The sequence below is a fragment of the Myroides sp. WP-1 genome, from assembly GCF_014145635.1.
Lineage (GTDB): Bacteria > Bacteroidota > Bacteroidia > Flavobacteriales > Flavobacteriaceae > Flavobacterium.
Window position 1 is genome coordinate 1 of the sequence record NZ_JACHTC010000012.1, and the last position, 57,671, is coordinate 57,671.

The window sequence follows — 57,671 nt, forward strand, 5'->3', positions numbered from 1 at the left end:
TTGACGATATTAGTGATCAACGACATATTATTTGTCAATTCAGTCACAAACTTCGTGTTATTAGCTATTTCAGTTACATCTAATTCAACCGTGTTTCCATCTGAATCGGTAATTGTCAACATATCGTTCACTAAAGTGAAGCTTTCGTTGGTTGTATTGAAATCAGCCCAATCGATCTCTTCTTGAGTGCCGTCTTCTTTGATGTGGTAGAATTTCTTCTCTGTTACATTGTAAACAACGTTTCCGTATTTACCTTTTAACTTGTTGACGATATTAGTGATCAACGACATATTATTTGTCAATTCAGTCACAAACTTCGTGTTATTAGCTATTTCAGTTACATCTAATTCAACCGTGTTTCCATCTGAATCGGTAATGGTCAACATATCGTTCACCAAAGTGAAGCTTTCGTTGGTTGTATTAAAGTCTGTCCAATCGATCTCTTCTTGAGTTCCGTCAGTTTTGATGTGGTAGAATTTCTTCTCTGTTACATTGTAAACTACGTTTCCGTATTTACCAGCTAACTTGTTGACGATGTTATTAATCAACGTTTCGTTTTCTGTCAACTTGGTGATGAACTTCGTATTGCTCGCAATTTCTTCTACGTTTAAGGCAACCGTGTTTCCATCTGAATCGGTAATTGTCAACATATCGTTCACTAAAGTGAAGCTTTCGTTGGTTGTATTGAAATCAGCCCAATCGATAAGCTCTTGAGTACCGTCTTCTTTGATGTGGTAGAATTTCTTCTCTGTTACATTATATACAACGTTACCGTATTTGCCTTTTAACTTGTTGACGATATTAGTGATCAACGACATATTATTTGTCAATTCAGTCACAAACTTCGTGTTATTAGCTATTTCAGTTACATCTAATTCAACCGTGTTTCCATCTGAATCGGTAATTGTCAGCATATCGTTCACCAAAGTGAAGCTTTCGTTGGTTGTATTAAAGTCTGTCCAATCGATAAGCTCTTGAGTACCGTCTTCTTTGATGTGGTAGAATTTCTTCTCTGTTACATTGTAGACAACGTTACCGTATTTGCCTTTTAACTTATTGATCAACTCCGAAATGAAACTAGAATTATCAACAAGTTTTCTGACGAAAGTTAAATTCGCTGCAATATCCTGAACGTGTAACCTCACAGATCTATTATCAAGGTCTGTTACCATTAAAAAGTCTTCTTCCAATGTAAAACTTACGTTGGTTGTATTTAAATCATCCCAAGTAATTACTTGATGCGTACCGTCTTCTTTAATATAATAGAATTTATGATCTGTCGTATTGTAATAAACGTTACCATATTTACCCGTTAATTTATTGACAACCTCCGTAATAAACTTAGAGTTGGCCGCAATATCTTCAACCGCCATAGAAACAGTATTACCTTCTGAATCTGTAACTGTTAGAAAATCATTAATCAAACTAAAACTTACGTTCGTTGTATTAACATAGGATTGTGAATTTAGTAAACGCACCCATTTCTCTTTATCCCAATAATAGAATCCAGCGGGTAAATTGACATCTCCTAAATTATATACAAATAAACTTTCTACTAAATCACCTTCGATAGGTGCTTTATCTTTTTCGCCTTTTAACGTGACTCTCGGAAATAAAACCCCCTTTTTATCCGAGACGATGTCAAGTTGACTTGAATTAGTAGGAGTTACTGTTCCAATACCAACTTGGGCAGTTACAAAACCAGTTGCAAACAACGCCATCAATGGAATAACTTTTCTAATCATATTACAATTTTTAATAAATTTTACTCAATAATTTATTAAATTTAAGAATAATTAAACCCTCAAAAACACCATAAAAATGAATAACCAACAATATACTAACAGGGTATAATTATAAAATTGTTATTTTCAAACTTAATTTTGAGATTTTTTATCAAACAAACATTCTCTAATAGTGACTTTTCGCAAAAATAAAAGTGGAGATACTGTATAATTTTCGATGACAAAGAGAGAAATCATCCAAATAAATAAGTAAAAAAGAAAAACAATAAGTAATTAACACAAAAGCGCTCAAAATTCCTTTTATAATATATCAGTAAAAAACACCTCAAAATCAACTAAAAACACAAACAATAAACACCTTTTAGTACGTCAATAACTTCCTAACACAACCATAAAACTTTGGATATCACCTAAATCATGTGTTTTTTAGATGTCATTAATTACTTTTAGCTATTAAAGTTGACAATATGAGAGGTTCGTATTTTGCGAATTACAAAGTACTATTACAGGAATAAATTCCTTCAAAAGAATACGTGTTCATCTTAGTACAAAAAAAAAGCTTGAGTTAAAACTCAAGCTTTTTTTTTGTACTTGCGAGCCTTTTCAGCCTCACTACTATTGTATTAAATTTTTCCGTCTTTGATTTTTTCAATCACTTCTGGATTAATTAACGTTGAAACATCTCCGAAATCTTTAGTTTCTCCATCCGCGATTGAACGTAATATTCTACGCATAATTTTGCCTGATCGAGTTTTAGGTAAACTCTCGACGAATTGAATCTTATCTAACTTGGCAATTGGACCAATATGACTACTGATATATTGATTGATTTCCTTGATAACATTTTCGCGATCGCGGTATTCTCCTTCTACTTTCAAGGTAATAAAACCATATAAAGCATTTCCTTTAATATCGTGTTTATACCCTACTACAGCACTCTCTGCAACTGCTGGGTGCTCATTGATTGCATCTTCAATTGGAGCTGTACCTAAATTGTGTCCTGAAACAATCACAACATCATCTGCACGTCCTGTAATTCTATAGTATCCCACTTCATCTCTCAGTGCACCATCTCCGGTGAAATACTTTCCTGGAAACTGACTGAAATACGTGTCTTTATAACGTTGATGATCTCCCCAAATTGTACGTGCCATGGATGGCCAAGGAAATTTTACACAAAGAGAACCGTCGATTTGATTGTCTTCGATTTCATTTCGTTTTTCATCCATCAATACAGCTTGAATACCTGGTAAAGGTAAGGTTGCATACGTTGGTTTTGTAGGAGTAATGAAAGGCAGTGGTGAAATTAAAATACTTCCTGTTTCTGTTTGCCACCAAGTATCTACGATAGGACATTTCTTCTTCCCAACATGATCATTATACCAGTGCCATGCTTCTTCGTTAATGGGTTCTCCAACAGAGCCTATTACACGTAAACTAGATAAGTCATGTTCGTTTACATACTTATAGTCTTCTGTCATTAAAGAACGAATCGCTGTTGGTGCAGTATAAAATTGCGTTACTTTATATTTATCGATAATATCCCAGAAACGACTTGGTGTTGGATAAGTTGGGACACCTTCGAACATAACGGTTGTAGCACCGTTTAACAAAGGTCCGTATACGATATACGAGTGTCCGGTAATCCATCCACAATCTGCAGTACACCAAAAAATATCATCGTCTTTATAGTCAAAAATATTTTTAAATGAATAAGCGGTTTGCACCATATAACCTGCAGTAGTGTGCACCATTCCCTTTGGCATTCCAGTAGAACCAGAAGTATAAAGAATAAACAAAGGATCTTCCGCATCCATTACTTGTGCCACATGATTTGTTGAAGCTGCTTCTAATAATGGGTTTAACCAAATATCTCTGCCCTCTTGCATAGCAGTATCCGCTCCCGTACGCTCAACAACCAAAACTTGTCCTACTGAAGGACACGATTTTAATGCCTCGTCAATAATGGGTTTTAATGGGATGGTTTTGTTACCTCTAAAACTTCCATCAGAAGTGATAACATAATGACAGTCCGCATCATTAATTCGCTTACTTACTGCAGAAGATGAAAATCCAGCAAAAATAACACTGTGAATTGCACCAATTCGAGCACAAGCCAACATTGCTATCGCTAGTTCGGGAATCATCGGTAAGTAAATACAAACGCGATCACCCTTTTTCACGCCTTGTTCTTTCAATACATTTGCCATTTTACAAACGCGATTGAACAAATCGTTATACGTAATTATCTGTTGTGGTTCTTCTGGATTATTCGGTTCGAAAATGATAGCAGGTTTCTCTCCTCTTTTTGCTAAGTGTCTATCGACGCAGTTTTTTACGATATTGAGCTTTGCGTTGACAAACCACTCAAATTTAGATTCCTCCATATCAAATTGAAATACCTTATCCCAAACTTGATACCATACAAAGTTTTCTTCTGCAATTTTACTCCAAAACTTTCTAGGTTCTCGCACTGATTTTTTATAGTGCTTGAAATATTGTTCAAGGTTTTCTATTTTATAATAACTCATCTGTAGTGTGTGGTTTATTTTAGTTTATTTTACTTTCTATAAAAATAAAAGATTATTAGTATATACCAAAAAACCATACGAAGTTTTTATTTAAAAATCGCATGGTTTTTAGAATATTACAAAAAATCGAATCATTTTTCACTCGTTCCCGAGTCTTGGTATTGCATCAGATTCTTTTAAAAATCGAACGTTGTTTGTTGCGCTTCTCGGAAATCACGCATTACAGTCTTTATAATTTGGGCTACAGGTTCTACTTGGTGTATTAATCCAGCTACTTGTCCTGCTTCTAATTCTCCTTCAACTAAATCTCCTTCAAACATTCCTTTTTTGGATCGTCCTTTACCGAGGTAAGTGCGCAGTTCTTCTGTTGTTGCTCCTTTTTCATATCGGGAAGCTATTCCTTGATAGAATTCATTCTTAATTAGTCGAACAGGTGCTAATTCTTTGAGTGTTACAATTGTATCTCCTTCCTGAACGTTGATCACTCTGTCTTTAAATGCATCATGTGCAGAACTTTCTGTGGAAGCGATAAAACGAGTTCCCATTTGTACACCTTCTGCACCGAGAATCATAGCTGCTAGCATACCGCGTCCTGTTGCAATTCCTCCTGCTGCAAGCACAGGAATACTAACTTTCTCCGTTACCATGGGTATCAAGGTAAAGGTAGTAGTCTCTTCCCTTCCGTTGTGACCACCTGCTTCAAATCCTTCCGCAACAATTGCATCTACACCTGCTTCTTGAGCTTTTAATGCAAATTTGGAGGAGCTAATTACATGAACTACTGTTATTCCATGTGCTTTTAGAAAAGGGGTCCATAACTTGGGATTCCCAGCAGAAGTAAAGACGATCTTAATGTCTTCCTCCACAATAATTCGCATTATTTCTTCCAAATCTGGGTACAAAAGCGAAACGTTTACACCGAAAGGCTTGTCCGTTGCCTGCTTGCACTTTTGAATATGTGTTCTCAAAACATCTGGATACATAGACCCTGCTCCTAATAGACCTAAACCTCCTGCATTACTTACTGCACTGGCAAGTTTATAGCCACTATTCCAAACCATTCCCCCTTGTATGATAGGGTATTGTATGCCAAAAAGGGCAGTTATTCTATTTTGTGCCATGTGTTTTGTTTTTAGGTTATTCTACTTTAGAGATGACTCCAGAGCCTATTAACTCTTCGTCTATGTGCCAAGATACAAATTGTCCTTCTGTAATAGCTGATTGCGGTTCGCTAAAACGAACATACATCCCTTTTTCCATTTTATACAACGTTGCGTCTTGTAAAGGTTGACGGTAGCGAATACGCGCTTTAATCTGCATCGTCTCACCTACTTCCAATTTCAAATCCTCTCTGATCCAATGAATTTCATGCTCTTGCACAAATAAAGTGCGATGAAACAACCCTGGGTGTGTATTTCCTTGTCCAGTATAAATACTATTGGTTACTACATCAGTAGCAATAACAAACAAGGGTTCTACGGTTCCTCCTACATTCAATCCTTTACGTTGCCCCACTGTAAAATAATGTGCCCCATAGTGATCTCCTACTTTTTTACCCATTTCAGGTGAATAAGTAAACGCTTTAGCCTCAGCATACAACTCTTCTTCTAACGTAGCAAATGCTTGTTTCTCAACAGGTGTAAATGTTGCTGCATCACGCGGTATCTCGTAAATAAAACCGTCTTTGGGTTTTAATTGTTGTTGTAAAAATTCTGGCAAACGCACTTTTCCTATGAAACACAAACCTTGTGAATCTTTCTTCTCCGCCGTAATTAAATCTGCTTCCGCAGCAATTTCTCTTACTTTAGATTTGTATAACTCCCCAACGGGAAATAAAGCTTTAGCCAATTGTTCTTGTGATAATTGACATAAGAAATACGATTGATCTTTTGATGGATCTACTCCCGCTAATAATTTGTACACGGTTTGAGTTGTACCATCTTCTAATACAACCTCTTCTTCCGCTTTGCGACAATAATGTCCTGTAGCTACATAATCAGCTCCTAATTCTAAAGCAATCTTCATGAAAACATCAAACTTGATTTCTCTATTGCACAGTACATCAGGATTTGGGGTACGACCATTCTCATACTCCTTAAACATATAGTCTACTATCTTCTCCTTATATTGTTCACTTAAATCTACCGTTTGAAAAGGAATGCCTAATTTCTCGGCAACCATCAGAGCGTCATTGCTATCTTCTAGCCAGGGACACTCGTTCGAAATTGTCACAGAATCATCATGCCAATTTTTCATGAATAATCCGATCACTTCGTATCCTTGTTCTTTCAATAAGTAGGCGGCAACACTTGAATCTACCCCCCCTGAAAGTCCTACTACTACTCTTTTCATATTTTAAAAAAACTAAGCTACAAAGGTAAGGAGAAATGAATTAATTTAATACGTTTTTACCGTTGTATTAAGAAAGGCTTTCATTGGGAGTTGTGAGGTTCGACTCATCACCTCACCACCCAACCACCAACAAAAAAACCACCCCTACAAAGGGATGGTCTATCTTTCTATACCTATTTTCTGTTAACCGTTAACTGTTAACCATTAATTACAACCCAAATCCATAGCGTAATTGAATACCGAAGTTATAACTTTTAAACACGGCGTTTGAGCTTTCTTGAATGCTACTATACACCAAGGCATCATTTTCAACAGGTTGGTACATCAGTACTTGTTCTTTGGATGTTTGTATGTCTGGTTTTTGGTTGTTGACACCTAAATCAAAATATACTCCAACATATAAATTTTGGTTGTCTTTGATGTTGTATTTCATTCCCACTTCTCCAATCCACGCCCAACGGTCTTTTAAGTCTAACTTGGGTTTGGCTTCGACTTGCTCTTGATAAGCAAATCCCGCATACAATAAATCTTGATCTAACAGTAGATTGTATTGAGGGAAAAAGCCCGAAGTTTGCAAGCCACTCCACGTTACTGTAGTTTTATTACTCATGATCAACGAATACTGTATTCCTGTTCGAGCATAAAAAGCTCTTTCTCCCTTCCCTACGTATTGCACGGTTAATGGAATATTTAGTTGAGAAACTTTCCACTCTTCTTTGTAGGATTTTCCGTGGTAGCTAAAAACAAATTTTTCATTCTCCCAATCGACTTCTTCGCTATTTCCTTTTAGATTATTAGCTGTAAAAGTTGTGGTTTGCATAGCATATTGTCCTCCAATTCCCAAACTCCACGTTGCGTTGAGATAATAATCGTATTGAATTCCTACTGCCGTACTCATTTTAAAATCAGTCGAAATTTGAGTAGGTAGACTACCGTAGTTTTGCGACATTCCTGCCTTTGCTATTACGCCAATTTCGTGATTCTTGTAATAATAAGGTTTATACTGCGCCTGTGCAGTATAGCCTACACTAATTAAAAAAACGGCAAGGTAAAAATATTGTTTCATTGTGTTGCTAGTGGTTATGGGCGGATGTAATCCGCCCTTATTTGATGATAAATTGGATTCCTTCTTGCTTGTCAGCGATTTTTAAAACCAAGTAATACGATCCTGTGGCAACGGTTGCGGGGATTTCAATTCCCATTCTCGTTGAATCCACTTCACCGCGTTTGATCAATTGTCCTTTGATGCTGTAAATCGCATAGCTTATTGTTTCTTGATAGTTGCCATCCAAGCGAACGCTTAACCAAGCACTTTTTTCTACTGGATTTGGATAAACTGCCCAATTAGTAGCTTGTTTACTTTCAAGTGCAATCGGACAACTTCTTATCTTTTGGCCGTTGTGAAGCGTTAATTCTACTTCATAAACAGCAGAAGCATCGAATGTGGTTCCGGAATCACTACCTGCTGATTGGAATTGTTTTTTACCGATAGACACGCCATTTTTAAACCATTCATATGCACTAAATACATAGCCTCCATTGGTATGTTTGTTGTTGTTGACCAATAAGACGTTACCATACTTTTGGAATACAATGTTTTCCGTTGGCATGCGTTTATCAATTACGATTTTATACGTTTGGATAACCGTTCCATTTTGTGCCTGTACCGTAATCACTTGTTCATATCTTCCATAGGCAGGAACGGGAACAATAAAATCATGGGATGGTTGTACAACTGCTCCATTTTGGGTAGTAACAACAAAATGTACTTTCTCTTGGTTGTACTCACAACTCAATACCACTTGTAATTCTCCTTCGATTTTACCATAATCTACACCATCTAGTTGCAGATTCCAAATACTGGCATCTCTACTTGTTACTTCTATGGTTTGAATAACAGGAGTTGCTGCTTTGTAATTTGAATCCCCTTCTTGGTGTGCGGATACCGTTACAACTCCTGGCTGTAAGAAGCGAAGGTTCCCTGCTGCATCAACAACAGCTATTGTCGGATCGTCTATTGTATACGAAATCGGCAATCCAGAACTTGCCGTTGCTTGTAGTTGTAACGTTGGGATATCTTCCATCACTACTAGCGCAGGTGCAGTAAAGCGAATATGCTGTTCTGCAGAGGTAATAGTCAATATTCCCAATAAACGCAACGGCTCATAGTTAGTACCATAATCAATTGTTGCTGCAACAGTATAGCGCCCAACTTGAGTTTGGTCATTGTTTTCATAGGTTATTACGGCTCCATCCGCCAATAGTCCCTCTACTTGTAAACGCTTCACTTCACCATCGTAAACAAAAGATTGAGCAGGTAGTGTAAGTCCAGTAATCGCTCCTTTTTTAATTTCAAATACACCCGCTGTAAACGATTGAATGGTATAATTTGAACGAGGTGCCAAACTTCCTTGCTCAATAGCATACATCCCCACCGATTCACCTATCTCTCGCTCTAATTGTCCCATCATTACATTGGCAGGATAATCCCCTCGCTGTAACCCTGTAACGGTATACGTCAGCACAGGATCAGCTTGTCCTACTCTTTTTTGTTGGTTTGGATTAACCACAATTGCAATTGGCGCTGGTGTAATTGCAAAATGCTCTTCATCAACGAGGACTAGGTTATAATTGCTCTGCACAGCTTGTAGACTTCCTAACTTATAAGAATAAAGACCAACATTTTCACTATTTGTACGACCAAGCGTTCCTATTAACGCATCTCCTAGGGTATCTCCATTACTCAATCCGCTAACCGTAAAGGCTAAGACAGGATCGACTTGTCCGTATACTTTGCTTTGGTTTGGCAGAGGAGAAATGCGTAACTCAATCGGATGAATCGTTAAATGAGCACCAACAAAAGTCAAAGTATAATTGGCTGTAGTTGCTAAATTCCCTTGTTTTATTGGATATGTTCCTACCCATTCTCCACTTTCACGATTCAATGTACCTTGCATTACTGTTGCTATATCATCATTCCATTGTAATCCGGAAACGGTATAGGTTAAAGCAGGATCTACTTCACCATAAGCTTTGGTTTGTGCAGTTGCTGTTACGATCAATTCAGCTGGTGTAATTGTGAAATCAGCTCCTTCATACACCATGTTGTAATTTGCCGTAGCGACTAAACTTCCCTGTTGAATAGCATAGTTCCCAACTGATTCACCTGTGACACGTGTTAAACTTCCAGCTAGCACAGCTGAAGCTTCTTCGTTATTTTGTAATCCTGAAACCGTGTAAGTTAAGGCAGGATCGGCTTCGCCATAGGTTTTCGTTTTAGGTTCTGCCGTTACGGTTAAAGTAGCAGACTGAATCTCGAAATTTGCACTGTCATACGTTAGTGTATAATTCGAAGAAATTAGGGCTACAGTACCTTGTTGAATAGCATAGTTCCCAACTGATTCACCTGCAACACGCGTTAAACTTCCAGCTAGCACAGCTGAAGCTTCTTCATTATTTTGTAATCCTGCAACCGTGTAAGTTAAGGCAGGATCTGCTTCTCCATAGGTTTTCGTTTTGAGTTCTGCCGTTACGGTTAATGCTGCTGCATCAATCGTAAGATTATCTCCAACGTAATTGAACGTATAATTCGCGTTAGCGATTAAACTACCCTTTTCAATAGCATACGTTCCTTTGGCTTCACCTGCAACACGCGTTAAACTTCCGGTGAATACGGTTGAAGCTTCTTCGTTGTTTTGTAATCCTGCAACCGTGTAGGTTAAGGCAGGATCTGCTTCTCCATAGGTTTTGATTTGAGGATCTGCCGTTACGGTTAATGCTGCTGCATCAATCGTAAGATTATCTCCAACGTAATTGAACGTATAATTAGCGTTAGCGATTAAACTACCCTTTTCAATAGCATACGTTCCTTTGGCTTCACCTGCAACACGCGTTAAACTTCCAGTGAATACGCTTGAAGCATCTTCGTTGTTTTGTAATCCTGCAACCGTGTAGGTTAAAGCAGGATCTGCTTCTCCATAGGTTTTGGTTTGAGGATTTGCCGTTACGGTTAATTCCGCTGCACCAATCGTAAGATTATCTCCTACATAATTGAACGTATAATTAGCGTTAGCGCTTAAACTTCCTTTTTCAATAGCATAGAGACCTTTGGCTTCACCTGCAACACGCGTTAAACTTCCTGTAAATACAGTTGAAGCTTCTTCGTTATTTTTCAAGCCAGAAACCGTGTAGGTTAAAGCAGGATCTGCTTCTCCATAGGTTTTGATTTGAGGTTCTGCCGTTACGGTTAATGCTGCTGCATCAATCGTAAGATTATCTCCTACATAATTGAAGATATAATTAGAGTTTGCGCCTAAGTATCCTTGCTCGATAGCATAGATTCCCTTAGTTTCACCCGGTATACGAGTTAACTCTCCAGAAAACACAGCTGAGGCTTGTTCATTAAATTGTAATCCTGCAACCGTGTAGGTTAAGGGAGGATCTGTTTCTCCATAGGTTTTGGTTTGAGGATTTGCAGTTACAATGACTGTAGCAGGAGTGATAGTAAAATCGGCTTCTTCGAACACTAAGGTATAATTTTCCGTAGTCTCTAAAGTTCCTTGTGTAATGCTATAATTCCCAACCGCTTCATCTCCAGTACGGGTTAACTCTCCAGAAAATACAGCTGAGGCTTGTTCATTAAATTGTAAGCCTGAGGCTGTATAAGTTAAAGCAGGGTCTGCTTCTCCATAGGTTTTAGTTTGAGACTCTGCGGTTACGGTTACTGTTGCGGGAAGAATTCTAAAGTTCGCATTATCCACATTAAGTATATAATTAGACGAAGCAGCCAAGGTTCCTCTGCTAATTACATAAGTACCAACCTCTTCTCCTGGAACACGAGTCAAACTTCCCATTAATTCATCATCATTGACCAACCCACTAACACGATATAACAAAGCAGGATCTTCCTCTCCATACACTTTTCTAGTAGGTTGTGCAGTCACCCATACAGACACAGGACGTACAGTCATACCGATACGACTTCTTATACTCTCACAACCATTTACTACTCCACTCACCCAATAGTCATAATTTCCTACAGCTAAGTTAGAAAAGGCTGGAGTATCAACAGGTAAACCACCTGTCTCCTCTGTGTACCATTGCAACTCTGTTGAACCTAGTGCATTATAAATACTAGTTCCAACCGTTTGGGAATCGGTTCCATAATTATAATGCACATTCATTCCTGATGTTTGAAGGCGAGCTTCTTCTACGACTACTTTTACGGCAGTACGCATCGGACTTTCACAAGCATAGAGAAATTGAGAAGCATAATAGGTTGTATTGTGTACCAAAGGAGTCGTATTAGGCAATGCGACACCCCCAGTTTCATTTGCATACCAGCTAATATTTGTTCCTGTTATTGCTATATCTGCCAATGTTGGATTTGAGCTTCTACAAAAATGTTGTATGGCCTGATCCACTGTAGGTGCAACTGCTTTAACTACTGTAGCATCGAGCATAACACCTGAGGTTGTACATGCTCTTTGGTATACCAGTTCAAAAAAATAGGCATAGAAAGCTCGATTCTCTACAGGTGTTAAACTAGAAGTTACCCTCAAACTATTGTGGCTATCGTATATCGGAAAAAGTACCTTTTGATCAATAAAAAGCTTCGCATTATTTACCTCTTTCAAAATCATTTTATACCCATTGCCTGCATTTAATTCAGCATTTAAAGGGACAGTAATTGGTACAGTAGGACCCGCGGCATTAATCGCTATAACATCTGATACATATACCTCTCTTCCACTTGAATTTAGAATCGCAACGCGGATGCTTCCCGATTGACTGGCGTATACTGTGGTGCTTTTAATCGTGCCTGGATCTAGTAGATCAAATGAAATTCCCCAAGTTGCATTCGTTTGGGTATCATTGGAATTGGTAGATAAACTTTGTTTACCTCCTTTGCTATCTTCTAAATAGGATTTGACATAGTAACTTTTTGATTCTGTTAAGGGAGGAGTTACAAAAGTAGAGCCTTCTCCTAAAACTTCCGTACTCGTTCGCGAGTCATACCAACGGAGTGTGCCATAATTAGCCTGAGCCTCCAAGGTTACAGGCCCGCCTTCACACACCCATCCACTTAACCCCCAAAGTAATCTATGGCAACTTGACTGTGTTACTTCAATATCGCCCAAGTATAATAAAAATTGATCTGCAAGGGAATGTACTTGAAAACCAATATACAAAACACCCGTTTCATCCGCTGTAAATTCAATTAATTTATCTGTTACTTGATCCGTTCCGCCTGTATCTACATTAAAAATTTCAGTGGTCATCGCTTCGGGATAAGCGAATTTCCCCAAACTTACGCGTAGCTTTTCATTAAATCTTTTATCTCTATACTTAAATCGCAAACGATACGTTTCTCCTCTAGTTACATTAATTCCACGGGTAAAAAACCAATCATCTGCTGATTGAGTAGGATTATATCGGTATCTCAAAGTAGGACCTTCAAAACCGATGATATTTCTTTCTGTGATCCAAGTATAATCATCTTCATTTGCATTTAAAATCGTCGTACAAGCAGGCGCATTTGGAGCATCCACTGCATCAAACGGTACCTTATAGGGGGTATTCACAGCATTGCATAAGGTAGTAAAAGTAAAAGGTCCTTTCCAATACCCTTGATTTGTATCTGAGCAAAACGAACGAACATAGAAGAAAAATGCTGTTGCATTGGCTAAATTAGTAAAAGTGATCTGATTGTTACTTTCACTAAAATCTTGACTTTGAACGAGTCCTGTGTTCCCAGACCCCGGTAAACCAGAGGTACGTAATTCATATTGATAGGTTGTTGCTGGCAACACTGGTAAATCGACTGTTGCAACTACGCTATTCATCGTTAACTTGCTAAATTCAACAAATTCAGGACTCGGACAACTATCTAGTAATTCTGCTGAAACAGCAAAAATATTTAGAACCCCTTCAAATGAAATGAGACGTAAAAACTTAATTTGCTTGACTTTCTTTAGCTGATTTTGTTTACTAATATTTAAAGTAACTTGATATAATCTAGGGTTATCTGTTGGTTTTTCTAAAATATTTGCGCCTGTTAATCGCCCAAAATTTTTATGAACCACAGGCAAAGAAGTTCCATTAAACCAATCGGGTACGCGGCTTGAAAATATTTCTGTAGTATCATCCTCAAAAATTACCGTTACTTCTAACGCTGTACTTGCTAATCCAGCCGTAGTTAGGACAAAAAGTTTTCTCGCCTTTACAGGTGTTGCTAAGTTAGATATGACACTTGATGTAGTAGTAGTTAAACGAATCGAATTATTCGCACTGTAATTTTGCAAAAGAAATTCCATTCCTGGTACAGAAGCAGAAGAAATACGACCACTCATAGGTAAACCTGTTCCGCTCAAAGATTGATTCGCATCTAACTTCCAATCCTCTGCAAGCAGATAATGTCCTGCACTATCGATATCATGTGTAGTTGAGGTACCAACCGCTCCAACACCATTAGCAATAACATCGGCATTATAACCATCTATTACTAGGGGTTGATAAGGTTGTGCTTGTAAAAAGCTACACTGTAGCGAAAAAATAAAAAAGAATAAATAATGAATCGTCTTTTTCATACGTAAGGGGATGTGAGTTTAAAGGTGTTTACCTATCTATTCTAATGCAATACATAAAACACCCTTAAGTTAATTTCGCAAAATTAGGCTTTTCTTAAGAAATAATACGCATTTAGAGGGGGGACAAATGGGGGACAAATGCATTATTGGTTGACAGTTAACTGTTGACGGGTTCTGTGGGTTGTGAGGTTTGTGAGGTTTGTGAGGTTTGTGAGGTTTGTGAGGTTTGTGTGGGTTGTTCTTTGTAGAGAATTTATAACTTCACAAAGAGCAAAGAGCAAAAAAATGTGTGGGTTGTGTGGGTTGTGTGGGTTGTTCTTTGTAGAGAATTTACAACTTCACAAAGAGCAAAGAGCAAAGAGCAAAAAAATGTGTGGGTTGTGTGGGTTGTTCTTTGTAGAGAATTTACAACTTCACAAAGAGCAAAGAGCAAAAAAATGTGTGGGTTGTGTGGGTTGTTCTTTGTAGAGAATTTACAACTTCACAAAGAGCAAAGAGCAAAAAAATGTGAGGGTTGTGAGGTTTGTGCGGTTTGTGAGGTTTGTGCGGTTTGTGTGGGTTGTTCTTTGTAGAGAATTTACAACTTCACAAAGAGCAAAGAGCAAAAAAATGTGAGGTTTGTGAGGTATTGGTAGATTTTGCTAAAATAAGGAAGTATTCTCTTTAAACGATAATCTCTACGACGAACAAAAAAAAACCATCCCTACAAAGGAATGGTTTTTCTTCTATCGATAATTTACCGTTAACCGTTAACTGTTACCTATTTTTTATTTTGATCTTTCAAGCGTTGTTGTTCTTGTGCTTGTTCCATCATTTCTTGCATTTTGCGTTGCCATTTTCCTTGTGGACGCTTTTTCGTTTTATTCTCTTCGATGGTAGCTAAGATCTTTTCATCTTTTACAATGTGGTTTTTAATTACATACATAATTCCGATTGTAATAGAGTTCGAGATGAAGTAGTACAACGATAAACCTGAAGCATAGTTATTAAAGAAAAATAACATCATGATTGGAGATACGTAGATCATGATTTTCATGATTTTACTCATATCTGGCATCCCTTCTTGTGTAGGTTGTGCCATTTGTTGATCTCCTGTTGTCATCTTCATGTAGAAGAAGATTGCGATAGACGCTAATAATGGGAATAAACTCACGTGGTTACCATAGAAAGGAATATTGAATGGCAATTGCAACACTGAGTCATACGATGATAAATCATCTGCCCATAAGAAGCTCTTTTGTCTTAAATCAAATGACGATGGGAAGAACTGGAACAACGAGTAGAAGATTGGGATCTGTAATAAGGCAGGAATACATCCAGCCATTGGATTCACCCCAGCTTTAGAGTACAATTTCATCGTCTCTTGCTGTTTCTTCATTGGATCATTCTTAAACTTCTCGTTTAACTCATTAACCTCTGGGCGAATCATTTTCATTTTCGCCTGAGATACGTACGATTTATACGTTAAAGGTGAAGTAAATAAACGAACTAAAATCGTCAATACAATAATACCAATACCGTAAGGTAAGAAGCTTGTTAATAATCCGAATACAGGAATAAACAAGAAACGGTTAATCCATCCGAAAATTCCCCATCCTAATGGAACGATATTATCTAAGTTGCGGTCATATGATTTTAATATTTTGAAATCTGATGGACCAAAATACCAGTTCATATCGTAGTTCAACTCTCCATTGCTATAATTTAAAGGAATAGCACTTGTAAATTGTTTCGTGAATACGGTATCCACTTTTTCGTCCGCTACTAAATTCTTTGTATTTAGCGTAGCACTTTCGAAATTTTTGTCTGTCAATAAGATCGACGTGAAAAAGTGTTGTTTATACGCGATATAAGAAACGTCTTTCAACTCTTTTGTATCGTCTTTGCTCGACTCACTAAGGTTGTTGTCTTTTCCTTTTTCGTGCTCATAGTATAAGCGAACGTATCTATTTTCATACGCAATACTTTTTTCATTGCGGTATGTTTTCATTTCCCAGTTTAATTCTGGCGTTTTAGAAACGTCTACAATTTTGCTTAATCCTTGCGTACGGATCGAGAAATCAAGCATATAATCATTCGGTTTCAATACATAGCGATACTCTAAAAACTCTGTTTCAGAAGCTTTTAAGCGCATAGCTAACACTTGGTTCTCCCCTTCTTTCGTTACTGTTGGTTCGAAGTATAAGTCTTCCGTATTGAATACGCGATTATCCGTTGTGTATAATTGCAAGTTAAAGTTGGCATTTTGATCTTTGATCAAGGCAACGATTTCTTCAGAATCCTTGCTAAAACGCTTAAAGTTATTTACAACTACATGCGATAATTTTCCTCCTTTATTATCAACTTCAAGTGTAAGTAAGTCCGTTTTTAAAGTTGTAGTTCCTCCTTTAGCTGCTGGTAACGTAGCACTATAAGCAAAAGGTCCGAATGTAGCGCGGATTTGTTCAGTTTGTAAAGAATCTCCTTCTACAGCTGGTGCTTGAAGCGCTTTTTCAAAAGTAGCGGATTGTTCTTGTTTAATACTTTCTTTCTGTGCTAATTCAGTATCCTTTTGTATGGATTCTTTTTCTTTATTGATGTTGTTCAACATCAACCAAATAAGCAATCCGGCAATAATTACAAAGCCAATGATACTGTTACGATCTAATTTTTTTCCTTCCATTACTTAATTTGTAAGTGATAAAATTTGTTATATAAAAAGTCTATTGATTAGTTGGATTTATAATCAATAGCTGCTTTTACAAAATGAACAAAAAGTGGGTGCGGTTTTGCTACCGTACTCTTGTACTCTGGGTGGAATTGAACTCCAACGAAGAATGGATGTGTATCCAATTCAACAATTTCGATCAATCCTGTTTCCGGATTCCAACCTGATGCAGTTAATCCTGCTTTTTCAAAGTCTTCTAAATATTGGTTGTTGAATTCATAACGGTGACGGTGACGCTCATTGATCATACTATCGCCATAAATATCAAACACTTTAGAACCTTCTTTCAATTTACAATCCCATCCACCTAAACGCATGGTACCTCCTTTGTCTGTAATATCTTTTTGGTCTTCCATAAAAGTAATTACAGGATATTGTGTACTCTCGTTTACTTCGGTAGTATTGGCTGTTTGATATCCCAGCACATTTCTAGCATACTCAATAACAGCCATTTGCATTCCCAAACAGATACCCAAGAAAGGAATATTGTTTTCTCTTGCAAATTTTACAGTTTCAATTTTTCCTTCAATACCACGTGATCCAAATCCTGGAGCAACTAAAATAGCGTCTAAGTTCTTCAACTTCTCGTTTACGTTGGTTGCTGTAATTAAATCCGATTGAATCGTAATAATATTCACTTTCGCTTGGTTTTGTGCACCACCGTGTACTAAAGCCTCTAAAATTGATTTATATGAATCTTGTAATTCCACATATTTTCCTACTAAACCAATATTTACAACGTGGTTAGGGAATTTTAAACGGTGGATAAACTCGTTCCATTTCACTAAATCTGGTGTTTGCTTTTCAGGTAAGTCTAAGCGTTTTAATGCTACTTTATCTAACCCTTCTTGCAACATTAAGTTTGGAACATCATAAATTGTTTCTGCATCAATTGACTGAATCACCGCTTCCGGTTTTACATTACAGAATTGTGCTAATTTTTGACGAATCTCAGAACTCAAGTTGTGCTCCGTTCTACACACCAAAATATCCGCTTTGATTCCGCTTTCCATTAACGTTTTTACAGAATGTTGCGTTGGTTTTGTTTTCAATTCACCTGCTGCCGCTAAGTATGGCACCAAAGTTAAGTGTACAACAATCGCATTATTGTCTCCTAACTCCCATAACAACTGACGTACCGATTCGATATAAGGTAACGATTCGATATCCCCAACTGTTCCACCAATTTCTGTAATTACGATGTCATAGTCACCTGTTTTACCAAGCAACTGCATGCGATCTTTAATTTCATTGGTGATGTGTGGTACAACTTGAACCGTTTTTCCTAAAAACTCTCCTCTCCTCTCCTTTTCAATAACAGATAAGTATACACGTCCTGTTGTTACGTTGTTGGCTTGAGAAGTTGGAACGTTCAAAAATCGCTCGTAATGCCCTAAATCCAAATCCGTTTCTGCTCCATCATCTGTCACGAAACACTCTCCGTGCTCATATGGATTTAACGTTCCTGGATCCACGTTGATATACGGATCAAATTTTTGAATTGTTGTCGAATAACCTCTCGCTTGCAACAATTTTGCTAGCGATGCTGCTATAATTCCTTTTCCTAGGGATGACGTAACGCCCCCTGTCACGAAAATATACTTAGCTTGTCTCATTTATGTTTATTTGTTGTGTTGTAAAGAATAAAACTTGGCAAAAGTACAACTTTTCCAGCTATTGTTCTAATTTTAGAAGTCGTAAAATAACTTTAAAATTTACTCATTTCTGTATAAAGGGATTAGCAATTGAAATGTTTGTCGTTTGATGTTTGTCGTTTGGTGTTTTAAAGAAAATACACCTATTTTAGCAAAATCAACGAACAACAATCAACGAACAACGTCTTTAGCTTGTTTTTTTGATTTCCTCATCTATCTCACCTAGTTTATATTTGTTTTGGTGTTCGATGAATCTTCACTGCGTTCCGATTTCATCATCTCATCATCTCATCATCTCAACAATCAACGAACAACAAACAACGAACATCCGTCAACTAATCCAATCGCTTATCGATAATTCGATCGAAATAATCTTGAACAAATGCTTTACACTTCATTTCAAGTGTTTCCATTTCTTTATTTTTCTGTTGAATTAAGTTGTGTTCTAATCCTTTATCGCTAATGGCATAAAATCCAGTTACTTCTTTTCCATTGAAGCGAACGATATAGTTTCCTTCTTGGTACGTATATTCATTTCCACCATAGTTGATGGTAAATGGCTTTACGATAGAATCATTCAACAAGCTTCTACCCCAACTTCTAAAGGGTTTATCATATCCAATCATATCTAACAATGTTGGATAAATATCGATTTGCTGTGCTAATTCTTTGTTTACTCCTTTATAACGCTCATCAGCGGTATAGAACAAAATAGGAACAGCAGTGCGGTTAACTAATTTTCGGTATTCATCATAATCAATTTGATTGGTATGATCCGCTGTGATAACAAAAATCGTATTCTTAAACCACGGTTCTTTGCTACTTTCTTCAAAAAAGCGTTTGAATGCATAATCTGTATAGCCAACCGTTTGGTGAATTTGTTGATTGCCTTTTGGGAATTTTCCTTTGTATTGTTCCGGTACGTTAAACGGTTCATGAGAAGAAACCGTAAATAGTGTTGCGAAGAAAGGTCCTTTTTTCTCGTTTAGCGTTTTGCGCATGTATTGAAAGAACGGTTCATCCCAAATACCCCATGTACCATCAAAATCATCATCATTGTTGTATTCTGTCTTACCATAATAGTGATCATAGCCCAAAATATTTCCAAAGCCTAAGAAGCCCATAGAACCATTTGGTGCACCGTGAAAGAAAGAGGTATCATATCCTTTTGACTTCAAAGTCGAAACCAATGATTCTATCTTTTGTTTCGGGAAAGGCGAAGATGTAAAAGCATCTTTAAACGACGGAATTCCCGCAATGACAGACGATACCCCGTGAATTGATTTATATCCGTTGGCAAAAGCATTAGGAAAAATCAAACTGTGTTGTGCTAAGGAGTCAATAAAAGGTGTATAGCTTTTAAAGTTGGGAATATTCATATCCTGATTAAAAGCCCCAATATATTCCCTTGCATAACTTTCGGTGATGAATAGTACAATATTTGGCGTCGATGGATCAGTAGAATAATACTGTTTTGTTCCACTTACATACTGATTTAACGTAGCTTCGTCCATGTATTGTACTTTTTTGAAGCTCGTTTTACCTATAGTACGCAAAATAGCAAAAGGTGTATTCAATACAATATCGGCATGTTCTGGTTTTTCTACATGGCGATTGGCATCAATGATATTCAACGGTCGTGTTGTTTTTTTCAAATCTCCACGTACACCAGCAATAAATCCAACCGCTACTAAAACAAAGATAAATACACTAGATAGATAGTAATTTTTCTTGCTTTCTATTTCCAGTGGTTTAGTAAATTTTACGCGTTTATACAGGTACACCCACAACACACAAAGTCCAATACACAAAGCAAAAACATGCCAGTAGTTCACTAAGAAATTAAGAAACAATTGCCCTTTATTAGATTCGTGTTCTAAACTGTCAAATACAGCAATCGTTGTGCGAGCATAAATAAATCGATAGTAGATAAAGTCGATAAAGTTTGTTGCATATGCTAACAAATTGGGAATGATATAGCTCCAAAACACTACTTTTTGATATCCTTTACTTGTACTTTTTACAATAGGAACAATCGACAGGAGAATAAATAAGCCGTTGACATAAAAAATAGCCATTCTATCAAAAGTCAATCCGTGATAGGCGAGTTTTAGAAACTGACCTACAGAATCAACAGCAAGCAAATCGCTATTGTACAAATAGAATAAAACTCTCGCTATAAAATAAAAAAAGAATGCTAAAAATAGTCGGTATGCAAACACCAACATTTCGTTTAATCTGAAGCGATTTGAAAGCATGATCGGTTATTCATTTAAAAATTGAACTACAAATTTAATTATTTCTAGGGCTTTAGCTATGGCCTAAGTCAATTCTTTTACATTTTAGACAGAAGATGGATGAAATAATGAGTTGATTGGCGTTTGTTGTTTGGAGATTGTCGATTTCGGCTCCACCTCAACACCTCACCACCTCAACACCTCACCACCTCACCACCTCACCATCTCACCATCTATCTCACCTAGTTTATATTGGTTTTAGTGTTCGATGAATATATCTCACTTATTTTATATTTGTTTTGGTGTTCGATGAATCTACACTGCGTTTCGATTTACACTGCGTTCCGATTTCACCACCTCACCACCTCACCATCTATCTCACCTAGTTTATATTGGTTTTAGTGTTCGATGAATATATCTCACTTATTTTATATTTGTTTTGGTGTTCGATGAATCTACACTGCGTTTCGATTTACACTGCGTTCCGATTTCACCACCTCACCACCTCACCATCTATCTCACCTAGTTTATATTGGTTTTAGTGTTCGATGAATCTACACTGCGTTCCGATTTCACCACCTCACCACCTCACCACCTCACCACCTCACCACCTCACCACCTCACCACCTCACCATCTCAACAAACAATCAAAATCAACTAATGACTATGCCCTCCGCCACCTTCGTTTTTAATCAAGTGACTTTGTAGATAGTAGGCCCCTTGTGTAACAATACTATAGTTTTCAGGTAAGGCTTCTACGATATCTACTTGAGTATATCCCAATTCTTTTACGCCTGTTTTCACTTCAACGCGCTTGTAGTGAAAGTGATCACCATGTTCTTCTGAAGCATCGGAAACGAAGATAAACTCACGTCCATCAGCTTTGATAATCGCTTCATTAGGTAATGCTTTGACCGTTTTAGCCCCTACATCAACCAAGGCATTCACATATAATCCCGGAATTAAATTATCCGGTACTTGATCAATATTAGCATGAGCAATCACCGTTTTTGTGCCTGGCTCAAATGCTTTTCCTATACTAAAAATGGTAGCTGTTACCTCTTCCTTATTGATATTGGTCAATTTAAACGACACCTTTTGCCCTTCGTGCACATAGGGCAAGTCCTTTTCGTATATTTTGAGATCCAAGTGAATTTTCGAATTATCTACTAAAGACAACAGCGTTTGTCCGTTTACGATATTAGTTCCAATTCGAATGGGAATTGAAGATACATTTCCACTAATAGGCGCAATGATTTTCAGCGTTCTTGCCATTGAGTTTGGATTTGTCGATAGCAAAGACAATTGATTGGTTAACGATTGATAACGCGACTTCTCAATATTCAATTCAGATTTCGTCTTTTGATAGGTTTTTTCAGAATTGACATTTTCAGCGCGTAGCGTTTGTTGGCGTTTATATTCCAATTCCAAATACTCTAAATTATTTTTAGAAATCTGATACTCTTCTTGTAAACGAATAAATTCAGGGCTATCAGCAATAGCCAATACTTGGCCTTTGGTTACTCGATCTCCAATATTCACGAGAATTTGCGTAATGGTTCCACTTAAAAAAGTAGTAACATCTGCTTGATTTTGAGGAGGCAATTCTGTTTGTCCGTTTACCTTGATCACGTCCGTTAGGTTCTTGTCTTCTAACTGCCCCATTACAATACCTGCTGCCTTTTTTTGCGCACTGTTTAGTTCTACTTCCTTTGCGCCATCTTCTTCGTGTTCATCTTCTTGTGTAACTATCGTTTCTTCTGTTGTCGTTTTATTTTGGCAATTGGCAAAGAAAATTGTTCCAAAAACAACTAAGGCTATATATATTCTTTTCATAGTAAAAATCGAATTATTGGTTAACTAAATAATGTAGTGCATTGTGTCCTAAATTATACTGCAACACGGCATCTAAATAATTAATTTGAATGTTTAAAGCGGTTTCCATCGATTGGATATATTCCACGTATGAAATATCTCCATTATTATACGACTTGTTGGCATGATCTTGTATAATTGATGCATTCAACAAGGCGTTATCTTGATAGTAATCAATAACCGATTGTTGGGCGCGAATAATTTCCAACTGCTGCTGTACCGATTCGCTTAACTGCCTGTGCAAGTAGTCTTTCTCCAAGGTCGCTTGTTCGATGCTGTACTTCATTGCTTTTATTTTTTTGGATTGACTTCCAAAGAAAATCGGAATACTCAATCCTACAGAATAACTAGGAATGCGCAGCTCTCTACCGTAATTCGATCCATTGGCTCTTAATCCTGCTTCTGATTCGATGGTATAACCTAAGGTAACATCAGGTAAAAGCAAAGATTTTTCAAATTTTTGCGTCGCCTCTACTTTTTCGATTTCCTTTTCGGCTAGTTGTAAGCTATTATTTTCGTCGAGATTTAAATCAGCCCACGGATCGTGTTCGTCGTACACTAATTCGCGTTCACTCAATTCAAAATCCGTTTCCAAATTTAAATACGCTTTAATTTTCGATTTCTCATTCTGCAAAAACGTATTATTTTGAGTTAACAACACACTAATCTCCTGTTCTTTGGCCTGAGCAACATTACTCTCCATCAACGTTGTTTCTCCTGTTTGATAACGCAATTTTGCCGATTTTGAAAAAGCTTGTAGCAATGTAAACTGTTGTTCCAACAACTTTTTCTTGGATTGAGCATAAAGCATATTTTCCCACGTTTGTTTTATCTCAAACTCAATAGCTATCGTCTTCCCTTGGAGCTGTAATTCAGCACTTTCATAATCCTTCTGGAGAATGTTTTTCTTTTTAGCATAGGTAAAGGGACTCAGCGATTGACTTACATTGAGGTTGATGTCTTTTTGTCCTTTTCCATTAAGATAACCAAAGCCCATAGACACGTCTGTTTTAGGAATATCATAGGCCGTTTTTACCATTTGCTCTTGACTCAAAACATTGGCTTTAGATGCTTTTAGGCTTTGGTTGTTTTCTCTCGCCAAAGTCAACGCTTCATCTAAAGAAAGACGCGTCACTTCTTGTGCTTGTGCCTGGGCTCCTCCTAGCATGAGTAAAAGAAGTAACACTGCCGTTATGTTAGTTTTGGTTGGTTTGCTTTTCCCAAACCCCTTTTCTTCATAGTAATAAATAATAGGCAAAACAAGTAGCGTTAAAAGTGTAGCGGTAATCAACCCACCAATAACGACAGTTGCCAAAGGTTTTTGAACTTCTGCACCTGCACTTGTACTCAAGGCCATAGGTAAAAATCCTAAGGAAGCCACAGATGCCGTCAACAATACAGGACGCAAGCGTATTTTAGTTCCTTCTATAATGCGTTCATATAAATCCATTCCTTGTTCTTTTAGCTGGTTAAACTGTCCAATCAATACAATCCCATTCAATACGGCTACACCAAATAAGGCGATAAAACCAACACCTGCCGATATACTAAAAGGCATATCTCTCAACCACAAGGCCGCAACTCCACCAATAGCTGATAAAGGAATTGCTGTAAAAATAATGAGGGATTGCTTTACCGATTTAAATGTAAAATACAATAAAACGAAAATTAAGGCCAAAGCAATAGGCACTGCAATCATCAGTCGATTAGTTGCTTCAACCAAGTTCTCAAACTGACCGCCGTACGTGATATAATACCCATCAGGTAACTTCAATTGCGCATCTAATTTGGCTTGAATATCATTTACAACGCTTTTTACATCGCGATCTTTTACATTGAATCCCAAAACAATACGTCTTCTACCGTCTTCACGGCTAATTTGTTGTGGTCCATCCTCATAATCGATATCCGCAATTTGACTCAGTGGAATTTGTTGTCCATCCGCTAAAGGGATAAAGAAATTTTTTAAATTCTCAATATCCGATCTTGATGCTTGATCCAAACGCACAACTAAATCAAAACGCTTTTCTCCTTCATATACCAATCCCGTTGTTTCACCCGCAAATCCAGCGCGTATAATTTGACTGATGTCGGAAATTTTTAATCCATACAACGCCAATTTATCTTTGTCGTATTTGATCGATATTTGAGGTAAACCCGTTACGCGTTCTAATTTTGGACTAGCAACACCTGGTACATTGGCAATCATTCCATTAATTTCATCGCCAATACTAGCCAAACGATCAAGGTCTTCTCCGAAAACTTTAATTGCTACGTCACTGCGTACACCAGTCATCAACTCGTTAAAACGCATTTGAATGGGTTGAGAAAACTCTGTGGTTACCCCTGGAATTTCCTCTAAGGCCGCTTCCATTTTATCAATGAGCTCCCCTTTTGTTGTTGCTGAAGTCCACTCTTTTTTATCTTTCAAAACAATAATCATATCTGCTGCTTCCATCGGCATTGGGTCGGTAGGAATTTCCGCACTACCAATCTTAGAAATAACCATTTTTACTTCTGGAAACTGATCTAACAATATCTGTTCTGCTTTGGTTGTTGTTTCTATCTCTTGAGACAGTGAACTACCTGATGAAATAATAATATGCGTAGCTAAGTCACCTTCATCTAACGTTGGGATAAACTCTCCTCCCATTTTACTAAACACTGCTAGGGCCAAAGCGAATAATCCGAAGGCCACAACTAAAACAAAGCGCTTCACTTTAAAAGCTTTTTCTAAAATAGGTTTATAAAACTGATAAATTTTATCAATCAATTTATCGCTAAAATTCGGTTTAACTTTTCCTGCCTCTCTCTTCAAGAACAGAGAAGAAGCCATAGGAACATAGGTTAACGAAAGAATAAAAGCTCCCAAGATAGCGAAAGAGACTGTCATAGCCATAGGGCCAAACATTTTTCCTTCAATTCCTGTTAAAGCCAAAATAGGCAAGTAAACAATTAAAATAATGATCTCTCCAAAAGAAGCACTAGTTCTAATTTTAGACGCTGCGGTGTACACTTCTTCGTTCATCTCTTTTTGAGTGAGCTTCCTTGTCTTTCCAAGGTGCAGACGATGAACAATGGCTTCGACAATGATTACTGCTCCATCGACAATCAATCCGAAATCTATGGCTCCTAAACTCATCAAGTTTCCACTAACGCCAAATAGCTTCATCAAACTGATGGCAAATAATAGAGATAGTGGAATAACAGAGGCCACAATAAGTCCTGCACGCCAGTTACCTAGGAGTAAAACCAAGACAAACACCACAATCAACGCACCTTCCATCAAATTGGTTTGAATCGTACTCACCGTTTTATCAATGAGTTTAGTTCGATCGATAAAAGGCTCTATTGCGACACCTTCGGGTAGTGTCTTTTCAATTTGTGTCATTTTTTCTTTGACCAACTTCACTACTTCTTGGGTATTGGCGTCTTTGAGCATCATCACCATTCCGCTGACATCTTCTCCTTTGCCGTCTTTGGTAACTGCTCCGTAGCGAATGCTGCTTCCGATTCTTACTTCAGCAACATCGCGAATTAAAATTGGAGTTCCATTGACTGTTTTTACCACAATTTTTTCAATATCTTCCATGGAGTGAACCATCCCAATACTGCGAATAAAATAGGCATAGGGTTTCTTATCAATATAAGCACCACCTGTATTCTCGTTATTTTGTTCTAAAGCTTCAAAAATCTCCAGAATAGACGTATCCATACTTTTCAAGCGATCAGGCTGTACAGACACCTCATATTGTTTCAAATGCCCACCCAATGTGTTGACTTCTGCCACGCCTTTCACACCAATCAATTGGGGTTTAATAATCCAATCTTGGATTGTGCGAAGATCCATACTATTATATTGATCTTCATATCCTTCTTTGGGGTAAACTACATATTGATAGATTTCTCCTAGCCCCGTACTCACTGGGGCTAATTCGGGTGTTCCAACATTTTTAGGAATCACCTCTTCAGCGGCCTTCAGATTTTCATTAATCTGATTTCTTGCCCAGTAGATATCTGTATCTTCCGTAAAAACAACAGTTACCACACTCAAGCCAAAACGACTGATAGAGCGAAGCTCTGTGATATTGGGAATAGGCTTAACTGCCTGTTCTATGGGATAAGTAATAAATTGCTCTACCTCTTGCGTTGCTAACGTGGGAGAACTTGTAATAATTTGCACCTGATTATTCGTAATATCAGGCTGTGTATCCATCGGTAAATGCATCAACGAATAACTTCCCACTGCGATAAGTCCCAGTACGAAAAGTCCAACGATGAATTTATTTCGGATACTAAAATGAATGATTTTATCTAGCATCTCTGTATAATATAAATGGTCATAAAAACGCAAACCTCAAAAGAGATCTACGGTCATAGGGCGATATAATTATACGAGCTTAGGCGGTTGCCAGATGTGATAAACGATAGATTCTACAAAAGGATAAGGTACAATTGTTTTTTCTGTACTAACTGTTTGTACCAGAACAGGAAGGTCGTAAGTAGGTAACGTTAAATCCACTGATACAGCACAACATACACAAACACAAAAAGGTGAACAAGCATCTTGTGCGTCATCACTATGTTGCGTTTCTATTACACGAGCAACAGCAGATTCTGTTTGCACCTTAGATGAAACATAACGATCCGCACAAGGATAAAAAGAGATAACCATTACGATTATCGCTAAGAGCAAGGATACTATGTAGTTGTATTGTTTCATCCAAACAAAAATAGCACGTTTTTTTGAATTATTACAATGTACCAGCACAATTTGCAATGCAATTGCATCATTCATAATACACATAAAAAAGAAAACCAACAAAATTTTGGCACAACTTTTGTAATAACATTAATATAAAAATTATTTAAAATAAAACTAACTTTAATCAAAAAAACAACTATTTTTGATTCACAGAGAGAAAAAAGATAATACCCAAAATAGCCCGCTAGAGATAGCAAACAACAACAAACAACAACAAAAATAGCCTTTTCTTTCCCAGGAAAAGGCTATTTGCTCTGCAGCGTTTCTCTCTATTTATATGTACACTACGTACCATCCCCTATTTAGGGACATTCAAATTCCAAATTATAATTATGAAACCATTTTACATCTTTACTGGTGGCCCAGGAAGTGGTAAATCTTCTGTACTAGAAGCTCTTGCCTCAAAGGGATATTCCGTCGTACCAGAAGTTGGACGAGCTATTATTAAACAGCAAATGCTACAACATGGACAAGCACTTCCCTGGCAAGATAAACAGCTCTTTTATGAACAAATGCTCGAATGTACTATCGCTGATTACAACCACCAAAAAGAAGACACGCTCACCTTCTTTGATCGGGGTTTATTAGATAGTATAGGCTATGCTCATTTGGAACAACTCAACGTTCTGCCAGCACATTATACCCTCGCTCACACAACTCCTTATGCACCTGTTGTTTTTATTTTTCCGCCTTGGGAAGCTATTTACCAAAAAGATACAGAGCGAAAACAAGATTTTCAACTGGCTACCCAAACGCATGCCATCATGCGCATTACTTATGAAAAGTTCGGATACCATTTGGTGGAAGTTCCCTGCACTTCTATTGCAAAACGCACGGAATTTATTCTTGATTATCTTCAACTAAAACGATAGAAGGTTTACCTTTGTACTCGAAATAACAAAGGTTGTTTTGACGTTTATGGAACTTGACATTATCTTCTATCTGTGTATAGTAGCTTTTTGTGCTGGCTTTATCGATGCTATTGCTGGCGGTGGTGGATTAATTCAAACCCCCTTAGGGCTCGCCCTATTACCCTCAATCCCCGTATCATCAGTGATCGGAACCTTAAAAATACCTGCTTTTTCAGGTACAGCCATGGCGGTACAACAATACCTCAAACAGACTAAAATTCAATGGTCTTATTTTTTGGTACTAGCAGCGCTATCTTGTGGTAGTGCTTTTTTAGGGTCCTATATCCTGACTATCGTCAACAACGACTTCATGAAGCCGCTATTACTCATTATCTTAGTTGCCCTTTGGGTGTTTACTTATTTTAAGAAAGACTTTACCAAGAAACACTTAACCGAAATAACAACGCAAAAAAAATATAGCTATGGGATCATCATTGCTATAGTCATTGGGTTTTACGATGGATTTATCGGTCCAGCTACAGGTACCTTCTTCATTATGGGATTCATCTTCCTCATTGGATTTGACTTCTTTAAGGCCTCTGCCTATGCAAAAATGATCAACCTGTTTACTAATTTAGGTAGTATTTGCTTGTTTCTACTCAAAGGACAAATCATTTGGTCTGTTGCCCTACCAATGGCAGTATGCAATGGTATTGGTGGGTATTGTGGAGCTAAACTAGCTATCCTAAAAGGTCAACAATGGGTACGCTATGTTTTTCTATTTATTATGTTGGTAGCGATTTTGCGATTTGGTTATGAGGTAGTTAGAGGGGAGTGTTAATTGTTCGTTGTTCGTTGTTGACCTCACAAACCTCACAAACCTCACAAACCTCACAAACCTCACAAACCTCACAAACCTCACAAACCTCACAAACCTCACAAACCGAGCAGCAATCAACCAACAAAAAAAGCAGCCTCTAAAAAAAGAAAACTGCTTTTCGTACAAACCTATAACCTTACGTATGTAATTGTTCATCTATTTTTTCTCGATCTTTAGTACTGATCCACAATTGTCCGATTTTAGACATGCGGATTCGAGTCAAAACATCCTTCGTTCGACCATAATGGTGAAACAGAACGTAAAGTAAAACTCCTATACCTAGGATATTTAAAAAACCGAAAATAATCTTATTTGCAGCGAGAATAGCATTGAGTTGAACTGACGTTAGATTAATCGATCCTCCTGCTTGCATCAATAGCGTATCATCCAAATACACGGCTAAATTACTCAAGCTTTGCAACTGCAATTTATACTGTAACCAAGTGAACAGCGAGCTAAAAATCCCCAAAGAAATGAAGGTTCTCCACAATAGAACAAAACCAATTAAGCTCAACAAACTTGGAATATCTAATTTATCTAGTGTATAGTACCAAATTACAATAAACAAAATTCCCATACCCATCCCTTTAAAAAATTGTGGCAACAGCCATAAGTGGTAATTTAATTCAGGAACCATAAAGAAGTACATCACAATGGTGTACATCATAAAAGAAGCAAACCCAGTAAAGAGAAGCATTCGAATGGGATACAAATGATTAAACCACTTATAGGAAATAATTGCTCCAACAAGTAAACCTGGAATCATCATCATATTCAAGGAAGCATTAGTTAAAGCATTATAGCCTAAGATTCCCATGGCAAACGTATTTTGTAAATTCGTAGTTGCTAAATACATTCCCAACAAAAGAAGCATAATAATTCCATGTCTTACATTGTTCTTCTTAAATGCTTTAAGCGATAAGAAAGGACGGGTTAAAACCTTTTGTCGAATAAAGAAGGCAAAGGCCAAGATAAAAAAAGACAAGGTAGCATACTTGATATGCACAGATTTAAACCAGTCTTGTTGTTTTCCAAAGGCTAAAATATACCCTAATATCATAAAAGAACTGATGTATAGTAACACGCTTAACCAGTCGATGTAATACAGGGGCACTTTACGCATAAAACGTTGATTGTGTTGAAAGACAATACAAATCAATGCTGCAACTAAACATATGGAAGCATAAACTAAGTACCCAAATTGCCAATTGGCATAATACGAAATTTTGGTAATATAATAACCTGCCACTTGTGTGACGATTAAAACTACAGTATAAAAAATACTATAGAAACGACCTCGATTTCCATCTTTAGACAAGATGAACATCAACGGGAGGACTACCTCCATCATCCCTAACATTTTAAATACGCCAATTAAAAAGGAAGCTCCAATGATTACTTGTGGTTGATGCGTAGTTCCCATTACAACAAATAAAAGTGCAATTCCCGTAAGACTAACAACTAGTATTTCTTTGGTTCTAAAACGCGCTTTAATACGCACAATCAGCGGCATAACTGTTCCCATTCCAACAACACAAGCATAATTTGCCCATAAATAGTATTCACTCATCGCTCCAGTACTACCAACTAAATAAGTAATATTGGGAGTATAGATGCCATTCACCCCAAAAAAGATCAATGCGATCACCACGATAAGCAATAACATGACAGGTTTGGGCACCCAAGAGTAAAATAATCCTTGATTATACATAATATGTGTGTTGTTCCTACTTGTTTTTTAATTGTACATTCATATTCATTCCCGCCTTTAAGCGGTTTACAGCATCTTGTTTATTTTGATCGGTAAACTCAATACGTACAGGGATACGCTGTTGTACTTTTACGAAGTTTCCTGTTGAATTATCTGTTGGCATACTAGAATAACGATTACCTGTTGCTGCAGAAATTGCCGTTACAATTCCCTCAAATTGCTCTCCACGAACAGCATCTGAAGTCATAGTCAAGATCGTTCCTACCTGTACATCGGGCATTTGTGACTCTAAGAAATTGGCTGTTACCCATTTTTCATTGTCGCGAACGATTGTTGTAATCTGTTGACTCGGATTCAGCAATTGTCCGACACTAATTAAGCGTCTTCCCATTGTACCATCATACGGTGCTTTAATTACCGTGTAAGACAGGTTTAATTGAGCCATGTCTAACATCGCTTTAGTGCGTTTAATATCCGCATCGTTCAATGCTAAACGCGTATCAATTTCAGAAACAGAGAGTCTTGTTGTCGTTTGTTGCTTTTTCAAAGCATCAAAAGCTGATTTGGCCGCTTGATATTCTGTAGCCATTTGATCGTATTGCTGTTGGGTAACAGCTTCTACAACCAACAATTTTTCAAAGCGATTTTTATTTTGCTCTGCATTCCACAAACGCGCTTGTGCACCTTGAATATTAGATTCAAATACACCAATAGTATTGCTCGTTGTTTCTCTGGCAGATCGTGTTACTTCTTTAGCGGCTATTGCACTTAAATAAGCAGCTTCTGCCTGTTCTACTTGAGTTCGAATCTCACTGTCGTCCAAAACAACCAAGGTATCCCCTGCTTTAACAGTTTGATGTTCAATAAATCGAATGTCTTTGATATAACCTGATACCCTCGTGTTTATCGGATTGATATATTCTTCTACTTGAGCAGATTCTGTATAATCTTTATCTCCAATGTGAAAATACTTAGTTAAAAGCCAATAGAACGCAAGAGCTACAATCAAAAATGTCAAGGTGTTCAGTACAATAATCTTGCGTTTTTTGATTACTTCTTGCTTCGTGTTAATCGTAATTGGAGCGCTTTTCTTTTCTTGCGGTTCTGTATGTGTCGTATGATCTGTTTGTTCCATGGTATTTTTAGCAATTTTACAACGTTCCCGTTGCTTTTAATAAACTGTAATATTGGTAAAGTACATTGATTTGCGCATTTGCATATTGCAACTCTGCCTCGAGTTTGGCATTGGTGGCATCTGTCATCTCTGCTTGAATTGCTAATTGATTTAGATATTTAGCTTCAATAATGCGATAGTTTTCCTGTGCCAACTGTTGACTTTTTTCAAGCAAATGTGCGTTTTGAATAGCTTCTTCATATTTGGTATAAGAAGCGTGAACTCCCATTTCTATTTGTTGCATAGCTAATACACGCGTCTCTTCTGCTTTTCCCTTTTCCAATTGTTCTAGCTTCACCTTCTTCGGAGTCTTATAGAGATTGTCTAAGCTGTAATTAAGCGTTACCCCTACTTGCCAAGTATTGGAATACATATCCATCACAGGGTTTGAAGTTGTAATCGGTCTACTCATATTGTAACCACCCATAGCAATCAATGCAGGGTACTGATCTGTTTTCGCTATAGCGATCTTCTGATCGGCAACTGCTATCGCCTTCTCTGTGATTTTCAAGGTTGGATGATTTTCATAGGCTAAAGCCAAGTAGTATTCATATAACCCCATTAACTCTTTTTCGCTAATTGTTTCAGATGGACTCAATTTGGTATTGACATCCAATCCCAAAGCTATATTCAAATTGTAGTTAACAATATTGATGTTGTTAGTAACCACAAGTAAAGCTTGATCGATGTTTTGTAAGGCTAATTCGCCGCGAATAACTTCATTCCTCGTCAGCATGCCTTGGCTATAGAATTGCTTGACATTTTCCAAGCGAATTTGTCCCAACTTTTTATTGTTTTGATAAACTTCTTGTTGATTCAAAAGCTTATAGAGATCTAAATAATTAGAAATAACTAAGAACTTGATTGATTGTTGATCGTTTATCCAATCCAATTCGGCAATTTGTTCACCTATTTTGGCTAATTCGATCGATTTTTTAATCGCTCCTCCCTTATACAAAAGTTCTGAAGCTTGAATGGCATAGGAATTGCCAAAATGGGGCATATCTTTTGTCGCTACCTTCGAAAAATCGCGATCTAAAATTAGTGCATCACCTATATAAGCTGCCGTAGCAGAAACTCCAAGTGTAGGAAGTTGTTGTAGTTTTAAAATTTGTGTTTGTTGACTCGCAATTTCTTTCTGTTGAGCACTTAATTTCAACTGCTGATGATTCTCTAATGCCAACTTAATAATTTCTTCTACTGAAAGTTGCGTTGATTTTTCTTGTGCATAACTCCAAGTAGTAGAAAGCAATAAAGCAACAAAACCACCTAGTATTGTGCGCAATTTACTTTTCATTCTATACTTTGTTTTATACGAACAAAGGTATTGGCAAATACTTGGATATAAAATGATTCAACTTCCTTAACAGATGTTCAAAAGTACTATTTAGACCCTAATATCATGGCTCTATATTGCGTCGGACTCATCTTTAGATGTTTTTTAAAGAAATGAGTGAATGCATATTGATCGCTAAAATGCAGCTTATTTCCAATTTCTTTAAGTGAAATAGAAGGATTACTCAACTGTGCTTTTGCCTCATTTACAATAAATTCACTAATAATTTGATTGGGAGTCCGTTGGGCGACTTCCTTGACAACTGCACTTAAATAACGAATGGAAATATGCAATGCATCAGCGTAAAACTGTACGCTTTTAGACTGTAAATAATGTGCAGAAACTAGATTGACGAAATCATAGGTCAGCTTTTGTTGTCGATTTAGTTGTGACAGCTGTTCTTCATGCAAAGGAGCAACTATACTCACCAAGTGATACAACAAAATATTGAAATAGTTCTGAATTATTTGTTCCGCATAGGTGATCGCTGTATGGTTTTTCGTATAATACGTCAACAACGCAATATTTTCCCAAAAAACATCAAATTCAACAGGTTGCAGTGTAAAAACGCGTTTTAATTGGTTCTTTAGGTCTTTGTATACTTTGACTTTGTTAAGTTGAAAAGTACTGTGTTCAACAAAATCTCGATTGTATCCTAACAAACGCAATTCTGTATGAGGTTCAATATCCAAGATCTCATAAACGTATTTGGTATTAATTAAAAGAAAGGAAGCACTGGAAATTTCGATTTCGTTAATTTGCTCTTTTATTCTGATGTGACCTTTTTTTACAAATAAAATAGAAGGTCTTTTAGGGCGATAAGGACGTCCTGCTGCGGCAGTTTCAAATAGTGTTTCTTCTGTATACACACGAAGTTCTTCGTACTCCTGTGTTTCTATAGACTGTATCGCTGTCATGGAAATGGATATTAAGGTCACAAAATACAAAATGCGTAGCTAAGTTATCTTTCTTTGTTTCCATATCCTAAAGGAACTGATAAAAATTTCAAATGCAAATTAACACCAATGCCTTTTTTCGTATAATAATCAAACAAGCATTCTTTTTTTATATCTGAGCAGAAGCAAAAGGTACATTTTTTGCGATATTTCTTTTAGCGATATGCGTTATATTTCACTTATGATCCAAAGAAAAAACCACAACTTTACACGCTTGGATTAGATCTAAAACACATCATTCGCTAGAGTTCTTAAAACCCGCTTAAGGATCTCTTTTAATTATTTCTTACTACTATTTGTCAACAATTCTTTTTATACAAAGTATTGGCTAAAACCCTTCTATCTACTTTAGCGACAAATAGTAGTTTTGTTTACAGTTAACCGTTTTTTTTGTCTCTCGTTTAAAAGATACATTTTCCATTTTAGCAAAATCCACCGTCAACAGTTAACAGTTAACAAAAAATAATACCCTATATTTGCATGCTTTTTTTGTTCGTGTGAAATTTTCTAATGAATCACAACCTCAAAAAGTCTCAACCATTTAACCTTCAATTATGGAAACAAAGACAACAGTACCTTTTTCGAGGTATGAAAAATTTGTCATTTTTATATTAGCGATTACCCAATTTACAGTTATCTTGGATTTTATGGTCATGGCTCCTTTGGGTGATTTACTGCTCAAAAGTTTAGCCATGGATACGCAAGATTTTGGTATTGCTGTATCTGCCTATGCCTTTAGTGCAGGAGCATCAGGGTTGCTAACCGCAGGGTTTGCGGATAAGTTTGACCGCAAAAAACTATTGCTGTTTTTCTACCTTGGTTTTATAGTAGGAACTTTATTCTGTGGCTTAGCCTACTCTTTCGAAACACTCGTAGCAGCTCGTATTTTTACGGGGTTATTCGGTGGAGTAATTGGTTCAATTTCTATGGCTATTATCACAGATATCTTTAGTCTACAACAACGTGGACGTGTCATGGGATTCATACAAATGGGATTTGGTGCAAGTCAGGTCTTGGGCATTCCCATTGGTTTGTATATTGCTAATAAATGGGTTTGGGAAGCGCCTTTCTTCTTGATTGTTGCTCTTTCGATCGTGATCGCTCTACTTATTTTTCTATACTTGCATCCTGTAAATGCACATTTACAGCTCCAACAGGACCACAAACCTCTAACTCATTTGTGGAATACACTTAAAAACAAAGAGTATCGCATCGGATTCGTTGCTACAACCTTCTTATCTGTTGGTGGATTTATGATGATGCCTTTCGGAACGATATTCGCCGTAAACAACTTAGGGGTTCACCCGGATCAATTACCACTACTGTTTATGGTCTCTGGAGTAACATCTTTACTATTCATGCCTTTTATTGGAAAATTAAGCGATAAAATGAATAAATATGTACTATTTAGTATCGCTTCTATTTGGTTGATGTTAGTTTGTGTGGTTTATACCAATATGGCACAAATTCCACTTTGGCTCGTGATGGTTATCAATGTTTTGATGATGTTTGGTATTATGAGTCGTATGGTGCCTTCTTCTGCGCTTACTAGTGCTGTTCCTGAAGGGAAAGATCGCGGTGCGTTTATGAGTATCAACTCCTCTATTCAACAAATTGCGGGTGGAATCGCAGCTGCTATCGCAGGTTTAATCGTTTATCAAGAGCACAAAAATAGCCCCCTGATGAACTATGATATTGTTGGTTATGTGGTCGTTGCTGTTTCTTGTTTGAGCATTGTCTTGATGTACCGCGTGAATCAATTGATTAAAACAAAACGATAAGGAGTTTAACGTTTGTTGCGAAGTGGATTTTTGAACCAAAAAACACAACTTATTTCAGCAGAAACATACACCTAAAAGAAAGGGGGATATTTTTTTAAGTATCCCTAAGCTCCATATAAGTTCACATGATCCACCATCAAATAGGGGACATTTTAAAAACACATTGAAAACTAAAGAGTTACAAAGGCTTAAAGCGATCAATCTTCATCAAACAGTGAGTTAAACCTACTCTATTACCGCTGTTTAACCCCGAGCTTTTGTAGGCAATCTGCCAAATGTTCTTGCTGTTCCACATGGAGAGAACGTGCGCTTATACTCGGTTTATATACGGTTTTTTTACCTTGGTAAATATGAAGTTTCGCCCATTTTCCGTGCTGTGTAAACATGGAACTATAGGTAAACGTCAACTCATCTAAAGGATAACTTTTCGTTCTTCTCTTCCCCCAATAATTATAGGTATAAATCAATTGTCGTTGTATGCCATCAAGCTGAACTTCAAGATCAGACTGTGCGAAACTAAAGAGTAGAATTAAAAAGGGTATGAGCAATCCACAACCAATTATATAGGCATAGCCAAGTTCAAAGGCATAACCCATTGCTCCTCCTCCAAAGCAGAAGAACAATAGCATAAAGTAATCGAATCGAGTGGTATAAGTATGAGTCATTTGTATTCTTTTTTTTTTTTACTACTGCGTACGCTTCAAAACTACATAATAAAAACGCACAATCCCCCCTACTCTTTTCTTCCATCTTTGGGTAATAAAGGGGATTAATTTCCTTTCCAAAATAATACAACACACTAGTTTACAAGTGCTTAAATACACATCCTCCCATGTTTGTTCGGGTCTTGTTCGATACTCCTTCGGTATTTACTGGGTTTCCCCCCCTTTTACCGAACAAGACTCGAATGAGACTCGAACAAGGTCTATAGCAAATTAGGAATTTATAGTTGGGAAAGCAAGGGGTCGAGCTATTTTCGATTCACTTTGAGATACACTTGTTTATTGCCCTTTGAGTCAAAGCGATAAACGAAAAGTTCAGATGAATTTGCATCTTGCATAATATGATCACCTTTGATAATTTCTTTTGGTGCGTCGAAAGTGTAGTTGGTGAACAGCTTGCCTGTAGCGTCGTAAAACAAATAGGTTCCATCAGAAGAAACCTCAATTTTGTCGATAACAAAATCAATAGCTTCGGTTTGTGCTACTTCTACCTTGCTCGGTTGACTCTTCATAAAATGGCTGAATTGAAGTATGGCCACAGCCACAACAACAATAACGATGATGATTCCTTTTTTCAATGGGTCGTGTTTTTATTGGGATAAAGCTACGATTTAATTTTTTGATGAAGAAGAATAGTATTACTGTTTGTTGTGCGTTGTTTGTTGAGATGGTGAGGTGATGAGATGATGAGATGATGAGATGATGAGGTGATGAGGTGATAAAATCGGAACGCAGTGTAGATTTATCGAACACCAAAACAAATATAAAATAAGTGAGATATATTCATCGAACACTAAAACCAATATAAACTAGGTGAGATAGATGGTGAGGTGATGAGATTTTCGTTTAAAGTAATCGTAGAGACTTAGCGGCATTTTTTTTTAAAAAGAAGGTTTAGCTCATAACTGATCCCTGACTCTTCACAAACAACATTCGACAATCAGCCAACAAAAACCAACCAACAAAACCAACTATTTTAATTGGGTACATAGAACGTATCTATTACAATACTTCGCAATCTTAAGTAATTTTTCAATTGTAGTTTAAAAAATATCTTACTCTTTTTTACCATAAAGCAATATCCTTTTAAAAGCATATAAAGCAGGTAATTTTTTAAAAGTATTAGCAATTTCTACTTTAAAAGCTTCAATAAATAAAGCCTTTTCCTTCTCTTCTAATCTTTCTAAATAGGGTATTAAAGCAGAACCTGCAATAAATTCATATAGTGTATGATGGTCTTGAGCTATTAGGGGATAAATACGTTGAGAAATATTCAACTGGCTTAATCCACCATCAAACATAATCTGAGCATAGTCATCTAAGAGCAATACAGAAGAGGGTCTATTCCATCCTTTAAATTGTGTGCGATAAGGCTCTGATTCGGCAAGTGTGTAAAGTAATTTGTTTAGTATATTTTCAGGTTGATAAGGCATCTGAACAACAAACTGTCCTCCTGGATTTAACTTATCGATAAGCTTTGGAAACAAATCTTTATGATTATCAGCCCATTGCAGTGCAGCATTGCTAAAAACCAAATCCCAAGATTCATTCGATTCAACAAACTTTTCTATCGTTTGACGTTTAAAATCTAATCGATCTGATTTTAAATGTTCTGCTTGCTCAAGCATCTCTTCTGAAGAATCAATCCCTATAAAAGTAGCCTGTTTGAATTTCTCGACTAATAATGCTGTTTGTTCTCCTGTACCACATCCTAAATCAACGGATTTCATTAGGGGTGCCTCTTGAATCATATCACTTAAATCAAAAAAGGGCAAAAAACGAATATTTTTAAACTTGTTATATATTACTGGATTCCATGGCATAATACACTATTTTAAATTGTACACTAAACTACGGAGACTAAATTAAAATACCCGTTATAATCTCTTAAAAAACAGGAGAACTTTGTGTGATTTCCGTAAAAATAAGGCTGTAAATTAAGAATATACTATACACTAAAAAGAAAGTGTTTAGTAATTTTACCTCTGCTTCTTATCAAGTTAATTAACAAGCAGCCTATCGTTATTTCGCTAAAGCTAAAAACTAAATTTAAGAGGATAAAACGGCAGCCGTAACGTATTTCTCAAATATTTTCTTTGCTTTTTTCTTCGTTACTTCTTTTTTGTAGGTATCGTGTTCCGAAAGGTAGACTACTGGAGCCTTTTTACACATGCCTTGACACTTCATTTTACACAACGCATAATCCGCTCCGAGACCGCTTTCTTGTAGCAGGTCTTCAAAGCACGCCTTGGCTTCTTCATTGTATCGACAACATTTTTTTCCATCGCAAACGAAGATTGTTCGCTCACCTTTCTTAACTTTACTCATTAGGATAAAAGTTTGCTACAAATATATAGCTATATTTATCTATTCTAAATAAAATTTAGTTAAAAATGCGATCGATTAAAACAAGATACTATCTCCTCGGATTTGTTGTATTTCTGATTTTTAAAAATATACTAACCTCAAATTCTGAATGGGTTGAACGTCTTTACACCCAGGGTTTTTATGCATTCTATTTGCGTATGATCACGGCGTGTACCAACCTACTTCCTTTTTCTATTGGCGATGTACTCTACTTTTTGGTAGGCATTTTCCTCTTGTGGAGAATTAGATTGATATGGAAAGTAAACAGGGAAAGAAAAAAGAGAATACACCATTACCTGCGTTTTCTACTCAAAGGATGTTTGTTTTTTTATGTAGCTTTTACGCTTTTGTGGGGACTGAATAATTACCGTATACCACTAAGTACGCAACTCGATTTACAACAAGGTTATACAAATGAGGAGCTAACGAGCTTAACGCGAGAAATCATCCATCAAACCAATGCTTTGCAACTATTGCTAACACAGGATTCTCTCCGTGAGGTTGTTATTTCGGTGGATAAAAAGCAAATCTTAAAAGATGCTGAACTCGGTATACATCGTTTAAGTGAATCAACGCAATGGTATACCTATGGAAATCAAAAAGCAAAAGGCTCTCTGTACAGTTTACCATTAACTTATATGGGGTTTTCAGGTTATGTGAATCCCTTTACACTAGAAGCGCAAGTCAATACTAAAATACCAACCTCTACCTTTGTTGTTACGGCTTCTCATGAAATTGCGCATCAAATAGGTTATGCCAAGGAAAGTGAGGCTAACTTTATTGGGTTTCTTGCGGCCAAACAGCAAACAGATCTACACTATCAATACTCAGCAAATATCTTCGCCCTGCGTTATTGTCTGAAAGCATTGGAAAGTGAAGAATCAGAATTAAATTTTAAAGCTATACTGGAAGAGATTCACCCTGGTGTTCAGGTAAACCTAATGGAAAACACCGTTTTCTGGCAGTCGTATAAATCAATTACAGATTCGATTTTTAAATTTATCTACAGTAATTTTCTCAAGATCAACAATCAAAAAGAGGGCATTCGATCCTATAATAAGTTTATTGATTTGCTGATTCACTACAATAAAAAAGAGCCTGTATTTACAGGCTCTTTTTCGTTTATTCGTTGTTTTTTGTAAAACTTTCTTCGTTCTTTTTCTTGTATGGTCGGACGATTAAACGCGCCTGACGATCAAACATCAGGTAGTTATATAGCCAGTTCCAAAACACCAAGAATTTATTTCTAAATCCGATGAGCGACATTAAATGGACAAACATCCAAACAAACCAGGCAAAGAATCCACTGAAGTGAAACTTGGGTAAGTCAACGACCGCTTTATTTCTTCCTATGGTTGCCATTGATCCTTTGTCGTTGTAAACAAATTTCTTCAATGGTTTTCCATCTCTCAATTGAATGAGGTTATTGGCTAACAATTGCCCTTGTTGAATAGCGGGTTGTGCCATCATCGGATGTCCCATTGGCAGGTTTTCTGTAACCATTGCCGCTACATCTCCAATGGCAAAAATATCGGTAAAACCTTCTACTTGATTAAATTCGTTTACTTTTAATCGATTTCCTCGCTGAATCACGGATGCTTCAAATCCATCAATCACGGCTCCCATCACCCCAGCTGTCCAAATAACCGTTTCGGTTTGAAATGTTAATCCAGATTTGGTGTGTACTGTTTTTCCATCAAAATCCGTTACGATTTCGTTCACCCAAACATTCACGCCTAATTTTTCTAAAAATTCTTGCGCTCTTCGAGAGGATTTTTCAGACATAGCATCTAACACTTTGGAGCCTCCTTGAATCACGTTGATTTCCATTTGTCTGATATCTAAATCGGGATAATCTTTGGGCAACACGTGTTTTTTCATTTCAGCTAATGCCCCCGCAAGCTCCACTCCTGTTGGCCCTGCACCAACAATCACGAAATTCATCAACGCGCGTTTTTCTTTTTCGTCATTGGTTAGTAACGCTTCTTCAAAATTTTCCAACACCAAACTGCGGATGTTCAACGATTGTGGAATCGTCTTCATCGCCATGCTGTTTTGTTGGATAGCGGTATTGCCAAAGAAATTGGTTTTAGAACCTGTGGCAATGACTAAATAATCAAAAAAGATCGTTCCAATATCAGCAACGACTTTTTTATTTTCGGTATCAATGCGCTGAACTTGAGCTACGCGAAAGTAAATTCCCTCATAGTTTTGAACCACCTTGCGAATGGGAAATGCAATAGATCCCGATTCCAAACCGCCTGTTGCGACTTGATACAGCAAGGGTTGAAACGTATGATAATTATGCTTATCTAATAAGACAACTTGAAAATTTTTGTTTTTCAATTTCTTAGCTAATGCTAATCCACCAAATCCTCCTCCAATAATTACTACTCTCGGACGATTCGATGTAGGAATATTCATCATAACTACGCTATTTTTATTCTACAAATTTACGACTATTTATCAAGTTTTTAGTTTCCACCCTATTGCTAGAGGTAAAAAACACATTTTTGGTTCAACTACAAAATAAAAAAAAACAGACTTTTACTAGTCAATTACTAAAAAAAGAGGTTTAAACTATCAATTCAAAAAATTTAAGGCCAATACATTCTCTTTTTTTTATTTGCTCTAATTTTTTATTTAGAGAAAGAATTAACACTTCTTCCCTCTATTCATGAGTGTTTACAGCTAGTATCGTTCACCTGAAACCAAAAAAAAACCGACGTTATAGTCGGTTTATCTTTAAAAATTGTTTCGAATATTTCGAATTAAAGGTTCTAATCCGTTTAATTTTAATTCGTATACTAAAGCTAATTGCTGGCCTAATTTTCCTTTAGGGAAGCCTTTATTGTGATACCACACCACATAATACTCTGGTAAATCAATCAGGTATTTACCTTCATATTTACCAAAAGGCATCTTGGCTTTTGCCAATTCAACTAATTCTTTCTGATTGTCGAGCATTATTTTTGCGTCCAATTAAAGGTTACCTCTTTTTCTATTTCGGGATGTAAACTTAATAAAACAGGACAATGCATAGCTACGCGCTCTAAAATTAGGCGTTGTTTTTCATCTGCATTACTCAACATACTAATGTTCAAGGTTATTTTTTTAATTCGCCTTGGATCCGCTTGCATTTCTTTGTACACCTCAATTGTCGATCCGACAATATCTACTCCCATTTCATTTGCTTTGATTCCCATAATGGTCATGGCACAAGAACCTGCTGCATTGGTTACCATATCTGTAGGAGAAAAAGCTTGTCCTTTTCCATGATTGTCTACAGGAGCATCTGTAATAATGACCTCACCTGATTGCAAGTGTACCGATTCTGTTCTTAGATCGCCTAAATACTTTATTTTTGATAACATTATTCTACTACTTTTACGGTTAAATCATTGTTGTATTGCAAGATATACACGCCTTTATTGCGAATCGTTCCTTCTGGATTTTTGCTGTACACAAATTTATTTTCAATTTCTGTCGACTTCACTCCAATTGAGCCTGTAAATCCTTCGCGCTGGAACATGCGCAAGATAACGTCTAACGTTACGTCATAACCGCGAATAGCAAAGCGATTCGGCACCGCGTTATTTTGTGCTTTATATTCGCGGGCAAAGGTTGTATCTAAACTCGTTTCACTGTCTCTTGTTACAGAAGGAAAGGTATAATTTAGTCCTACTAGTGTTTCAATTTTGATTTCCCCGTAATCAAAGACCTCACTTTTATCAAATGACGCGACCTGAATGTCAAATTTATCCGTTCTAGTTTTCAACTTATCCGTTAAAAGTAAAGCTGATTCAATACTGTTTGAATCGAGAATAAAAACATTGTTTTTTCCTGCAACTAAGGTTTTATCGATATCTTTTAATTCTTTGGTTTCGATTAGCTTGATGTTTGGATAGTTTCGTTGCATGAAGCGCTTAGTCGAGGTTTTTTTCTCGTCGACAATTACGGTAATTTTGCTATCTCCTTTACTAAAATACTCCAACAAAGCTTGTTTCAATACGTCGCCGTAAGGCATGGTTTGCACCAATTGTGGAGATGGATTTGCCTTTTCATTAGACAAAGGTGATACCAATACAATATCGCTATTTGGCAAAGCTTTCACCGCTTCATCGACATTGCTTTGGAAGAAGGGACCGATTACCACTTCTGCTTTACTGATACCTTCGCCTTGAAGAATTCTCTTTACATCAGAACTGTTTTTTGTTTCATTCGAATCAAACACTTTTACCGTTAAAGGCAATCCCATACGAGTTGCTTTATCGATCGCTAATTTTGCTCCTAAATAAAAATCCATCGTCATATTTAGAAAACCATCCGTTTTCATTCGATCATTGATATTATCACCGATGCGCGAAGTATTGAATGGCAATAACAAAACCAATTCTTTTGCGGTATAACGATCTACTGAGGTTGTTAAATCTACAAAAGCTCCAGAGGGTTCTACGCTCCACTTTGGTTCTGTTGTTGTTGATTTAACAGGTGCTCCTCCAGTTGATGGAATATTTAATTCCATCCCTATTTGCAAACCACCTTTTCGAAGGTCTGGATTCATTTCAATCAATTCATCCACAGAAAGGTTGTATTCTTTGGCAATACTGAATAGCGTTTGCTTTGGTTCGATTGTAATAGTATTGTACGCTTGATTCTCTTGTGCACTTGATCCAACGGGCTTCGTTTCACTTGTTTTAGGCGCTTCTGCCACACTTTTACCTGTTGTTGGTACTTTGATCTTCTGACCGCTTTTTAATCCTTCACTTAACTCTGGATTTAATTCCATCAGTTTTTGAACAGATGTTTGGTATTCAACAGCTAAACTGTACAAAGTTTGTCTTGGCTCAATATCAATTTCCTTATATCCTACTTGTGCTTTATCTACAGGGGTTACTGCTTTAGTTGCAGGCAGCATTACGGTTACATTAGCCGTTTGATCCGTTGCTGTAGTTGTTGCGGCAGGTGATACAAATAGATTGCTATTAGCTTTTAAGCCATTGCGTTCTAACTCTGGATTCCATTGGTACAGATCTTGTACACTTACATTATACAAGCGACTAATCCCAAACACGGTTTCCTTTGCTTGTACGAGATGTGTCTTTCTCTTTGAATCCGCTACTTGTTCTACTTTTTTTGCAACAGGGGTATCAGTCGTTCCCGTTTTTCCTGCATTTTTAGTTGCAGGAACTTGAATGACATCGCCTTCTTTAATTCCCGTTTTTGCATCGGGATTAAGCCTCAAAATTTCACTAACTGATATTTTGTTTTCGCGGGCAATCTTACTGATTGTCTCTCCCTTGCTCACGCGATGAGAGGTGTAATTTTGCTCCTGTGCGAAAGCTAATCCACTGGTAAAAATAAATGCTGCTAAAGCTATAACAAGTCTCTTTTTCATCTTACTAATTTTATAAAAGCGAATAAGTCGCTATACAAATATACAGCGACTTATTTATTTTTCTAATTTTATTCCCATTCAATCGTTGCAGGTGGTTTAGAACTGATATCATATACCACTCTATTTACCCCTTTAACTTTATTGATGATTTTATTTGAAATCTCCATTAAGAACTCATATGGTAAATGTACCCAATCAGCTGTCATCCCATCTGTTGAAGCAACAGCACGCAAGGCTACAACTTTTTCATAAGTTCTTTCATCTCCCATTACACCTACTGAATTTACAGGTAATAGGATAGCTCCTGCTTGCCAAACTGAGTTGTATAATCCGTGTTCTTTTAATCCATTGATGAAGATTGCATCAACTTCTTGTAATAGACTCACTTTTTCTGGAGTAATATCACCTAAGATACGAATCGCCAATCCAGGTCCTGGGAAAGGGTGACGTCCTAATAATTCAGGATCAATTCCCAAAGAAGCTCCTACTCGGCGTACTTCATCTTTAAACAACATACGCAAAGGTTCCACGATTTTCAATTTCATGAAATCAGGTAATCCTCCAACATTGTGGTGTGATTTAATTGTAGCTGAAGGTCCTTTAACCGAAATTGATTCGATTACATCTGGATAGATTGTCCCTTGCCCTAAGAAAGTTGCATCTTTAATCAATTTTGATTCGTCATCAAATACCTCGATAAAAACGCGTCCAATTGTTTTGCGTTTTGTTTCTGGATCATCTTGACCTGCTAAAGCATCCATAAAACGTTGAGAAGCATCTACTCCTTTAACGTTTAATCCCATTCCTTCATATTGCTTCAATACATTGGCAAACTCGTTTTTGCGCAATAATCCATTGTTTACAAAAATACAGTGTAAGTTATCGCCAATAGCTTTGCTCAATAAAACAGCTGCAACAGTTGAATCAACACCTCCTGAAAGCGCTAAAACTACTTTTTCGCTTCCTACTTTTGCACGTAAATCTGCAATCGTTTCATCGACAAATGATGCAGGAGTAAAATCTTGTTTTACACCAGCAATATCAACTAAGAAGTTTTTCAATAATTGAGCACCATCTGTTGAATGGTACACTTCTGGGTGGAATTGAATCGCATACGTTTGTTCACCTTTAATTTTATAAGCCGCATTAGTAACATCTGCAGTACTTGCCAATAAAACCGCATTGGTAGGCAAAGCTTTGATAGTATCACTGTGGCTCATCCACACTTGGCTGTTTTGTGGAATATCTTTTAGGAAAGGATCTTCAGCAATAAAAGCAAGATTTGCTCTTCCATATTCGCGTGTATCAGAAGGAGCTACTTCACCACCAAAGAAATGTGCCAAATACTGTGCACCATAACACACTGCTAATAAAGGCATTTTACCTTTAATCTGAGCAAGGTCTGGATGTAAAGCTTCCTGTGAACGAACAGAATAAGGACTTCCTGATAAAATTACCGCATTATACGCTGATAAATCCTCGGGTAAACCGTTATAAGGCAGGATCTCGCAGAATATATTTAATTCTCGAACCCTTCTCGCAATTAACTGTGTGTATTGCGAACCAAAATCTAAAATAAGTACATTGTGTTGCATATGCAAAAATAGATATTTCACACAGACTACAAAAAAGTTTTATCTCATTTTTTTAATTACATATAATACAATACAATTAGCGAATAATCTACATAAAACAAATATTTTCACATTTAATTCAAGCAATCACGTAAAAAACAAACAAAAAGCGTTTTCCACCATATCAATTCACTTGATCTTTACTTATATTTGTACTTTATGTATCCCCGCTATCTATTGATTTAGATAGATAAATATTTAAATAGACTTTATATGGATTTTGGAATTTATGAGACCTTAATGTTAGCTTGCCTTGTTCTTTTGTTAGGACATTTTATTGTATCGAAAGTGAATTGGTTAAAAAAGTATAATATTCCGGAACCCGTTGTAGGCGGTTTTCTGATCGCCTTATTCACTTGGGGAGCCCATTCTTTTCTAGATACAGATTTTACCTTCAACGAAGCTATTCAACAAAGTATGATGCTTGTCTTCTTTTCTTCGATAGGGTTGAACGCCGATTTTTCTAAATTACTACAAGGAGGTAAATCTTTACTTATTTTCTTAATTATTGCAGCCGTTTTTATCGTTTGTCAAAATTCGCTTGGTGTTATACTTGCTAAATTACTCAACCTCGACTTGCGTTTTGGTTTAATTGCAGGTTCAATTACACTCACAGGTGGACATGGTACAGCTGGAGCTTGGGCAGATGACTTTGCAGTGAGTGGTAATCCATTGTTAGGTGCTAAAGAAATCGGTATGGCTTGTGCTACATTTGGATTGATTTTTGGAGGGTCTATTGGTGGTCCTCTAGCCTATCGTCTGCTAAAGAAAAACAACTATAAAGAGATTGATCCTGAAACGATCGAAAAACAGGAAGAAGAACAAGATATTACCAAATCAAAAAACTTTTCTCCTATTAGCTATACGACCATGATGCATACGATAACCATGATGGCCATCTGCTTGGTCTTAGGACAATGGCTAGCTGATTGGAACACGCAATATTCTTTTAAACTCCCTACATTTGTTTGGTGTTTATTCATCGGATTAATCATTCGCAATAGCTTAACCTATATTTTTAAGTATAAAGTTCACAGCAGAAATATAGATGTTGTTGGAAACACAGGTTTATCTATCTTTTTAGCCTGTGCTTTGATGTCGCTGAAATTATGGCTAATTGTTGACTTAGCTCTACCTATCTTACTTATCCTCTTAATTCAGGTTGTCTTGATGCTCTTTTTTGCTGCCTATGTCACTTTCCGATGGATGGGGAAAGATTACGATGCAATTGTACTCAGCGCAGGACACTGTGGTTTCGGACTGGGCGCTACTGCCACGGCAGTTGCCAATATTCAAGCGGTTACCAATCGATTTGGACCTTCTTACAAGGCTTTTTTAATTATCCCTCTAGTAGGTGCCTTTTTTATTGATATCCTCAATGCCTTGATTTTAAATGTATTTTTAACGTTTATTTCCTAACGGTTGATTGTTGATTGTTGATTGTTGATTGTTGACGGTGAACAGTTGACAGTTGACAGCGGATTTTCTGATTGAAGCATACTTTTTCTTTCATCTAGAATTCAACAACATACAACAAACAACCTCACATCAAAAAACATATGCAACGTATTTTAGCTATAATAATCATTTTACTGGGAATCTATATGATTTTCCTTGGAATCAAATCTAATATGCAACCTCCTCTTGTTACTGGAATTGGTTTTATACTTATTGGGCTCTTATTTTTGAGTGATAAGAAATGAGGGGAACAGTTAACAGTAAACAGTAAACAGTTCACAGTTGACAGCGGATTTTCTTGATTGAAGAATATTTTTCTTTCATCGAGAATTCAACAGCATACAACAATCGACAAACAACATACAAAAAAAGCCAACTTCTTTCGAAGTTGGCTTTTTTTAGTTTGTATGTTTGTAAATAAGTTTTGTATGAAAAGGTTATTGATTCCCTTTTGCGTAATCAGCTAAGAATTGAGCTAATCCATTATCTGTAAGTGGGTGTTTCAACAGTCCTAAAATAGCAGATAAAGGTCCAGTCATTACATCTGCACCGATTTTTGCACAGTTAACAATGTGCATAGTATGACGAACTGAAGCAGCTAAAATTTGCGTCTCATATCCGTAGTTGTCATAAATTTGACGAATTTCTTCAATAAGCACTAACCCATCTGTTGAAATATCATCCAATCTACCAATAAAAGGAGAAACGTAAGTAGCTCCAGCTTTAGCAGCTAACAAAGCTTGTCCTGCAGAGAATACTAAAGTAACGTTTGTGCGAATTCCTTTTGATGAAAAGTATTTACACGCTTTTACTCCTTCTTTCGTCATCGGTAATTTCACAACGATTTGTGGATGTAAAGCAGCTAACTCTTCTCCTTCTTTAATCATTCCTTCGTAATCAATAGCAATTACTTCTGCACTTACATCACCTTCTACAATATCGCAAATTGCTTTGTAGTGGTTTAAGATGTTTGCTGCACCTGTAATACCTTCTTTAGCCATTAGCGAAGGATTAGTCGTCACTCCGTCTAATACTCCTAGAGCTTCTGCTTCCTTAATTTGATCTAAGTTAGCGGTGTCAATAAAAAACTTCATAAATTTAAAACTTAAAATTTGTTATGTTGTGTGTCAAAAATACAATATTAATTCCCTTTTACCGTATTCTTACGCTTCTTTTTTAGCCTTTAATTTTATAGTGATTCATCAGGAGTTTTTCATACATTTTTCCTGGCAGAATCTTTTTCAAAAACAGTGAAAACTTTTGCATTGGTGCACCAATAACATAGCGTACTTTGGGTTTAGGGGTTTGGATAATTTTGTAAATAGCTTGGGCCATCTCAATGGGATCCCCTCCGCTATCCACGTGTTCATTCATCATATCCAACGACATTTTATAGATTTCTTCATATGGAGAATGTTCAAGTACAGGTGCATGATAACGTCCTGCAGCAATATTGGTAGCAAAATCTCCAGGTGCCACATTAGTAACTTCAATTCCGAAAGGTTTTAATTCCATACGCAAGGATTCTGTAATCAATTCCAGCGCTCCTTTGGAAGAAGAATAATAACCACGGAAAGGCAATCCCATATAACCCGCTATGGAGGTAACGTTAATAATTAATCCCTTTTTCTGTTTGCGCATCGTTGGCAAAACTGCTTTTATTACGGCAATGGGACCAAATACATTGGTTTGAAAATTATTGACAATTTCTCCTGTAGGGACTTCTTCAATTGCTCCGGTAATCCCCACTCCTGCATTGTTGATCAAAATGTCTATGCGTCCTTCTTTTTCCACTACGATTTGAATTGCCTCAGCAATACTAAGCTCATCTCGAACATCTAATTGAACTAAGGGAAATATCGACGTGGTTACACGCTCAGGATTTCTACTTGTACCATATACTTTAAAACCTTTTTCGTGCAAAAAGTTACCGATTGATTTACCAATACCAGAGGATCCTCCTGTAATAAAAACTACCTTCGCCATGTTTTTTTTCTTTATTTCAACAAATATAGCACAACTAATAAAAAAGACAATTGTTAGTGAGGTATAAACAAGGTAAAACCAAAATGAATACACTTGACTAACTCCATCTTTTAGTACCGAATGCCACATGGTGATTTTGTCTTTTTAACAGCCTTTAGTGGTTCATTTTTTAGCTACTCGCCCATCAAAATTGCCATACTATCAATACGCGATTCTGCTTATGAGTAGGTATTGTCAATTTTCACATAACATCCATAAGAAAGATTCAAATCAATAATTTCAATTACTCTTACCTATCGAGAACTTTAGACATGATTTAACATACAAAAAGCGTATTTCACAAAAGGTCTAATTATGTGAATAATATTCACTTTAAACGCATATTTAATTATTTTTAATTAATACATTTGCACTCGTTAACATTTTATCTTACCCCAAGTTATTGGGTTAAAAAAATGATACACAAAAGTCGATAACTGCTAAGTGTTTTAAAAAGGAAAAGAACCATTATTTATTGTATTGTTTATTCCTTGTGTTTAGCAAATCAAAGGATCTATACAGAAAGAGATTGGGATTTAGTAATCATACCTAGTAAATCTACCAACCCTACAACGTAATTTCCCAAGGCTGTCACGCTCAAATTAAGTCAAACTACTAGGTAGATCGATTTGAGGAATATAGGGGACTTTTTCTGGAATTACCAGAATATCTTCTCGCAGCACAGCATAGAACAATGTGGTATAAAAATCAACAATAGTGTGCATCGGATTAATGGAAGTACAAAATCAGGTATTTAGTTTTTTAATTCGAAAGGAGTAATTCTTTTTGAAATACAGGAAATAATATCCTTCTAAAAGGTGATTTAATTACAATTGTATCAGGAGAATTAGAGAGAATATAAATTTATAATAGACAAAAAAAATTGAAAATGAAACAAATGAATTTATGCTATAGTATGTTATTAATTATGCTCAGTTTTAATGTTTTTGCGCAAAAAGAAACGTACAATTGGTTTTATGGATCTGGTCAAGGGATTACTTGGAATAGAACGCAAACTTTTAATGGATCTCCAATTGACGCACCTAATACAACAGTAGCATTAACGGGAATCCCTACACGTTATGAATCTCAAAGTGTTCGCCCCCAGCTGTATCCTATGAGCACAAGAGAAGGAGTTTTTTCATTGTCAGATTCTCAAGGTAATCTACTGTTTTATTCGAATGGAAGTATCATCTACAACGCGAACCACGATATAATGGAAAATGCAACAGAGTTAGAAGGACATAGTAGCTCAGCTCAATCGGGTATTATTGTTCCATTTCCAGGAAATAAAAATAAATATGTCGCGATTTCCATTGGAATAAGTGGAGAAAATAAACTTGCATACAATATACTTGATATTGAAGCGAACAATGGTTTAGGTAAACTCGAATTACCTAAAAATCGCCAATTTGAGTTACCTCAAGGGGTTGCAAAATCGAGTTTTGTTGAATCATTAGCCGCTACAAAGCATGCTAATGGTGTTGATTATTGGATTATTTCTATTTCCAGAGCAGGAATTGATTCAAAAATGGTAGCTTGGTTATTAACTAAAGACGGTGTATTAAATTCTCCCATAACATCTCCAATTCCGGATAATGCGCTTGTTCCAGATCGTCCAGGTTATGGTTGTTTTAAAATCTCGCCTAATGGAAAATATTTTGCTTTAGTGGAAAATCTAGCATTTAATTTATATTGGGGAGAATTTAATAATAAAACAGGAAAATTCTCTAATACCAACAACTATAGAGCAATTGCAAATAAATCTATTACCAGTTATGGAGGAGAATTTTCGCCTGATGGAAATTACTTATATGTAAGTGCTGCTGATGCAGAAAATAAAATAGCTTATGTATTTGATTTTAACGAATTGCTTCTTGGAAATACTGTAATTCTAAAAACATATGCAGCTCCAACAAATAACTATTTTAGTGGAGCGATTCAATTAGGCCCAGATCTTCGCATGTATATGACAATGAGCCCTCCTTCTTTTACTGATCCATATCCATCACTGTTATATATGTTTGAAAACCCAAATAAACCATTAACCACAAAGGTTTATGCTTTGAAAAATTTGTCTCCAGGAACTGAAAGAGGGGCAGATGGTCTACCGGGAACTCGTCTTGGTCTTCCTAATTTTGCGTCTTCTTTCTTTATGGCTATTGACGGTACTACAACTATTTGTGTTGGTGAACAAGCGGTGTACACGATCCATTCAAATGCTTCTAAAATTGAAATCGATTTTGATGAAGGAGATGGTCCTAAAATTATTAATAATATTGAAGAGATTAAGCATTCATTTAAAAAACCTGGTAACTACTTAATTAAATTTCGTCCTCTAAATAGTCAAGGAAATCCAATTGAAAATGAAGCAAAATCAATATATACAACGGTATATAGTTGTTATTTACCAGTTAATCACAATTTAATAAACGCAGATTATTAACTCAAAATGATTAGCCTAAAAATCAAGATAAAAACACAGTGCTATTTTATCTTGATTTTCTGTTTTTTTTAATACCTATAATATATAGTAAACGATTGGGTTATCATGAAAAAATCAACCAAAAACAAAAAAGCGTAAACACTACAATATCTATAACAATTGGGAAGAAACCATCATCCGAAATACTAACGCATCAAGGCTTTGTATTTCAAAAATAAATCGTGAAGGTTTTAAACATCTCAGCACAATACACAAAAATCAATAAACAAAAGGAAAATTATTAGTATTTTTGATTCGCTTACGAGACTAGATCGTTAATTTTATCGTTTATGAAAAAACTACTGCTTTTATCTTCCATTTATTTACTGTGTATAGGATTTATACAATGTCAATCACCTCAAACGGTTGTACAAAATGATTCGACAACTACGAAAGAAGCTTATTTTAATCGCATTTCTTCTGATTCAATCAAAAAGAGTTTGTGGGTTTTAACAGCAGATAGTTTGGAAGGAAGGAGAACAGGAGAACCTGGTCAGAGAAAAGCAGCTCATTATTTGGCTAATTACTATAAAAAATTAGGTATAGGAATACCTCCTACCGCTACCAATTACTTTCAGCCTGTCCCTGCGTCCTTTATGCATAATTGGCAAATGAAACTCAAGGACAGCGAAAATGTTTGGGCTTATATTGAAGGGAGCGAAAAACCTGAAGAGGTATTGGTTATTTCTGCTCATTTTGATCATATGGGGATTCTACTTAATAAAATTTACTATGGAGCAGATGACAATGGTTCGGGTACTTCTGCAGTTATGGAAATCGCCCGTGTATTTCAATCTCTTGTAAAAGAAGGGATCAAGCCGAAACGATCCGTTCTATTTCTTCATCTAACAGGAGAAGAATTTGGCCTATTCGGATCTAAATTCTATACAGAAAACCCACCTATTCCACTAGCTCAAACGATTGCTAATCTCAATATTGACATGATCGGAAGACGAAGTGAAGAACATCACTCTACCCAAGACTATGTCTTTTTAGTGGGATCGGATAAGCTCAGTCAAGATCTACACGATACAGCAGAAAAAGCTAACGAAGAATCGGTACAATTGATTTTGGATTATACATTCAACGACGATAATGATCCTCAACAGATTTACTACCGCTCTGATCATTACAACTTCGCTAAAAATAATATTCCTGCAATATTCTTTTACAATGGAACACACGAAGACTACCATTTACCTTCTGATACCTTTGATAAGATAGATTTTCCGATTCTAACAAAAAGAACGCAATTAATATTTGAAACGGCTTGGAAATTAGCAAATGGAGAACACAGACCTAGACTCAACTAAATCGAGAGTAAAAGCGGCAAAAATAGCCGATATTTCTATTTTTACACTTTGTTTTATTCACCTAATCCTTTGGATTATGCGGGCTTCCTATATTACCGGTTTTCACACGGGTTCATGGGCAGCTTGGGTATACAATCACCTGTACACTATTATGTATTATGCCTTGTATGTCTTACCTATTGTTTTAGGGTTTAGTGTAATCAACAGAAAATTATCAGTCGATTCTTTTGCTTTCTTGTCTTTTAAATCCCTGGTAATTACGTATGTACTTATTTTTATTTTGAGATAGGAGAATGAATTGTACGTTGTTTGTTGGTAACTCCCAACCATCAACTAGAGATATATTTAGGGTCAATATAATCTGTTAACCAAACCCCGTTCGCTGAGCAATAAAACAACAAACCATCTTCCTTCATTTTTCCTGCTAAGATAGTGAGTACCACCACACGTCCGTGACGAGAGCCAACAGCTGTTGCCGTTTCTTTGTCCTGACTCAAGTGTACGTGTTGTCTACTCATTTTTTTAATGCCTTCATTGTAAATAGAGGGTAAAAATCGATCAGCTGTACCGTGATACAGGAAAACTGGAGGTTCTTGTGGGGTAAACTCCAAATCTACGGCAATTGAATGCCCTTGATTGGCACGTATTTTCGTTTGATCTTCGTTTAACGAATACCTTTTCTTATTGTTTGTTGCAACAATTTCATCCAATTCTTTTCGAGTGAAAGAAACGCGATGCTTACCACACTTCTGAATCAACTCTTCAATATCAGCCCATCCATTCGCATCTAATTGAATGCCAATTTTACTGGGTTCGTGTCTTAAAATCAAGGACAAAAACTTTCCTATACTCTTTTTTCTTGCTTCTTCCATTTATATTTCTAAATCTGCTATATTCATTTGAATCTCTGCTAAACGATGTTTTAGATTAATCAGAATGTAATTCTCCTCTTCGCTATTTTTATACTTGTGATATACCGCTGTATATACTTGTGGCAATCGCTCATCCTCTACACCTTTTAAGGCTTGTAGACTGTATAGTACAACACTTTCATCGTCGTCTTGTAGGGCGGTAATAAAATAGGATGCATAGACTTGTTTAGTGCTCAATTTTCCCAAGGTATAGATTGCCTGACTTCGAATTGAGGCCAAACTAGAAGATAAGCCAGGTAGAATCAAATGAGCAAAATCTTCTGTCGCCTTTATGGCGATATACGTATAAAAACGATAGGTTTCTTCCTCTTCTATACGATCCTTATACCGTTCTAAAGTCGGCAACCAATCGGCTTCATTTTTTCCATACCAGTGAATCTTCTGCAAGACAAACAATAAATTCACTTCCACTTCTTCTAGTAAGAATGGCAAGGCTAAATCGTATTTTGTTTTTGCTAATATTGTGATTAAGTTTTCTTTTACAGCAGGGGTTGCCAAAGGAACTGTCTGTACAATTGCTTGAAGAATCTCGTCGTTAATTTCACTTTTATTGATGAGTCCCTCCAAATATTCCAATTGTTCTTTTTCATCTCTAGCGGTTTGAAAGGCCTTCCATAAAAACGCACTTGTTCCTCCTCTTCTATATCCGAACCAACCAGCGTGTTCTGCGCGCAAATCACCTGATATAATTTCATCTAACCAGCGTTCATACCAATCCAAGAAATGAGCTTCATAGGCAAAAATAGGTTGGTAATCTTCATTGAGGTAAACGATTCTCCCTTTATAAGTTCCGTTGAGAATTAAACCTGTCGTAATTGCACATCCTTGAGTGCCGATGGGTAAGATTCCTCCATACAAAGGACCGACGATGGCATCATAAGCCTCATCAGACAACTCTTCTTCATACATGCTGGCTGTTAGCGTTTTCCATTCCTCTTCGGTGAGATCAGGTCGCAATAAACACGGGTAACTTAGGTATTTTTTATTATCTCCTACAGGTAAATCTTCTAATCCATCACCTAGGGGATAAATACCATAATAAGGTCCTGCTGCACTTCCCATATAGGCATTTTCACTTGTATTTCCATTGCCTATTTGCGTGACAAATGACACATATGCTTCTGGCAACTTAATGGAACACTTTTGCTCAAAAGCCACTACTGTTGTGGTTGGTACACAAGTTCCTATTTGATATTCATGTGAATCTGCTCCAAATACCTCAAAATCTTCATCGTATTGGTGAATCGTTGCTAATTTTTCTTTGATCCTGTTCAGTTGTTCTTTCATCTTTATTTTTCCTTCTACTTCTTCTTTTATTTAGGAATAGACCAATATCCTACAATCATTTGTTGGTGTAACCTTACCTCTACTACTAGTTGCTCTTCATTTGTAATCAATACAGCATCCCAAGGTTGCATCGCTAAAGTTTTTTCATTGATTACTACAGTGTCAGCTTCTAATGCAAATAATAAAATAAAAGGTTGATGGGTTTTAAAGGGTTGATTGCGCACCTCAACTACTTCATCAATAATACGATTATGAAGCATCAAATTAAAATCAGTTCCTTTTGTATAAGACGTAATTGTATCAGTTGACTTAAATACAAACAGTTCGCAATTTACATATTGTTGATCTACTCCATTGATGGTTAATTGCAACTGCCCATCAAGCATAGCCAAATACCGATGATATCCCTGAAATTTAGTAAATTCAGAAGGAATAGTCTCTATGGTGGCACTGCTGATTCGAAAGTCAAAATTTCGATCGGCATATACCGCATCTTGAGGATAAATATGATACTCTCTAGTTTGCCCACCCGTCCACTGACTAGCGGTTACGCTTTCTTTTGCGATGAATTCAATATGCATGCTAACTTGTACTTGAAAAACCAAAATTACTATATTTTTTAAGTCCTCAACTCCCTAATTCTAGTTGATTTTTCACTAGATTGTAGTATTCGCCTTTCATCCATTCCGAATCGCTTATTCCGTACTTTCATCTGGGTTCTAAAAAACTTCTCCTTTTTTGCCTAAAAAAAACGCTTGATCACATGAAAGATCTGAAGGACGTCTTTTAAATTATATTCCATGATCGAATAATTAGCATTGCGACTTGATAGCTGTACAACTTCTGTTTTGGCGTTGTATTGAATAATATCCTTGTGTAAAATATGATCTTTGGTTACTAAGATAAAACCATACTTCGTTCGCTTGAAGCCTCCACCCCATAAATCTCTATTTATTTCTCTGGCTAATACCTCTGCCCCATTGGGAGTATCTTCTATATTTCCTGCATTCATAGTATCACCTATCACTTCAAAAGCTTGGTAATATCCCAACTCAAAGTAATCAATGCTAAATTCTACGCTGACAAAATGCTTTTTCAGTTGTTCTATGTCAAAATAGTGTTCACTATAAGTCGCATGTCTAGAAAATGGAATCTTAAAAACCTCAATATACATTTTTCCTCCTGGATAAAATGTAAAAGTATTGCCTCTTTTGTTGTAAAGAATCTCAGGTATATCACTCTTTGTCAAGTAGGTTGATTCATTTTCTAACAATAAATTAATTCCTTTCATCTGTCCTTTGATCACTTCTTCCTGCACAATTTTAGGCTGTGATAAAAACAAACTACCCTCTCCTGTAAGCAACCACTTTCTATTTAAAATTGGTGCAAACGTAACAAGCCTATTGACAAAACTGTTGCTGAGATTGACACGTCCATTAATAATTTGAGAAAAAGACGACTTTTTGTACCCTAATTTTTGTGCTAAATCGGTGTGGTTTTTTGCTAGCCCTTCGAAAACCACCCATTTAACTGCTTCATTGACACGTTGAATTTTATCCATATATATAAAGAATTTATGTAAAATACACGAACAGTATATGTAATAATTTTGGAAAATCTAAAACTTCGTTCGTATATTTGTTTTCTACCTAAAAGACAAAAATAAACAAAATACACCAACAAATACGACATAAAAATGATAATTACACAACAAATATCACGTTTAAGTAAAAATAATACAAATATCAAATATTTTAAATTCAGTTATTATGAAGTCAAATTTATCTCTCCAATCTCAACTTGAGTTTTCTGCTGATTTACTGCAAAAAGTGAATCAATGTATAGAAGAAAAGTTACTTTACACGCTTTGGTTTGGTCCTATTTGGGGATCTCAGCAACTTGACG

At 36.6% G+C, this 57,671-nt stretch carries 39 protein-coding genes and 1 pseudogene (1 of these 40 running past the window's edge); 9 read left to right on the forward strand and 31 right to left on the reverse strand.

The window, feature by feature from the left end; genetic code table 11:
* From H4K33_RS11280 to H4K33_RS11335, 12 genes and pseudogenes are all read right to left on the reverse strand, one after another.
* Nucleotides 1–1,745, reverse strand: a pseudogene (locus tag H4K33_RS11280) (hypothetical protein); the annotation flags it as partial.
* A 623-nt stretch (nucleotides 1,746–2,368) separates the two neighbouring features.
* A complete protein-coding gene (acs, locus tag H4K33_RS11285; RefSeq protein WP_182648996.1) occupies nucleotides 2,369–4,276 on the reverse strand; it encodes an acetate--CoA ligase in 1,908 nt (635 codons plus the stop codon).
* Between the two features lie 176 nt (nucleotides 4,277–4,452).
* Nucleotides 4,453–5,397: a nitronate monooxygenase family protein gene (locus H4K33_RS11290; protein ID WP_182648998.1), complete on the reverse strand. Its 945-nt coding sequence runs from the start codon at nucleotides 5,395–5,397 to the stop codon at nucleotides 4,453–4,455.
* Nucleotides 5,398–5,413: 16 nt separating this feature from the next.
* Nucleotides 5,414–6,628 carry a tRNA 2-thiouridine(34) synthase MnmA gene (gene mnmA / locus H4K33_RS11295; RefSeq protein WP_182649000.1) on the reverse strand — a complete coding sequence of 405 codons (1,215 nt, stop codon included), beginning with the start codon at nucleotides 6,626–6,628 and terminating at the stop codon, nucleotides 5,414–5,416.
* Between the two features lie 208 nt (nucleotides 6,629–6,836).
* Complete coding sequence (locus H4K33_RS11300; protein ID WP_182649002.1) at nucleotides 6,837–7,694, reverse strand: outer membrane beta-barrel protein; 858 nt, start codon at nucleotides 7,692–7,694, stop codon at nucleotides 6,837–6,839.
* Between the two features lie 37 nt (nucleotides 7,695–7,731).
* Nucleotides 7,732–14,217 carry an MBG domain-containing protein gene (locus H4K33_RS11305; protein ID WP_182649005.1) on the reverse strand — a complete coding sequence of 2,162 codons (6,486 nt, stop codon included), beginning with the start codon at nucleotides 14,215–14,217 and terminating at the stop codon, nucleotides 7,732–7,734.
* Nucleotides 14,218–14,977: 760 nt separating this feature from the next.
* On the reverse strand, nucleotides 14,978–16,879 hold the full coding sequence (gene yidC / locus H4K33_RS11310) for a membrane protein insertase YidC (RefSeq protein WP_182649007.1): 1,902 nt from the start codon (nucleotides 16,877–16,879) through the stop codon (nucleotides 14,978–14,980).
* Nucleotides 16,880–16,926: 47 nt separating this feature from the next.
* Nucleotides 16,927–18,540, reverse strand: a complete 1,614-nt coding sequence (locus tag H4K33_RS11315; protein ID WP_182649009.1) for a CTP synthase — start codon at nucleotides 18,538–18,540, stop codon at nucleotides 16,927–16,929.
* Nucleotides 18,541–18,914: 374 nt separating this feature from the next.
* The gene (locus tag H4K33_RS11320; RefSeq protein ID WP_182649011.1) at nucleotides 18,915–20,837 is read right to left on the reverse strand and encodes an LTA synthase family protein; all 1,923 of its coding nucleotides are present in this window, start codon (nucleotides 20,835–20,837) and stop codon (nucleotides 18,915–18,917) included.
* 636 nt (nucleotides 20,838–21,473) lie between these two features.
* Nucleotides 21,474–22,652 carry an efflux RND transporter periplasmic adaptor subunit gene (locus tag H4K33_RS11325; protein WP_182649013.1) on the reverse strand — a complete coding sequence of 393 codons (1,179 nt, stop codon included), beginning with the start codon at nucleotides 22,650–22,652 and terminating at the stop codon, nucleotides 21,474–21,476.
* Between the two features lie 13 nt (nucleotides 22,653–22,665).
* Entirely contained in the window at nucleotides 22,666–27,012 is a 4,347-nt protein-coding gene (locus tag H4K33_RS11330) for a CusA/CzcA family heavy metal efflux RND transporter (protein ID WP_182649015.1), read from the reverse strand.
* 69 nt (nucleotides 27,013–27,081) lie between these two features.
* Complete coding sequence (locus H4K33_RS11335; RefSeq protein WP_255493673.1) at nucleotides 27,082–27,489, reverse strand: hypothetical protein; 408 nt, start codon at nucleotides 27,487–27,489, stop codon at nucleotides 27,082–27,084.
* A 299-nt stretch (nucleotides 27,490–27,788) separates the two neighbouring features.
* Here H4K33_RS11335 and H4K33_RS11340 point away from each other — a divergent pair, with 299 nt between their 5' ends.
* Together H4K33_RS11340 and H4K33_RS11345 are read left to right on the forward strand one after the other, a co-directional pair.
* A complete protein-coding gene (locus H4K33_RS11340; RefSeq protein ID WP_182649017.1) occupies nucleotides 27,789–28,328 on the forward strand; it encodes an AAA family ATPase in 540 nt (179 codons plus the stop codon).
* A gap of 46 nt (nucleotides 28,329–28,374) precedes the next feature.
* Complete coding sequence (locus H4K33_RS11345; RefSeq protein WP_182649019.1) at nucleotides 28,375–29,148, forward strand: TSUP family transporter; 774 nt, start codon at nucleotides 28,375–28,377, stop codon at nucleotides 29,146–29,148.
* Nucleotides 29,149–29,323: 175 nt separating this feature from the next.
* Here the strand turns inward: H4K33_RS11345 and H4K33_RS11350 are convergent, their stop codons facing one another.
* The 4 genes from H4K33_RS11350 to H4K33_RS11365 all read right to left on the reverse strand — a co-directional run bounded on the left by H4K33_RS11350 (nucleotide 29,324) and on the right by H4K33_RS11365 (nucleotide 34,325).
* The gene (locus H4K33_RS11350) at nucleotides 29,324–30,898 is read right to left on the reverse strand and encodes an MFS transporter (RefSeq protein ID WP_182649021.1); all 1,575 of its coding nucleotides are present in this window, start codon (nucleotides 30,896–30,898) and stop codon (nucleotides 29,324–29,326) included.
* Between the two features lie 16 nt (nucleotides 30,899–30,914).
* Nucleotides 30,915–32,033, reverse strand: coding sequence for an HlyD family secretion protein (locus tag H4K33_RS11355; RefSeq protein ID WP_182649023.1), 1,119 nt, complete (start codon nucleotides 32,031–32,033; stop codon nucleotides 30,915–30,917).
* Between the two features lie 16 nt (nucleotides 32,034–32,049).
* Nucleotides 32,050–33,369 (reverse strand): TolC family protein, encoded by a 1,320-nt coding sequence (locus H4K33_RS11360; RefSeq protein ID WP_182649025.1) that lies wholly within the window; start codon nucleotides 33,367–33,369, stop codon nucleotides 32,050–32,052.
* 86 nt (nucleotides 33,370–33,455) lie between these two features.
* Complete coding sequence (locus H4K33_RS11365; RefSeq protein WP_182649027.1) at nucleotides 33,456–34,325, reverse strand: AraC family transcriptional regulator; 870 nt, start codon at nucleotides 34,323–34,325, stop codon at nucleotides 33,456–33,458.
* A 593-nt stretch (nucleotides 34,326–34,918) separates the two neighbouring features.
* Here H4K33_RS11365 and H4K33_RS11370 point away from each other — a divergent pair.
* Entirely contained in the window at nucleotides 34,919–36,145 is a 1,227-nt protein-coding gene (locus tag H4K33_RS11370) for an MFS transporter (RefSeq protein ID WP_182649029.1), read from the forward strand.
* Nucleotides 36,146–36,378: 233 nt separating this feature from the next.
* Here H4K33_RS11370 and H4K33_RS11375 read toward each other — a convergent pair whose 3' ends face one another.
* The 4 genes from H4K33_RS11375 to H4K33_RS11390 all read right to left on the reverse strand — a co-directional run bounded on the left by H4K33_RS11375 (nucleotide 36,379) and on the right by H4K33_RS11390 (nucleotide 39,195).
* Complete coding sequence (locus H4K33_RS11375) at nucleotides 36,379–36,810, reverse strand: hypothetical protein (RefSeq protein WP_182649031.1); 432 nt, start codon at nucleotides 36,808–36,810, stop codon at nucleotides 36,379–36,381.
* A gap of 305 nt (nucleotides 36,811–37,115) precedes the next feature.
* Complete coding sequence (locus H4K33_RS11380) at nucleotides 37,116–37,445, reverse strand: hypothetical protein (protein ID WP_182649033.1); 330 nt, start codon at nucleotides 37,443–37,445, stop codon at nucleotides 37,116–37,118.
* Between the two features lie 477 nt (nucleotides 37,446–37,922).
* Nucleotides 37,923–38,690 (reverse strand): methyltransferase domain-containing protein, encoded by a 768-nt coding sequence (locus H4K33_RS11385; RefSeq protein WP_182649035.1) that lies wholly within the window; start codon nucleotides 38,688–38,690, stop codon nucleotides 37,923–37,925.
* Between the two features lie 226 nt (nucleotides 38,691–38,916).
* Nucleotides 38,917–39,195 (reverse strand): (2Fe-2S) ferredoxin domain-containing protein, encoded by a 279-nt coding sequence (locus tag H4K33_RS11390; RefSeq protein WP_182649037.1) that lies wholly within the window; start codon nucleotides 39,193–39,195, stop codon nucleotides 38,917–38,919.
* A gap of 65 nt (nucleotides 39,196–39,260) precedes the next feature.
* Between H4K33_RS11390 and H4K33_RS11395 the strand changes: the two genes are divergently transcribed.
* On the forward strand, nucleotides 39,261–40,376 hold the full coding sequence (locus tag H4K33_RS11395) for a DUF3810 domain-containing protein (protein WP_182649039.1): 1,116 nt from the start codon (nucleotides 39,261–39,263) through the stop codon (nucleotides 40,374–40,376).
* Here H4K33_RS11395 and H4K33_RS11400 read toward each other — a convergent pair.
* The 5 genes from H4K33_RS11400 to guaA all read right to left on the reverse strand — a co-directional run bounded on the left by H4K33_RS11400 (nucleotide 40,357) and on the right by guaA (nucleotide 46,227).
* Nucleotides 40,357–41,661, reverse strand: a complete 1,305-nt coding sequence (locus H4K33_RS11400) for an NAD(P)/FAD-dependent oxidoreductase (protein WP_182649041.1) — start codon at nucleotides 41,659–41,661, stop codon at nucleotides 40,357–40,359. The two genes, H4K33_RS11395 and H4K33_RS11400, sit on opposite strands and share 20 nt — an antisense overlap.
* A 318-nt stretch (nucleotides 41,662–41,979) precedes the next feature.
* Nucleotides 41,980–42,201, reverse strand: a complete 222-nt coding sequence (locus tag H4K33_RS11405; RefSeq protein ID WP_182649043.1) for a DUF3820 family protein — start codon at nucleotides 42,199–42,201, stop codon at nucleotides 41,980–41,982.
* On the reverse strand, nucleotides 42,201–42,608 hold the full coding sequence (locus H4K33_RS11410; protein WP_182649045.1) for an OsmC family protein: 408 nt from the start codon (nucleotides 42,606–42,608) through the stop codon (nucleotides 42,201–42,203). Before H4K33_RS11410 ends, H4K33_RS11405 begins: the two co-directional genes overlap by 1 nt.
* Nucleotides 42,608–44,632 carry a LysM peptidoglycan-binding domain-containing protein gene (locus tag H4K33_RS11415; RefSeq protein WP_182649047.1) on the reverse strand — a complete coding sequence of 675 codons (2,025 nt, stop codon included), beginning with the start codon at nucleotides 44,630–44,632 and terminating at the stop codon, nucleotides 42,608–42,610. Before H4K33_RS11415 ends, H4K33_RS11410 begins: the two co-directional genes overlap by 1 nt.
* A gap of 68 nt (nucleotides 44,633–44,700) precedes the next feature.
* Complete coding sequence (gene guaA, locus H4K33_RS11420) at nucleotides 44,701–46,227, reverse strand: glutamine-hydrolyzing GMP synthase (protein WP_182649049.1); 1,527 nt, start codon at nucleotides 46,225–46,227, stop codon at nucleotides 44,701–44,703.
* Between the two features lie 252 nt (nucleotides 46,228–46,479).
* Here guaA and gltS point away from each other — a divergent pair, with 252 nt between their 5' ends.
* On the forward strand, nucleotides 46,480–47,685 hold the full coding sequence (gene gltS, locus H4K33_RS11425) for a sodium/glutamate symporter (RefSeq protein ID WP_182649051.1): 1,206 nt from the start codon (nucleotides 46,480–46,482) through the stop codon (nucleotides 47,683–47,685).
* 476 nt (nucleotides 47,686–48,161) lie between these two features.
* Here the strand turns inward: gltS and fsa are convergent, their stop codons facing one another.
* Both fsa and H4K33_RS11435 read right to left on the reverse strand, forming a co-directional pair.
* Nucleotides 48,162–48,818, reverse strand: a complete 657-nt coding sequence (gene fsa, locus H4K33_RS11430; protein ID WP_182626575.1) for a fructose-6-phosphate aldolase — start codon at nucleotides 48,816–48,818, stop codon at nucleotides 48,162–48,164.
* Nucleotides 48,819–48,900: 82 nt separating this feature from the next.
* Complete coding sequence (locus tag H4K33_RS11435; RefSeq protein WP_182649053.1) at nucleotides 48,901–49,710, reverse strand: SDR family oxidoreductase; 810 nt, start codon at nucleotides 49,708–49,710, stop codon at nucleotides 48,901–48,903.
* Nucleotides 49,711–50,638: 928 nt separating this feature from the next.
* Between H4K33_RS11435 and H4K33_RS11440 the strand changes: the two genes are divergently transcribed.
* The 3 genes from H4K33_RS11440 to H4K33_RS11450 all read left to right on the forward strand — a co-directional run bounded on the left by H4K33_RS11440 (nucleotide 50,639) and on the right by H4K33_RS11450 (nucleotide 53,836).
* Nucleotides 50,639–52,195 (forward strand): hypothetical protein, encoded by a 1,557-nt coding sequence (locus tag H4K33_RS11440; protein ID WP_182649055.1) that lies wholly within the window; start codon nucleotides 50,639–50,641, stop codon nucleotides 52,193–52,195.
* Between the two features lie 329 nt (nucleotides 52,196–52,524).
* On the forward strand, nucleotides 52,525–53,547 hold the full coding sequence (locus H4K33_RS11445) for a M28 family metallopeptidase (protein ID WP_182649057.1): 1,023 nt from the start codon (nucleotides 52,525–52,527) through the stop codon (nucleotides 53,545–53,547).
* On the forward strand, nucleotides 53,519–53,836 hold the full coding sequence (locus tag H4K33_RS11450; RefSeq protein ID WP_182649059.1) for a hypothetical protein: 318 nt from the start codon (nucleotides 53,519–53,521) through the stop codon (nucleotides 53,834–53,836). Before H4K33_RS11445 ends, H4K33_RS11450 begins: the two co-directional genes overlap by 29 nt.
* A 40-nt stretch (nucleotides 53,837–53,876) precedes the next feature.
* Here H4K33_RS11450 and H4K33_RS11455 read toward each other — a convergent pair whose 3' ends face one another.
* The 4 genes from H4K33_RS11455 to H4K33_RS11470 form a co-directional block, all read right to left on the reverse strand.
* Complete coding sequence (locus H4K33_RS11455; RefSeq protein ID WP_182649061.1) at nucleotides 53,877–54,419, reverse strand: RNA 2'-phosphotransferase; 543 nt, start codon at nucleotides 54,417–54,419, stop codon at nucleotides 53,877–53,879.
* Nucleotides 54,420–55,766: an SMI1/KNR4 family protein gene (locus tag H4K33_RS11460; protein WP_182649063.1), complete on the reverse strand. Its 1,347-nt coding sequence runs from the start codon at nucleotides 55,764–55,766 to the stop codon at nucleotides 54,420–54,422.
* A gap of 26 nt (nucleotides 55,767–55,792) precedes the next feature.
* The gene (locus H4K33_RS11465; protein WP_255493674.1) at nucleotides 55,793–56,371 is read right to left on the reverse strand and encodes a HutD family protein; all 579 of its coding nucleotides are present in this window, start codon (nucleotides 56,369–56,371) and stop codon (nucleotides 55,793–55,795) included.
* Nucleotides 56,372–56,508: 137 nt separating this feature from the next.
* Nucleotides 56,509–57,327, reverse strand: coding sequence for a hypothetical protein (locus H4K33_RS11470; protein WP_182649065.1), 819 nt, complete (start codon nucleotides 57,325–57,327; stop codon nucleotides 56,509–56,511).
* Nucleotides 57,328–57,535: 208 nt separating this feature from the next.
* Between H4K33_RS11470 and H4K33_RS11475 the strand changes: the two genes are divergently transcribed.
* On the forward strand, nucleotides 57,536–57,671 hold the beginning of the coding sequence (locus H4K33_RS11475) for a hypothetical protein (RefSeq protein WP_182649067.1). 1,379 nt of this gene lie beyond the right edge of the window; only the first 136 of its 1,515 coding nucleotides appear in the window; the start codon lies at nucleotides 57,536–57,538; the stop codon falls past the right edge of the window.

Coding starts and splice junctions, on each gene's coding strand:
- H4K33_RS11435 (WP_182649053.1), bottom strand. CDS start 49,710: ATGGCGAAGGTAGTTTTTATTACAGGAGGATCCTCTGGTATTGGTAAA.
- H4K33_RS11365 (WP_182649027.1), bottom strand. CDS start 34,325: ATGACAGCGATACAGTCTATAGAAACACAGGAGTACGAAGAACTTCGT.
- gltS (WP_182649051.1), top strand. CDS start 46,480: ATGGATTTTGGAATTTATGAGACCTTAATGTTAGCTTGCCTTGTTCTT.
- fsa (WP_182626575.1), bottom strand. CDS start 48,818: ATGAAGTTTTTTATTGACACCGCTAACTTAGATCAAATTAAGGAAGCA.
- H4K33_RS11370 (WP_182649029.1), top strand. CDS start 34,919: ATGGAAACAAAGACAACAGTACCTTTTTCGAGGTATGAAAAATTTGTC.
- H4K33_RS11455 (WP_182649061.1), bottom strand. CDS start 54,419: ATGGAAGAAGCAAGAAAAAAGAGTATAGGAAAGTTTTTGTCCTTGATT.
- H4K33_RS11450 (WP_182649059.1), top strand. CDS start 53,519: ATGGAGAACACAGACCTAGACTCAACTAAATCGAGAGTAAAAGCGGCA.
- H4K33_RS11315 (WP_182649009.1), bottom strand. CDS start 18,540: ATGAGACAAGCTAAGTATATTTTCGTGACAGGGGGCGTTACGTCATCC.
- H4K33_RS11360 (WP_182649025.1), bottom strand. CDS start 33,369: ATGAAAAGTAAATTGCGCACAATACTAGGTGGTTTTGTTGCTTTATTG.
- H4K33_RS11470 (WP_182649065.1), bottom strand. CDS start 57,327: ATGGATAAAATTCAACGTGTCAATGAAGCAGTTAAATGGGTGGTTTTC.
- H4K33_RS11410 (WP_182649045.1), bottom strand. CDS start 42,608: ATGTTATCAAAAATAAAGTATTTAGGCGATCTAAGAACAGAATCGGTA.
- H4K33_RS11445 (WP_182649057.1), top strand. CDS start 52,525: ATGAAAAAACTACTGCTTTTATCTTCCATTTATTTACTGTGTATAGGA.
- H4K33_RS11345 (WP_182649019.1), top strand. CDS start 28,375: ATGGAACTTGACATTATCTTCTATCTGTGTATAGTAGCTTTTTGTGCT.
- H4K33_RS11395 (WP_182649039.1), top strand. CDS start 39,261: ATGCGATCGATTAAAACAAGATACTATCTCCTCGGATTTGTTGTATTT.
- H4K33_RS11405 (WP_182649043.1), bottom strand. CDS start 42,201: ATGCTCGACAATCAGAAAGAATTAGTTGAATTGGCAAAAGCCAAGATG.
- guaA (WP_182649049.1), bottom strand. CDS start 46,227: ATGCAACACAATGTACTTATTTTAGATTTTGGTTCGCAATACACACAG.
- H4K33_RS11375 (WP_182649031.1), bottom strand. CDS start 36,810: ATGACTCATACTTATACCACTCGATTCGATTACTTTATGCTATTGTTC.
- mnmA (WP_182649000.1), bottom strand. CDS start 6,628: ATGAAAAGAGTAGTAGTAGGACTTTCAGGGGGGGTAGATTCAAGTGTT.
- H4K33_RS11385 (WP_182649035.1), bottom strand. CDS start 38,690: ATGCCATGGAATCCAGTAATATATAACAAGTTTAAAAATATTCGTTTT.
- H4K33_RS11300 (WP_182649002.1), bottom strand. CDS start 7,694: ATGAAACAATATTTTTACCTTGCCGTTTTTTTAATTAGTGTAGGCTAT.
- acs (WP_182648996.1), bottom strand. CDS start 4,276: ATGAGTTATTATAAAATAGAAAACCTTGAACAATATTTCAAGCACTAT.
- H4K33_RS11320 (WP_182649011.1), bottom strand. CDS start 20,837: ATGCTTTCAAATCGCTTCAGATTAAACGAAATGTTGGTGTTTGCATAC.
- H4K33_RS11330 (WP_182649015.1), bottom strand. CDS start 27,012: ATGCTAGATAAAATCATTCATTTTAGTATCCGAAATAAATTCATCGTT.
- H4K33_RS11305 (WP_182649005.1), bottom strand. CDS start 14,217: ATGAAAAAGACGATTCATTATTTATTCTTTTTTATTTTTTCGCTACAG.
- yidC (WP_182649007.1), bottom strand. CDS start 16,879: ATGGAAGGAAAAAAATTAGATCGTAACAGTATCATTGGCTTTGTAATT.
- H4K33_RS11290 (WP_182648998.1), bottom strand. CDS start 5,397: ATGGCACAAAATAGAATAACTGCCCTTTTTGGCATACAATACCCTATC.
- H4K33_RS11460 (WP_182649063.1), bottom strand. CDS start 55,766: ATGAAAGAACAACTGAACAGGATCAAAGAAAAATTAGCAACGATTCAC.
- H4K33_RS11355 (WP_182649023.1), bottom strand. CDS start 32,033: ATGGAACAAACAGATCATACGACACATACAGAACCGCAAGAAAAGAAA.
- H4K33_RS11340 (WP_182649017.1), top strand. CDS start 27,789: ATGAAACCATTTTACATCTTTACTGGTGGCCCAGGAAGTGGTAAATCT.
- H4K33_RS11400 (WP_182649041.1), bottom strand. CDS start 41,661: ATGATGAATATTCCTACATCGAATCGTCCGAGAGTAGTAATTATTGGA.
- H4K33_RS11335 (WP_255493673.1), bottom strand. CDS start 27,489: ATGAATGATGCAATTGCATTGCAAATTGTGCTGGTACATTGTAATAAT.
- H4K33_RS11390 (WP_182649037.1), bottom strand. CDS start 39,195: ATGAGTAAAGTTAAGAAAGGTGAGCGAACAATCTTCGTTTGCGATGGA.
- H4K33_RS11325 (WP_182649013.1), bottom strand. CDS start 22,652: ATGAAAAGAATATATATAGCCTTAGTTGTTTTTGGAACAATTTTCTTT.
- H4K33_RS11440 (WP_182649055.1), top strand. CDS start 50,639: ATGAAACAAATGAATTTATGCTATAGTATGTTATTAATTATGCTCAGT.
- H4K33_RS11415 (WP_182649047.1), bottom strand. CDS start 44,632: ATGAAAAAGAGACTTGTTATAGCTTTAGCAGCATTTATTTTTACCAGT.
- H4K33_RS11350 (WP_182649021.1), bottom strand. CDS start 30,898: ATGTATAATCAAGGATTATTTTACTCTTGGGTGCCCAAACCTGTCATG.